Raw genomic sequence first — 57,671 nt, 5'->3', positions numbered from 1 at the left:
AAAATTCTTGGCAGAAGCAAGGACCAGGGTGAGCGGATTGCTGAAGTCAGTGAAAGTTACCGGGTAACGACCTTGAAGGTTCAGCGCTGGGCCTTTCTATCGTCCCTGGTTCTTGAACTGGCGGCTACCTTGTCCATTGCTATTGTTGCGGTGGGCCTGGGCCTACGCTTGGTGACCGGGGAGTTAAATTACCTGCCGGCCTTCTTCATCCTCTTACTGGCCCCGGAATACTACCAGCCCATGCGGGAACTGGGCGGGTTTTTCCACTCCGGTATGGATGCCGATGAAGCGGCTCAGGATATCTATGCCTTCTTACAGTTACCGGACCGGCAGGCCCAGGTCCAGGGACCGACCCCGGCCTTTGACCACTTGGAATTTAAAAAGGTGTCCTACCACTATCCGGGCAGTCCGGCCTTGGCGGTGGAGGATATCAGCTTTACCTGGCAGGCTGGCGAAAAAGTCGCCCTGGTGGGCATGAGCGGTAGTGGGAAGACCACCCTTTTATACCTGGCCCTGGGCTTTATTGAGCCAACAGCTGGTGAAATCCTCTTAAACGGCAAGCCCCTCAAGGACCAGGTTGCCGCCTGGCAGGCAAAAATTGGCCTGGTCCCCCAAGACCCCTATGTATTCCGGGACACCATCGCCCATAATATCGCCCTGGAAGACCAACCGGACCCCAAACGGGTGAGGCAGGCAGCTGAGGTATCAGGACTGACCGACCTACTGGCTGACCTGCCTACAGGTCTGAAGACCCCTGTCGGACAAGGGGTCCATACTCTTTCCGGCGGTCAAACGGCCCTACTGGCTATTTCCCGGGTCTTTTACCAGGCCTCGGAAGTCGTTTTTCTGGATGAACCGACAGACCACCTGGACCTGGCCAGTGAAGACCAGGTTCTCAGTGCCCTGAAAAATCTTTTGGCCGGCCGGTCAGCCCTTATGATCGCCCACCGGCTCCACACCATCCGGGATGCCGACCAGGTCCTGGTCATGGCTAAGGGCCGGCTGGTGGAGCGGGGGACTTATGACCAGTTGATGGCCCGGCAAGGGGCCTTTTATGCCCTGACAGGAGGTGGTAGCCATGCGTGAGGCCTGGCCATTTTTACTGCAGATGCTTAAGCCGATGCGGTATCGGATTATCCTAGGGGCCTTATTGGTGGCTCTCACGGTTTTTGGGAATGTAGGCCTCCTGGCCACATCAGGGGTCCTCTTGACCCGGGCGGCCCTAAAGCCTGAGCTCCTCTTGCTCATGCCCTTGATTACCGGGGTCCGCTTTTTTGGGACGGGGCGGGCAGCCGTCCGCTATGCGGAACGCCTCTATAACCACAGCCTGGCCTTTCGGATTTTAACAGGCCTGCGGGAGGCTCTTTATAACCGCCTAGAACCTCTGGTCCCAGATCTGATCCAGGGTTATTCGGAAGGGCAGCTCTATAACCGCCTCATCGGTGATGTGGAGGTGCTCAAGTACTTTTACCTCCGGGTGGTTTCCCTGCCGGTGGGGACGATTTTGGTCATCCTGGGGACCTCTATTTTTACCAGCCTCTATGTGCTGCCGGCCGGTATCCTCCTAGCCTGTGCCTTACTGGTTTCTTTCTGCCTGGTCCCGCTCCTCTCGGTGCGTAGTCAGATCAAGATTGACCATAGGAGACGCCAGGCCAGGGATGAATTATCCAATACCTTTACGGATATCTTTCACGGCCTCTTTGAATGGCAGACCAGTGATTTCGGCGATAATTTAGAAGACAAGGTCAACCAGTTATCCCATGCTGACTTACAAGCGCAAAGGCAGGGGGTCTGGGTTGAAAGACTGGCCATCCACGGCCTGGCCTTTTTAGCCCATGGCACAGCCCTGGGCGTTTTAGTGCTCACAGCACCGGCAGTCAGGGCCGGAAACTTATCAATTTGGGTCTTGCCCATGTTGACCCTCGTGGCCATGGCCAGTTTTGAAACCCTGAACCAGTTACCCCAGGCCCTGCGCGAGTGTTGGATGTCCTTAGAGGCCGCCAAAGAATTGGCAGATATCCGGCCCAGCAGGCCCCTTCCGCCGGTTGGCGGGCAGGTCCCGGCCAACCTGGATATCCAGGTCGAAGGGATGGGCTTTTCTTACCATCAAGCAGAGGGGGAGGTCCTCAAGGATATTAACCTTGATATTCCTCATGGCCGCCATGTGGCCTTTGTGGGGACCAGTGGCAGCGGTAAAACCAGCCTGGTCCGGCTCTTGCTCCGCCTGTGGCGGCCGGATAAGGGAGTGGTGCGCCTAGGTGGCCTGCCCCTGGACCAGGTAGACGATAACTTTTTGCGGGATAGCATTGGCTATTTGGAGCAAACGCCGGCCTTTTTCAACACCTCTATCCGGGACAACCTGCGCTTGGCCAAACCGGGAGCAGAGGACCCAGAGCTCATGGAAGTTCTCAAGGCTGTCCATCTGGACCAGTTACTTGCGGCTTGGCCGGAAGGATTAGATACCTCCATTTTAGAAAATGGGACACGTCTGTCCGGTGGGGAGCGCCAGCGCTTGGCCCTGGCCCGGGTGATCTTGCAAAATCCGGATATTGTGATTTTAGATGAGCCCCTGCATAACCTAGATGGCCTAACCTCCCAGATGCTGGATGCCTTTTTAGACCAGTGGGCAGCCGATAAGACGGTGATCTTAATCACCCATGAATTAAAGACGTTACCCTTTGTTGACTTTATTTACCTCTTCCAACATGGTAAAATATGCGCAAGTGGTCCTCATTCAATATTATTGGCAGCATCGGAAGATTACCAGAATTTGTGGCGGTTAGAACAAGAGCGAATATAGGAGGGCAAATGGTGGAATTAAGAACGGAGAGAATGTTGACTTGGCTGACGGCCTCAAGTCTTGACCGGCATGCCGGTCTTTGTCATGCCTTTTCAACCCGCTTGGGTGGCGTGAGTCGCTACCCCTATCGCGGGTTGAACCTAGGCTTAAAAACCCAAGACCAGCCGGCATGTGTCCAGGCCAATCGCATCCGCTTTTTAAGCCAGTTTGGCATTGACCCGGAAGAGGCTGTTAGCCTTTCCTTTGTGCACAGTAACCGGGTAGCCTATATCGGCCAAGAAGATAAGGGCAAGGGCTATTTAGACCTGGCCTCCGTGCCGGCAGAAGCAGACGGGATGGTTACCAATGCCAATCGCTGCGCCTTGTTTGTGACCTTTGCTGACTGCCCGCCGGTCCTCTTTTATGACCCCTACCACCAGGCGATTGGGGCCTGTCATGCCGGTTGGCGGGGGACCGTCAGTGGGATTGCCGGTGAAACAGTCCGGGCCATGGGCATGTATTTTGAGAGTGATCCTGCAGAGATTGAGGTGGTCATTGGTCCCTGTATTGGACCGGATGCCTTTGAGGTATCAACGGAAGTTATTGAAGGGGTGCAAAAGCATTGTGGCAGCTGGATGGATCTCTTGCGGGAAAGTCCCTATGACCATAAGGCCCTGTTCGATATTCGCCTGGCCTTAACCTGGCAACTGGAAGGGGCCGGTATCCGTCGGGAAAACATTGACCACATTGACCTGTGCACCTTTAGCCGGAATGACCTCTTCTTTTCCCACCGGCGGAGCTTTGCTGAAACCGGCCGGATGGGTGCCTTTATTATGCTCGATGGGGCGGTATGATGCTTTCTAACCGCCTGCAAACCATCGGTGGCTATGTGCCGAAAGGGAGCCGGCTGGCGGATATTGCCTGTGACCATGCCCAACTGGCCCGTGCCTTAGTGCTGGCGGACCAGGTGGACCTAGCCATCGCAGCAGACCTCCGGTCTGAGCCCTTGCGTCGTGCCCGCCGGGCGGCTGCAGAAGAAATGATTCAATCGGGGCGGTTGTTATTTCGCCAGGGCGATGGACTCACTGTCCTTGCGCCCGGTGAATGTGATGTGGTTGTCATTGCCGGCGTTGGCGGTAAGCTCATTGAACAGATGCTCAAGGCCAGGCCGGAAGTGGCCCAGGCCGCCGGCCGCCTTATCCTGTCCCCCCAACGGTCCCCTTGGCTGGTGCGCCAATGGGCTCAAGACCAAGGCTATGCCATCTATGATGAACAGGTTGTCATGGAAGATGGCTACTTTTATGAAATTATTGTTTTGGATAAGGTGTCAGAGCCTAAGGGGCTTAGCCCGCTGGACATCCGCCTAGGGCCCGTCATTGCTCAGGGAAGGGATAGTCTGTCCCGGACCTACTTGGCCTGGCGGAAGGCAGCAGACCAACGGGCCTTGGCTAAAATGGCCCTTGCCGCAGCAGGGCATCCGACAGTTGGGGAAAAAATGATCAGTCTAGAAGCGATTTGGAAGGAATGGGAGAAGCGATATGGCTATTCAGATGCATGATATCATCCAGGCAATGGAAGCACTGGCCCCAAGCCGGCTGGCAGAATCTTGGGATAACCCCGGTCTGGCCTGCGGCCGGCCAGGCCAGGCAGTGACCGCTGTTTTCCTAGCCCTCACGCCTACTATGGATGTGCTCCAACGGGCAAAAGAGGCCGGGTGTGAGGCGGTTATCACTCACCACCCCCTGATTTTTAAGCCGGTCAAGTCCCTGGCGGAAACGGCCTCTCCGGCCCGGGAACTGGCCTTCCTGGTGCGCCATGACATGGCCCTTTTTTCTGCCCATACCAACCTGGATATCTGTGAGGGCGGCGTCAATGATGTCCTGGCTGACCTATTCAATCTGGAGGATCGGGAACCCCTTTCCGTTACGGAAAGGCAAGCCTACTACAAGCTGCGTGTATTTGTACCTGAAAGCCATCTGGACTCGTTAAAAGAGGCCTTGCTCGCTGCTGGTGCCGGTAACCAGGGTGACTATGACCAGTGTGCCTGGCAAGTCACCGGCCAGGGACAATTTCGCCCCAAGGAAAGGGCCAACCCATACTTGGGAGAAGCCGGACAGGTGGAGACGGTGCCGGAAGTGGTTTTAGAACTTTTGCTTTCCAGCCCGGCCTTGCCGGCCGTCTTAGCCGCCATGCACCAGGCCCATCCCTATGAGGAAGTGGCCTATGACCTCTTCCGCCAGGAAGGCCGGTCAGAGGCCCGGGGCCTGGGCCGGATAGGACGCTTGCCCGAACCCCTTGCCCTTAAAGATTTTAAGGCAATCGTTAGCGACCGGCTCAAAACGCCCATCCAGTCCAGCACGGATGACGATCGGCTCATTACCACCCTTGCCCTCTGTGGCGGGTCGGCCTCCGGCTATATTGCAGAAGCCAAGTCCAAAGGGGCAGACTGTTATATTACCGGTGACCTAGGCTACCATGACTTTCAACAAGCCCGCGAAGCCGATATCGCCCTTATTGATGCGACCCACTTTGCCAGTGAACGGCCCGTCTTAGGGGCTGTTAAGGACCACTTAGACCATATTTTTGCCCATCGCTTGAATGTCGTTATTGATGCAGGAGAAAAAAATATGTTTATGTGAGGTGTTCTATGGTTCTTAAAAAAGTCATTTCTTCAGTAATTGTTTTAACCCTGCTGGCCGCCAGCCTTGCCGGCTGTGGTCAGGCAGATTCCGGGTCAGAAGCATCGGAGACCGGCTCAACAGCTGCCAGCCCAGAGGGGCAAGTCCTCCGGGTTGGCGTCCTCTCTATTGATGATGTCCTCCCCTTTATTGTGGCGGACCGGGATGGCCTTTTTAAAGAAAAAGGCGTTCAAGTTGAGCTCTATCCCTTTAAGAGCAGCATTGACCAATCCAAGGCCTTTGAAGCAGGCCAGCTGGATGTGGTCATGAATGATATGATTGTCCAGGGCTTGATGAAAAAAAGCGGAACGGATACCCGGATTATTTCCTATGCCTTTGGTGCAACCCCTCAAGAAGGCCGGTTTTTAATTTGTGCAGCTCCCAATAGCGGCATTGAAAAGCCGGAAGATTTGAAGGGGAAACGGGTGGCCATCTCCAATAACACCATGATGGATTTCTTATTAGACCAGTACCTGGACTATTACAAGATTAACCGGTCCAGTGTCGACCGGGTCAACATGCCGGACCTGATGTTGCGGATGGAAACCCTCCTCGCCGGGAAGGATATTGATGCCGCAATTCTGCCAGACCCGCTGGCCAGTGCAGCGGTCCAGCAAGGGGCCAAGGTTGTTATTGATGATACCACCTTAACGGAGAACTTTTCCCAGTCCGTCGTCCTAGCGTCTACAGAAGCCATTGAGACGCAAAAAGAGGCCCTGAAAAAATTTACAGCAGCCTACTTTGAGGCCATGCAGCGGATTAATGACAAGCCGGATCAATACCGGGCCCTAGCCTTGGAAAACGCCCATGTGCCGGATACCCTGAAAGACAGCTACCGGATGCCAACCTATACCCCGAAAGCTGTACCCAGTGAAGAAGAAGTTGGCCGGGTCAGTCGCTGGCTCTTAGACCGCCAGTTGATTGATAAGGCTTATAAGTATGAAGAGATGGTTGACCGGGCATTTATCAAATAAAGAAGGTAGAAGATGGTTTATGAAATATCCAAGCTGAATTTTTCCTATCCGGACGGTAAGCCTGTCCTGAAGGATATCCATTTGAGCATAGGGGCCGGTGAGCACTGGGCCATTATCGGCCGATCCGGGTCCGGTAAGACCACCCTGCTCCAAGTACTGGCTGGTTTATTATTGCCGGACCAGGGCCAGGTCAGCTATCAGGGCCGGCCCCTCTTGGGCCCCTGTGAAGGGATTCAGATGGTATTTCAAAGCTATGGCCTCTTTCCCTGGAAAACTGTCAGTGACAATTTGGGCCTGCCCCTCCGCCTCAAGGGTATCGATAAAAGAAGGCGGCAGCGGGCTGTTCAGGAGATGCTGGCCCAGCTCCAATTAGAAGAATATGCAGACCGCTACCCCCAGAGCTTATCCGGTGGGCAGCGGCAGCGAATTGCTTTAGGGCGTGCCATGATGACACGCCCTGAAGTCTTGTTATTAGATGAACCCTTTTCAGCCTTAGATGCCTTTACCAGAGAAAGATTACAGGGCTTTTTGCTGGCCTTGTTAGCTGAAAGTAATATGACCAGCATCTTAGTCACCCACCAGATTGAAGAAGCTGTACGGTTGGCAGACCACTTTTTTCTCCTACAACCGGATGGCAATAGCTTCATCTTACATAAAAAGCAGTACCCAAATGACTTGTCCAATTTAAAAGATCGGATTGCCCGGGCCCTGAGTGAGGATAACTATGAAATATAAGACCGCTCTACTTGCAACCCTTATTTTGCTCGCCGGCTGGCATGGCCTTAGCCTTTTGATTGACAAGCCCTTTTTGCCCACCCCCCTGGAATCCTTGCTGGCCTTTTTTGACCTGGCCAGGGAGGGGGCGATGGCCAAGGATTTCATAATTAGCCTGATGCGGGTCTTGGCCGGAACAGGCCTGGCTCTGATCTTTGCTCTGCCTCTGGGCCTGGCCATGGGGAGGAAGAAACAGCTGAACCGCTTGCTAGATCCCTTTATCTCAATCCTATACCCGGTGCCTAAAGTGGTCTTGTTGCCGATTTTTGTGGTCCTCTTAGGCCTGGGCAATGCCCCTAAAATTTTTCTGATTGCCTTAATAGTATTCTTTCAGCTATTAGTTGTCCTGCGGGATGCCGCTGCAGCTGTGCCGGCAGAGAGCCTTCTTGCAATGCGGATGCTTTCTGCTTCCCGGATTCAAGCCTTTAGGCACCTGCTCTTGCCTTGGTGTCTGCCGGACCTGCTTACCGCTTTAAGGGTGAGTATGGGGACAGCCGTTTCAGTCCTCTTTTTCGCCGAAACCTTTGCCTCCTTTGATGGCCTCGGGGCCCTTATTTTAGATGGTATGGAACGGCGGGACTATGCGGCCATGTATGGGGCTATCATCGCCCTCTCTTTGCTGGGCGTTTTTTTGTATGAAATGATTGGCTTGGCTGAGCGACGCCTATGCCGCTGGAAGCGGGCAGATGGACTGAAAACTTGTGGATAAGAAGATCTTTGAGTATAATAGCCTCAAAGAAGGAGAATGCCTATGAAAAAAATAATCCAGGTGCTCTGTCTAATGACTACCCTGGCTTTTTTGGCCGGCTGCTCCCTGGTTTTGGCTGAGCCCGAAAATCTGATTACGGCACCGGTGAATGATACCGCCCAGTTAAAAGAGCGTAAAATTATTATGTCTTTACTGGCTGATGATGAACACTTGGTCGTACCGGCTAAAATGGAGAATCCAGCACCTTATATTAACCTTGATTTAACTGGTGATGGTAAGGATGAAAAAGTTGTTTTCTGGGCCAAAAATAATGGCTATCAAACAGGAATGAATATCCTGCAAAAACAAAAAGATGGCCAGTGGATTGTTTGGGAGCAAAAGCGGCTTTCGGGTCGGGCGGTCTCCTATTTTAAAAGACTGGATTTTACTGGCGATGGTAAAGATGAGCTTTTTGTCGGCATCGACAGCGGGGCTTATAATACCCTCTATATTTTTGGTGCAGACCAGAAGAAGGGGCTTGTTCTCGTTGACCAAATCAACTATACCCACCTGGCCTTTGCATCGCTTCAAAATAATGCTCATATGACCCTAATCACGGCCCTGACAGATACCAGCTCAGAAACACCGACCACCGACTTAAATATGTATGGGTGGGCAGAGGGACAGTTAGGCCGGACCTTCCGCCGCCAGTATGACGGTTTCTGCCAAGGGATGCGGTATGGGGCCATATCGCTAGAGGAATCAGGCCTCTACCTGGCCCTGAGTACTGACTTTAACAGTTTAAATATGGTCCTCCTGCGTTACCAAGATGGGACCTTCCGTGAACAATTGCGGCGGGAAGTCCTCTATGTTAATGCCCTGGCCGAACAGCCGGAAGGGATGATTCGCGATATTAACGATGATGGCGTCCTGGACGTGCTCTCTGTCCGTCCGCCAACCGATGCATCTAAAATGGAACCGCGTGAATTTCTGCAGATTTGGAGCAGTTGGGATGGGGCAGCCGGGTTAAATCCCATCCAGGCCTATATCGATAATAAAGCCGATGGCTATCGCTTTATGGTTCCCACCAGCTGGCTGGGCAGTTTACAGTATCAATATGTTCCTCAGAGTGGTAACAACCAATTGAAGCTTTATGATAAAGACAATAATACTGGCGAACCCTCGGTGACCATCATCACCCGGGAAGTGGACAAGGATACCGATCTTAAAGCTTTGAAAGAGGCATTTACCTTCTTAGGCGCTTCGCCGTCTAACCAGCGGATTTACTTGGCCAAGCTGGGTAAGGATAGCTTTGGCTCCACCAAAATTACAACTGCCGATATTGCAGAAGCATTCCGTATTGAAGGAGGCCGGTAAAATGGCAACAAAAATACTGGTAGTAGAAGATGAAGAAGCCATTCGCGGCTTTATCAAAGTTAATCTTAAGAGAAATAATTTTGATGTGATTGAAGCCGGCAGTGGGGAAGAGGCCATTAATTTACTAGATGATAGCATTGATGTCATCCTGCTAGACGTCATGCTGCCGGGGGTAAATGGCTTTGAAGTTTGTCGGCAGGCTAGGGAAGCCTTCCCCCAACTGGGCATTATTATCCTGACCGCTAAAGGCCAGGAAGATAACAAAATAGAAGGGCTGGAAGCCGGGGCAGATGACTATATCGTCAAGCCCTTTAGCCCCAAAGAGCTCCTGGCTCGGATTAACTCTCTGCTGCGTCGCCTATCCATTCAAGTGGAAGATATCCAAGAGGATGAGAACGACCTTCAGTCGGGCATTTTCCGCCTGGTGGTAGATGAGCGCCGTTTTACCAAAAATGGCGAAGAAATTGAATTGACGCCCATAGAATTTTCCCTGGTGAAATACTTTATGGAAAATGCCAATAAAGCCATCCACCGGGATGAGATTCTAAATAATGTGTGGGGCTATAATTATGTAGGGGATTTTAAAATCGTGGATGTCAATATCCGCCGGATCCGCCAGAAAATAGAAGATGACCCATCAGACCCCAAATTTATTGAAAAAGTGTGGGGCTATGGGTATCGCTGGTGGGGCGGTGATTAATTGTGCCAAGCATTGGGCGCAAGCTGACCTACAGCTATGTTCTGATTAGCCTTATCACTGTCCTGATCATGGAAAGCCTCTTTGGCATGGCCATCTACCAGTATTATGTATCCGGGATGAGCCAAACCCTCATTAACCACGCCGAAGCCAGTGCAACCATGTATGACAAGTATGCCCCCTCAGGCACCATCGATGACAAAGCCGCCTTTATCTATGAGAATATGAAAGTCGACGAAAATGCCCTCGTTGAGGTATATGGTCAAGACCGCCAGTTTATCGTGGATAATACAGGTAACCGATCCAGCCATATCACCTTGGGCAAGGACTATGATGAAGCCTTAGCCGGGAACACTGCCATCTGGCGGGGAAAAACCACGACGGATGAGCCAATCATGTCTGTATCCGTTCCCTTGAAGGACCGGGACCAGGTCATCGGCGTCTTGCGTTATGTGAGCTCCATGTCACCGGCCCATGCCGTTATGCGGAGCAATGCCGTTATGGCCCTTATTATCGGCCTTATCATTCTTTTAGTGGCGGCCTTGCTGGGCTATATGATGAGCCATCGTATTCTAGTCCCCATCAAGGACTTGATTCGGGTCACCCGAGAGGTGGCCGCCGGCAACCTGACCGTTAAGGCCAGGCGCTATTACCACGATGAAATCGGCCAGTTGGCCAATGTATTCAATAAAATGACCGATGAAATTCGTCGGAGTAACCAGGCCAAAACAGACTTTATCTCTAGCATCTCTCACGAATTGCGGACGCCGCTCACGTCGATTAAGGGTTGGGCGGAAACCATCGATGACAATATTAAAGATGATGAAACCGTCCGGCTGGGCATAGGGATTATTGACCGGGAAACCAACCGCCTGATTCACTTGGTCAATGACCTCTTGGATTTTTCTAAATTACAATCCCACCGTATCGAGCTGAATATTGATACCCTCTGGTTAGATGACCTGCTCAAGGGGATCTATCACCAGTTTGCAGCCCGGGCCAGCCAAGAGGAAGTCGTCATTCGCCTTCACCTAGACAGCCAAGAACCTATGATTCTGGCTGATGAAGACCGGCTCCGCCAGGTCCTTATCAACATTATCGACAATAGCTTTAAATTTGTTAAAGGACGGGCCAATGCTGAAATCATCATCCAGTCCCATATGCTGGATGACCAGGTCGTTATTACCGTCGAAGACAACGGGCCCGGTATGGGGTCAGACGAACTGGTACGGGTCAAGGAAAAATTCTACAAGGGGTCTACCAAGCAGGCCGGTACAGGCCTGGGCTTATCCATTGCCAATGAAATCGTAGAATTGCATAAGGGGACCCTGTATATCGATAGCATCCGTGGCGTTGGCACCAAGGTATCTGTCGTCTTGCCTGTTGCTGATCGCCAATTGGAAGAGCAGATGCTCCACTTAACTGAAGATACCGAGTCGGCAGAATCCTAGGATCTGCCGGCTTTTTGTTTGGAAAGGCCGGGCTTGGGTATGTAGACAGTAGCAAACCTTAGCAACTGGTAGATTGTTAGAAGGAGATAATAGCATGTTAAGTGAAAAAATGGCAAAAGCGATTAATGAACAAATCAATAAAGAATTTTTCTCTGCCTACCTCTATCTTGAAATGGCTAACTACTATGCTGATGAATCCCTAGATGGCTTCAGAAACTGGTTTACCGTTCAAGCAAAAGAAGAAGTCGCCCATGGGATGATTTTCGTCAACTACCTGCTTGACCATAGCTGCAAGGTTGAATTGGAAGCCATTGACAAACCCGGTAAAGTCTATAACGACTACAAAGAACCCCTTGACGGTTCCCTGGCCCACGAAAAGGAAATCACCGCTTCCATCAATAAGCTCTACAAGCTGGCTGATGAAGAGAATGATTACCGGACCCGTCAAATTTTAGACTGGTTTGTTCGTGAACAATATGAAGAAGAAGTCAACGCCCAGGATTTAATTGACCGCTATGAAATCTTTGGTGAAGATAAACATGCCCTCTGGGAAATGAACCAAGACCTAGCTGGCAGAACCTATGTTGAGCCGACCATTAATGAATAATCTTGCCTTTAAGCCTGTGACCTTGGTCACTGGCTTTTTTTATTTTTAGATATAGGACTGGTATATAGTCGGATCTAGTAAAGATAATGAAAATAAAAAAACGGTTTCCGAGTTTTTCTCGGAAACCGTTTTTTAAAAGGCGACACCCAGATTCGAACTGGGGGTAAAGGATTTGCAGTCCTCTGCCTTACCACTTGGCCATGTCGCCAAATTTACTGTGACAACAAATTTATTATATCCATTGTTGACCTTAAAGTCAAGAGAAAAGATTATAGTTTGAGATTAAGGACAGATACTTTCTCTAAGCAATAAATAATAAAAAGATTAAATATCTCATACATTTGAGATATGACCGGCAGTTTGCCGCCAGCGGGAGTGGGGCAGGTGGCCAGCCCGCAGGTGAACGAAGGGGTAGTTAGCCAACCGATAGAAGCGATTACGAATACGCCTTTCACAGGTGCTCCGACTCACCCGGCTATGAATGCAGGACTACCGGCACCGGTAACGGAGAGGGCCTTCAACCTAAATGGTGGGGGGCCCGGTTTGCCGAGCCTAAATATAGCCCAGCCGAAGGTGGCGGGGGGGCAGGCGAGCTTGGCGGTGGATGACAGCCGGTTGCTTAACCCGCCGATTAGGCCTGATTTTGGGCAAGAAAAAGCCGCCCCGGAGGCGGTGACGGAGGATGTATCTTTTATGGGGCCCGGGATGCAACAGTTCTTGAATGATGTAAGCAAGCGGAGCGGGCTGGACATTCGGATTAGCAACGAGATGGGCCCGGCCAAGGGCTTGTTGCAGGGGAAGACGGTTTACTTAAACGAAGAACTGTTTGAGGGGAACCCGGAATACGCTGTGACCAGTATCCTAACCCACGAACTGACTCACGCCATGGAGGGGACTCCGGAATATAACCGGCTGGCGGACCTGGCGGTAGAGGCCATGAGTGCTGACTATGGCGGTATGGACTTTGCCGGCCTGGTGGACCGGAAGATGCAGGAGTATGCCGCCGGTGGGGTGAACCTGGATGCCGCCGGGGCCCAAAAGGAAATTGTAGCAGAGTTTATGGAACAGGCCATGAGTGACCCGGTCACCGCCCAGCGGCTACTGACCCAGGAGCCCGGTGTCTTTGAACGGATGCTCCAGTGGATTAAAGACGCCCTGGAAACGATTATCAACTCCGTATCCTTGCGAAAAGACAAGGTGGCCCAGGCCCAATACAAGTGCTACAGAAAGGCCCAGCAGGTCTTTGTAGAGGCCTTAAACAACAACCTGGCCGGCAGGGGGCAGGGGCAATTTGCCATTGATTATGTACCGGTTAAAACGGAAGATGGGCATAAGGTCGTACCGATGGTCTATTCTGAAGCAGACTTGTACGAGTTTGGGTTTGATGAAAACTTATCTCAGGAAGATAATTTTTACCAGATGCGAAAAGGAATCGAAAAGGCCGCAAGGAACCAATTGCAAGGGAAAACCTTAATTGGCGCAGACGACCGAGAAATGATTACAAAATACCCAACCGAGCGTTACGATTTAGCCGGGGAAATTGTCTATGGCAAGCAGTTAAGAGAGGATAAGACTGTTCGCAACAGGGGGTTGAGTTATCTTGATATGGCTCTCAATGTTGAAGAAATAGCCATGACGTTAAAAACGTTGCCAAAAGTGAATTCACCTCACAAACACCCAGATATGGCGGCCAAGGGGTTTGACGCACCAATGTTCTTGTTTATGGACGGCAATGGCGAAACTTTTATATGTAAAGCTAAGGTGGCAACCGATGAAAATGGCGTTAACACCCTATACGCAATCCCGAGCATGAAGCGATTTAATATCGAGAAGGACACACTTACAAAAGAGCGAGAGAGCGCCCTTAATGTTATTGGCGATTATGTGGAGGCAGAAAAAAAAGAGCCCTCACTTTCCGGAGAAGCGGGATTGAAAAATACTCTCAATCCCTTTGGTCCAGGTGCAAGCACCTCCCCAAACCCCCGGAAAGGGGACTCTTTCATTGACCCTACTATACCACCGGATAGTCCGGCTGTCAATGACGAAAATACAGAAAGTGGCCAACACGCTATTTCCCCGCACCTGGAAACGCCTATTGAGCGAGGAAACAGACTAGCTAGGGAAATGGGCTTAAAAGAAAGCGGGCTTAAGGCGCTGAAGCTGGACCCCCTGGGCCGGGAACGGGTCGGTTCGTACAGAAAGTATGGCCCTGAAATGAAGGGCTTTTCAGATGGGGACCATTTGCTGGGCCGGTTAGGCAATGCCCGGTCCAGTCTGTATGCCCGCCTGGTAGATGACGCCAGACCCCTGGTGCGGTTATCTAAGGCCTTGCCGGAGGAATACAAGAATGGGGAGGTAGACCGGGTTATGATTGAGGATCGGCTCCAGCAGGTCCGCCAGGCCGGGGGGACGGTGGACTATATTGCGGAGAAGGCTTTACTGGACGCTAATGGCCAGGTAATAGGGGATAGTTGGGCCGATATGGATGCCCTGGTGCCCAAGAAACTAAGGGGTGAATTTAACGCCTACAGGCAGGCCCTCCACCAACTGGACCGGCTCCAGGCAGGCAAGGATGTCACTTCAGATACCATGGAACGGGCCGCCTGGAAGGTGGCGAATATTGAAAAGGCCCACCCGGCATTTGTGGATATTGTGGATAAGCAGAACGCCTGGTGGCGGTCCTTCATGCAGGCCTGGGCGGTGGATACGGGCCTCATTAGCCAGGATACCTTTAACCAGTGGCAGGAGATGTACCCCAACTATTTCCCCACCTACCGGACCAATAAAAAGGGCGGTAGCAAAGGTATTCAGCTTATGGATTCAGGCGCTTTTAAGGAGGCCAAGGGGTCTCATGAAGAGGTAGCGGACTACAGCGACAACATGATGCGGAAGGTGGCAGAGATTGTCGTTGCTGAAAGAAAGAATGAACTCCATGGGGACCTGGTAAAGGCCCTGTCATTAGGTGACTATGACATGCGGGGCTGGGGCCGGGTGCTGGATAAGGAAAGCCTGGAAGAAGCCCGGGTGGAAGATGGCTTTGAGCTTTTTCCGGAGTCAACAGAGGCCGGGAAAGAACAGACGGAGAAGGGCAAGAATGAGTTCATCTACCGGGTAGGTGGGGAGGCCATCCCCTTTGTGGTCAATAACGAACTGGCCTATGGCCTAAACTCTCTCCGGGGAAAAGACTTTGGCCAACTGGCCTACCCCTTGAAGCTGATGAGGACGGCCGTAGGTGGGATGAAGATGGTCACCACCGGGGCCAACCCCTACTTTGCCATTAACAACGGGATTCGGGATATCCAGGCCGGCTTTGTCCACTCCAAGGCCAATGCCAAGTACCCGAAAGAATATGCCCAGGCCATGACGAGCATTATCTCCAATGGGGACATGTGGAACGAGTACCGGCAGATGGGTGGGTCCGCCTCCGGCTTTTACAGTGACACCCGGGATATGGTCCGGGCCTATTCCAAGCGGAAGGGCAAGGGGGCCAAGGTGCTGGATGCCCTGGGGGCCTTTAACGAGGTAATCGAGCAGACGCCCCGACTGCTGGAGTATACCCGGGTGCGGAATGAGGCACTGGAAGAGGGCGGGGGAGATGAAAAGGACTTTCTATAAGCGTTTGCCTTTCACAAGGGCGTAAATGATATAGGCAAATAGGGCAATCATGATTAGGTCATAGGCTATTTTTAAGGCGTTCATGGTCAATTCTCCTTGTCCTTGTAGGGTGTTCGGGATATAATAAAACCATAGGGGGCGGGTAACCCCCTAGGTTTTCTATGCTAGTCCATCAAGAGGTCTAGCAGGTGTTCTAATAAGCTAACTAGCTTTTCTAGCAAGCTTATTATTGCAGTGGCAAGGACCATGTATTCAAGTTTGCGGTCCTTGCCTTTTTTGTTGCTATGAAGAGGCAAAAAAGATGATGGGTATAAAAAAGGGCAAGGCCTAGTTGCCTTGCCTCTTTGGGCATAAAAAAATCCTTGCCCATGAGAGCAAGGATGCCGGAGACCGGGGTCGAACCGGTACGAAGTTTAACCTTCGCGGGATTTTAAGTCCCGTGCGTCTGCCTATTCCGCCACTCCGGCGAACAGCTTACTATGGAATTATAGGTGGTGGGGGATTTTTTGTCAAGGGCTTATATAAAAGTTATTGGTTTAATGATATAGCCACAGAAGGGATTTTACATTCCGGCTGGCTAGATGATGTCAGTGCTTTTGGGCTTTTTTTGAGCTAAAGCTACTGGGTTTCTCTGAGGGCGGGGCTGATTTTTAGAAAATCCTGCCTCTTCTAGGATGACCTGGCTGGCAATCACTGTTATAATGAGAGTAAGGAGGCGGTTGCATGCAGGTGCGGGTAGCGGCATTTAGTAAAATCAATTTACTGCTTGATGTCCTCGGCAAGCGGCCTGATGGATATCATGATGTCAATATGATTATGCAGGGCGTCCGGTTATCTGATCAGGTAATTGTTGCAGAAGCGGCCACAAATACCATCACGACAAATAGTCCCTATGTCCCGAATAATAAGTCTAACCTAGCCCTGAAGGCGGCCCTCTTGATGCAGGCCTCTCTTGATTTACCACCGGTGGCCATTAAGATTGACAAGCACATTCCGGTATCGGCAGGGATGGCCGGTGGGTCCAGCGATGCGGCGGCCGTTCTTTTGGCCATGGACCGGTTATTCGCTCTGGGACTTAGTCGCCAGCAGCTGGAAGCTTTTGCGGCAGAGATTGGGTCAGATGTGCCCTTTTGCCTGTCAGCCGGGACAGCTGTGGCTACGGAGCGCGGCGAGCTTATTGAAGACTTGTCTTTACTGTCACCCTTTCATCTGGTATTGGTTAAGGCTGACTTTGGTGTGCCTACGGCCAGGGTTTACAAGGCTTATCGTAAGAAGAAAAAGCCGGTAGCAGGTCAAGAACGATTAGACTATTTCTTAAAGTTGATACGAGAGGATGATACCCTCGGGATTTTAAATTCTTTATACAATGACCTTGAAGAAACGACTTTTTCAATGTATCCTAAGGTGCGAAGTATCAAAGAAAAACTTAAACATTTGGGGGCTCGCCATGTCCTAATGAGTGGGAGCGGGCCGACTGTTTTTGCAGCTTTTCATGCGGAGGCGGAGGCCTGGCGGTTTTACAAGAAGGCCAAGGCTGATTTTCCAATGGTTTATTTGACATCTACGGTTAGCCGGTGGGATTTGGACCGGCGTATTGGTGTGAGCTGAGGGAGGTAGACTATGCAGAAAGTGGCCATCGTATTAGCAGCCGGAAAGGGTACGCGGATGAAGTCTGTGCATGCCAAGGCTGCTCATACCTTGTGCGGCAAGCCGATGATTTCCTGGGTGTGTGATGCTGTTCGGGAAGCGGGCTATGATCAGATTTATGTTGTATGTGGTCATCGGGCAGATGAAATCCAGGAGATTCTCGGGGAATCAGTGACCTATGTTTTACAGGAAAAACAGCTGGGGACCGGCCATGCCGTTCAGGTTGCCTTAGAGGCCATACCGGATCTTGAGGAGGCCGAGGTTTTAGTGACCTGCGGGGATACCCCCTTACTCAGAGGGGAGACCCTAGCACACCTGTCTGAAGCCCATGGCGATTCTGCGGTGACTGTTCTTTCAACGGAGCTGGAGTCCCCCTTCGGCTATGGGCGGATCATTCGCAAAGATAGGGCTGTTGCCGCCATCGTTGAAGAAAAAGATGCGACAGAAGACCAGAAAAAGGTGCGGGAGATTAATGTCGGGACCTATGTCTTCCGGCTGGCCTTTCTTAAAAAGGCCATTTCTGCCCTGGACACGAATAACGCCCAAGGGGAATTTTATTTAACCGACTTAATCGCTGCGGCCCATGCAGAGGGGCTGGGCACAGCAGCCTATATGATGACCAATGCCAATGAATCCCTGGGGGTCAATAACCGGGCTCAACTGGCCAAGGCGACCCTGCTCATGCAGGAAAGAATTAACGATTACTGGATGGCCCAAGGGGTCGGGATGGTTAACCCGGCCATGACCTTTATCGATGCGCAAGTAGCGTTAAGTCCGGATGTTTTCTTAGAAGCGCCGGTGAAGCTTAAGGGGCACACTAAGGTTGGCGAAGGCACCAGGATTGGCATGAACTCAGAAATCCGAGATGCTGAGATTGGCCAAGATTGCCAGATTGACCAGGCGGTGATTTGTGAAGCTATTGTGGGCAATGAGGTCAAAATCGGTCCCTTTGCCTATTTGCGCCCCGGCACAGAGCTAGCGGACCAGGTTAAGGTTGGCCATTATGTTGAAATTAAAAACAGCCATGTGGGCCAGGGCAGCAAGATCCCGCATTTAAGCTATATGGGTGATGCGGATATCGGTGCAGGGGTCAATATTGGCTGTGGGAGCATTACCTGCAATTACGATGGGCAGAAAAAATACCGGACCACCATTGAAGACCGGGCCTTTATCGGTAGCAATACCAACCTGATTGCCCCGGTGACCATTGGAGAGCACGCTTATATTGCAGCAGGATCCACCATTCGCAAAGATGTGGCTGGGGACTCCTTGACCTTTATGGATACGAAGGTAAAGAGTCGAGACAACTGGAACAAGGACAAATAATGGAGGCTAAAATCATGTATGAATTCCCCTTGGAAAAAGATTTGCGACATTTAAAAGTATTTAGTGGCAGTTCCTCTCATGACCTTGCACAAGAAGTAGCAGATTGCTTAAAAATTCCATTGGGTAAAAGCAGCAATACACAGTTCAGTGATGGCGAATTGAATGTCAATATTGATGAAAGCGTCCGCGGCTGTGATGTTTTCTTAATCCAGTCCACCTGCTCACCGGTTAATGACAGCATTATGGAATTATTAATTATGATTGATGCCCTGAAACGGGCCTCTGCCCGCCGGATTACGGCTGTCATTCCTTACTTCGGTTATGCCCGTCAAGACCGGAAGAGCCGAGGGAGAGAGCCTATTACCGCTAAGTTGATGGCCGACCTCCTTACAGTAGCCGGCGTCGATCGGGTCTTAACCATGGACTTACATGCCCAACAAATCCAGGGCTTCTTTAATGTCCCGGTGGATCATTTAGTGGCCTCCCCTCTGATTGCTGAATACTACCAGGATCTGGGGCTGAGTGATATTTGCGTGGTATCCCCGGATATGGGGGGCGTCCGCCGGGCCCGGGCCCTGGCTGAGCTTTTAGAGGCCCCGCTGGCGATTATTGATAAAAGACGGCCCATGCCGAACGTGTCGGAAGTCATGAATATCATTGGGGATATTAACGGTAAGAATGTCATTATGATTGATGATATGATCGACACCGCCGGAACGATAACCAATGCAGTGGCTGCCATGAAAGAACGCGGGGCTAAGGACATCTACGCCTCCTGTACCCATGCAGTGCTTTCCGGTCCGGCCATTGACCGGATTAACCAGTCCGGCTTAAAAGAAGTTGTTACCACCAATACCATTCCGACCGCCCACTTGGATTGCAAAAAACTCAAGACCCTATCTGTAGCCCCCATCTTCGCGGAAGCCATCATGCGGATTTTCCAAGACGCCTCCGTCAGCCGGATGTTTCGCTAAATGAAAATGATTGTAGGGCTGGGTAATCCCGGTAAAAAATATGAGGGGACCCGGCATAATGTAGGCTTTATGGCCATAGACGCCTTGAGTCAGGCCTGGGGGATAGATGTCAGTAAAAAGGAAAAGAACGCCTTAACCGGTAGCGGGATTGTCAATGGAGAGAAAATTCTCCTGGTGAAACCCTTGACCTTTATGAATTTGAGTGGCGATGCGGTTTGGCAGCTGATTGATTATTACGCTGACCAGCTGGATGACTTCCTGGTGATTTATGATGATATGGACATGCCAGTGGCCCAGGTCCGCTTTAAAAGGCAGGGGTCATCCGGCGGCCACAATGGGATCAAGTCCATTATCAGGCGGATCAATTCCAAGGAATTTGACCGGCTAAAGATTGGGATTGGTAAAAAGGAAAATGTTATCAGCCATGTCCTGTCGCCCTTTTCTAAACAAGACCGGGCTGCCATTGATGAAGCCTTAGAGACGGCAGTTGAGGCTTGCACCAGGTGGTTGGAAGCCGGCATTGATCGGGCGATGAATGAATTTAATTAATCCATATGGGTGGGGGTCCTCGGACACCCACCTATTTCATGTTGGGAGGATACAATGAGTGTCGTTACAAGCACTATAATGGATCAGATTCGCTTGCCCCGGCTCCTCCAGGCCAGCGAGCAAGTCGTATATACCGGTTTGGAAGATGATATCCGGACACTCCTGATGGCCTCCGCTATAGACGATAAAAGGACCCAACCCGCTTTGATTGTCTGTGCGTCGGAGAAGCGGGCTAAAGAGGTCAGCAATCAGATTTCCCATTTGATAGAGGGTCCGGTCGACCTCTTCCTGCCCATGGAGGCCATAGCCTTTGAAGTCCTGGCCCAGAGCCGGGAGGTGGCAAATGAACGGGTCCGGATTTTGGCGTGTTTGTTAGATGCAGACTATACAGGGGTTATCGTCACGACTGCTCAAGCCTTAGAGGCCAGGCTTATGCCCCCGGCCTTGTGGCGGTCACATATCTACACCCTATCTATAGGAGAGGATATTGACCCGGACGACCTGGTTAGCCGGCTGGTCAGTGAGGGCTATAGCCATCAACCGGTCGTTGAACAGCTAGGGGACCTCTCTGTCCGCGGGGGGATTATCGATATTTTTTCGCCGGCCTATGCTAACCCCATCCGGATTGAACTGTTTGATACGGAAATAGACTCCATGCGCTTCTTTGATCCGGCCGACCAGCGGTCGATAGAGGCAGCAGACCAGGTCCTGATAACCCCGGCCAAGGAAGTTTTTGTAGATGACCAGCTGGCGTCAGACTGGCTGGGAAATATTAAGACAGCTGAAAAAGAGGTCCTAAGCCGGCTGACCGATAAAAAACATCAAGAGGCTGCGCAAAATCTCCGGGCCCGGCTGGCCCCGGTCTATACGGCCTTAAAAGAAGGCGTCCCCGGCGATGAATTAGACCTCTACCGGGGCTACTTCTTCGAAGAAAGAATCAGCCTCCTGGATTATTTTTACCAGCGGCCCCTGGTTTTTTTAGATGAGCTCAACCGGGTTGAAGACTATATCCTGGCAGCCGAAGAGGAAAAGAAGGACCAGTTTACAGACTTGCTCCACCAGGGGATTGTCCTCCCCGGTCAGTGGGAGAGTTACCTGTCTGCCGATGATTTTTCCCGCCTTTTTAAGGGGATGCCCCTTCTGGCCTTTCAAGTGCTTAACCGGTCAGCCAAGCTTTGGCCGGCTCTCGCCCATGTGGACTACCGGGCTGAACGGCTCCCGACCTACTTCAACCAGCTCCAAGTGTTGGAAGAGGAGCTGGAACGCTGGAAAAACCTGGGCATGCGGATCTTGGCCCTTTACGACAGTGACGGAATCCGGGATAAATTTACCGCTTTTTTAGAGACTAGAAACCTGCCCTATGCTACAGCGACGGCTGATATGGAAGGGGCGGGCCTTTACCTGGCTAGAGATGACCTGACCATCGGCGGGATCTTTTGGGACAACAAGCTGGTCGTCTTACCCCTGCGACAAACCCTGGGTGGGACCAAGAAGACAAGACGTCGGCGCCGGTCCGATGAGGATGCCGAGCGGTACGCCAGCGCCGATGATCTGGAAGTGGGGGACTATGTTGTCCACGACCAGCACGGGATTGGCCAATTTTTAGGGATGAAGCACCAAAAAATTGGTGACCTGGAAAAGGACTACCTCATCGTCAAATATGCCGGTACAGATAAGCTCTACATCCCGGTGGCCCAGTTTGACCTCCTGCAGCGGTATATCGGCCATGAAGGGCACAAGCCCAAGTTGAACCGATTAAGCTCCGGCGATTGGCAGAGGACGAAAAAACGGGTGGCCCAATCCGTTCAGGATATGGCTGACCAGTTGATTCGCCTCTATGCCAAAAGAGAGCAGGAACCGGGGCATGCCTTTCCGCCGGATAGTGATATGCAGAAGGCCTTTGAAGAAGACTTCCCTTACGTTGAAACCGAAGACCAGCTCCGGGCCATTAACGATGTAAAAAGGGACATGATGAAGTCTCGGCCTATGGATCGGTTGGTTTGCGGTGATGTCGGCTACGGAAAAACAGAAGTGGCCGTCCGGGCCGCCTTTAAGGCCTATTGTGATGCCAAGCAGGTCGCCGTCCTGGTACCGACAACCGTCCTGGCCCAGCAACACTATAAGACCTTCTCGGACCGGTTCACCCCCTACGGGGCCAAGGTTGCTGTCCTTAGCCGGTTTAATTCCGCTAAGGAAACGGCCCAGATTTTGCAGGATATCAAGGACCATAAGATTGACCTGGTCATCGGGACCCACAAGCTCCTGGGTAAGTCTGTTCAGTTTAATGACCTGGGCCTATTGGTTGTTGACGAAGAGCAGCGCTTTGGGGTGACCCATAAGGAAAAAATCAAGGCCTTAAAGACTGATGTGGATGTCCTGACCCTGTCCGCCACCCCGATTCCCCGGACCCTCCAGCTGTCCCTGGTCGGCCTCAGGGATATGAGTGTCATCGAAACGCCACCGGCAGACCGCTACCCCATCCAGACCTATATCGTTGAATTCAATGATGCGGTCCTGGTCCAGGCCATTCGGCGGGAGCTGGACCGGGGTGGGCAAATCTATGTTATCCATAACCGGGTCCAGGAATTGGACCAACTGGCTGCCCATATTAACGACCTGGTCCCGGAAGCCCGGACGGCTGTGGCCCATGGCCGGTCAACGGACCGCCACCTAGAAACCATCATGATGGACTTTGTTGACCACAAGTACGATATCCTCGTTTGTACCACCATTGTTGAAACTGGCCTGGATATCCCCAATGTCAACACCCTGATTGTCCACCATGCCGACCGGTTCGGCCTCAGCCAGCTCTACCAATTGCGGGGCCGGGTGGGCCGGTCCAAACGGATTGCCTATGCCTACCTGACCTATGAACGCAATAAAATGCTGACAGATGTGGCCGAAAAAAGACTAAATACCTTGAAGGAATACACCGCCCTGGGCTCCGGCTACCGCATTGCCATGCGCGACCTGGAATTACGGGGTGCTGGGAATATTTTAGGGGCTGAGCAACATGGCCACGTGGCCGATGTGGGCTATGCCTTGTATTTACAAATGCTGGAAGAGGCCATTCGCCGGCAAAGTGGCCAGGAGGTCAAGGAAAAACGCAGCGTTGAAGTTGAGTTGACCATCAATGCCTTCCTGTCCAAGGCCTATATCCCGGACAGCAGCGTCCGCCTGGGTATGTACAAGCGACTGGAACAAACAGAAAGGGAGGAGGACCTCCTAGTCCTTGCAGAAGAGTTAGAAGACCGGTTCGGCCTTTTTGACGAGCCCCTGGTTAATCTCCTGGCTGTCATTTCCCTGAAGCTTGTTGCCGGTCAGTTGGGGATCCGGTCCTTGAAACAAAGGCGGAATGAGCTCGACATTTACTTCTATCCGGACACCCCCCTATCCATCCAGGCCCTTTTTACTTATGTGCAGTCCCAGCAGAACCTATCGATTAGTAATCAAAGCGGTGAACTGGTTTTGACAATGACACTTTTAAAAGATTATTTGAATGCGACTTATGTAGATTCAATTAAAGAGCGGCTAAAAGCGATTCAAAATATTGCCAGCGAAAGCTAAAGCCCCTATAATAGGGGCAGACAACGATAAAGGAAAAAGGAGCGAATCAATTTGAAATTAAAGAAACCCTTAGCGCTACTCATGGCTACAGTCATGGCTGTAGGTGTGTTGACCGGTTGCGGTTCAGAGGCCAACTCCGGCAAAGAGGCCATTAAAGTGAACGATACAGCCTTAAAAACCGGTTACCTTGATGGGCGTATCGACCAAATGCTTACGATTAACCAGATAAAAGATGATGATGCTATGGCTGACTACTATAAGGCACAAATCATTGAAGGTTTAGTCAGCACCGAATTGATTCGCCAGGAAGCAGACCGTCGCGGTATTGAAATCACCGATAAAGACATCGAAAATTTACGAAAAAAATCCATTAAATCCTATGGCTCTGAAGATAACTTTAAGGCCGCCATGGAAAAATATAATATTAACGATGAGCAGTTTGATGATATGCTGCGTGAGCAACTCCGGTATGAAAAATTAACCGACCAACTCAAAAAAGATGTCAAAGTAGATGCCCAAGCCTATTACAATGAAAATCAAGACCAATTCAATGTTGATGAACAGGTCAAGGCTTCCCATATTTTGGTCAAGGATGAAAATAAGGCCAAAGACCTGATCAAACAACTCAATGAAGGCGGCGACTTCGCCAAATTGGCCAAGGAAAACAGCGAGGACAAGGGTAATGCCGAAAAAGGCGGCGAACTGGGCTACTTCACCAAGGATAAGATGGTAGCTGAGTTTGCAGAAGCCGCTTTTGCCATGAATCCTGGGGATGTCAGTGCTGAACCGGTAAAAACCCAGTATGGCTACCACATCATCAAGGTAGAGGATAAAAAAGCCCCTCATTTACAAAGCTTTGATGAAGTGAAGGAAGAACTAACCAAACAATTAGAGGAAAGTGAAGTCAAGACCAAGCTTCAGGACCTCATTACCAAGTTAAAAGCAGATGCCAAGATTGACTACCTGGATGATAATTACAATCCGGAAAAACTTATGAAAAAGGCTCAAGAGCAGATGCAAAAGCAACAGGCAGCCGCCGCTTCCCAGCAAAATGCAGAGGGGTCTGCTACAGCCGGTAAAGACCAGGCTACTGACACCAGCAAAGATAAGTAATCCATAAAAAAATAACCGTGAGTATTGAACTGACCCCAAAACGTTGGACCAAGAAGTCTAACTTTTTGGGGTCACTCTATCCCTCATGGTTATTTTTATGGTGAATTTTAGGCCTTTTCCTTCAAATACTTAAAAAGATGGAATAAGGCGGCCCGGCCCACAGCATCCCGGACAGCTGACCGGGATTTGGTCTGGAGGGCATTGGCTTGAAACTGCCAGGTAAAGGTTCCGGTTGGTGTAGCTAAGCCGATATAGGCCAAGCCGACCGGCTTTTCAGGGCTGCCACCGCCTGGACCGGCAATACCGGTTGTGGAGATGGCCAGGTCTGTTTGAAAAGCTGCTCTGGCGCCGTCGGCCATTTCTGTTGCTGTCTGTGCGCTGACAGCACCGTGCTTGGCCAGCGTTGCTGCCTGCACTTGCAGAAAATCCTGTTTGGCTTTTTCTGTATAGGTGCAGATACCACCGGCAAAATAAGCAGAACTACCGGGAACATCTGTAAACCACTTAGAAAGAAGCCCTCCGGTGCAGCTTTCAGCTGAGGCAATGGACCAGTTCCCTTGAGCCAATAAGTTGCTAACAGGGTATTTTAAATGGCCAGTATCTATACCATAGAAGTAGTCCTTGAATTTTTCTGTTAAGGCGCTGATTACCGGCTGAAGTAAGTCTTCAGCTGCTTGGACACTAGGACCATAGGCCGTCACTTGAAGCTCTACTTCACCGCTTTTGGCGTAGGGGGCTACAAGGGGGTTGCTGTTATCTGGAAAAATTTCGCTGATCTGGCTATCTATTTCCGCCTCACCGATGCCATAAAAATGCAAGGCGTGCCTGCGGATGGCAGACTGGGCGATATGGGCTAGGCGGGGCGTCAGAGAGGCTTTGAAAGTCGCTTCCATTTCGTGAGGTGGACCTGGGAGGAGGATAAGGGTTGTTTCTTGATTTTTGAGCCAGATCCCAGGTGCCAATCCACTGGGATTGGCTAGGATGTCAGCCCCTTTAGGTACGGTGGCTTGTTTTTTATTGTTGCTTGTTGCCTTCTGGGACCGGTCTTTAAAAAAGTCATTAATGTGGGCCATGGCTTCTTCAGAAAGAAGGAGGGGGCGATCACATACCTTGGCGACTACTTCCTTGGTAATATCGTCATAAGTGGGCCCCAAGCCTCCAGTAACGAAGACCCAGTCTGCCCGATCCAAAGCCAGGCGCAGGCTTCTTTCCAACTGGTCGGTAGAGTCGCCGACCGTCACATGACTGATGACTTCAAGGCCATAGGCCTCAACTTCCCTGGCCAGCCAGGCAGAGTTCGTATTTAAGACATGACCGCTGGTGAGCTCGCTGCCAACGGCTATTATTTCTGCTAACATTTAATCACCTCTCACATATCATACGCGGTTCATAAAATAATAACAAGGCATTGCATAAAGTTTCAGGTTGGTGTATACTTATTCAAAACCTGTAGCCGGTAGTGGAGACTTATTCCTCCGCTATTCGTCTGGATAGCTGGTATAATGAGTAGACTTGAAGACGTAGCTGAAGTTGCTAGCTCGCCATTTATGAGGAGGCAGTCTATGGCTGATCGTATTGAAAGGTATAGGTCATCGCAAGCACTGCTGGAAGGCCTCCAGGCCTTCCTGACCGAGGAAGGGGAGGGGCTGACCCATGTCAACTACCGCGTCCTACTCAAAGACGGTAGTGAGACCCCTTGGTTCTTTAACGCCAGGCTCCAATATGGTATGGAAGGCTGGCAGGTGCTGAGCCTGGAATCCGGCCAGGTCTTCTGGGCCGGGCCATTGGCGGATATTGCCGCCTTTAAAATCCGTCCCTACTATCGGGCCCGGTGTATTGGTTTCAAAAACATCTTATTTTCTTTATTACCCCCAGAGGAGGCGGAATAATGTCAACCCTTAAAGGGCGAGATTTCCTGGCATTGGCTGACTTTACCGGTGCAGAAATAGACCTTTTAGTCGATACAGGTCTTTTATTGAAAAAACAGTTAAAAGAAGGCAGTCCCCATGACCACTTAAGGGGTAAGAGCCTGGCCATGATTTTTGAAAAGTCATCTACCCGGACCCGGATGGCCTTTGAGGTAGGCATGTACCAATTAGGTGGCCAGGCCTTATTTTTGAGTAGCCGCGACCTGCAAATAGGCCGGGGGGAGAGCATTGCAGATACAGCTCGAGTGATGAGCCGGTATGTGGATGGGATCTTAATCCGGACCTATAAGCAAAGTGATGTGGTCGACCTGGCCAAGCATGCAGAGGTGCCGGTCATCAATGGCTTAACCGACTGGTGCCACCCCACCCAGGTGATTGCCGACTTCATGACCATTAAAGAGCATAAGGGCCGATTAGAAGGATTGAAAATAGCCTATGTCGGTGATGGCAATAATATGTTACACTCTTTATACATCGGTGGGGCTAAGGTGGGTATGTCGGTAGCCGCTGCCTGTCCGGTAGGCTATGAGCCGGATGCTTCTGTTGTAAAAGCAGCTCAGACCGCCGGGCAAGGGGCCATCAGCTTAACGACCAATCCCTATGAAGCGGTCCAGGATGCTGATATTATTTATACGGACACCTGGGCCAGCATGGGCCAGGAGGGTGAAAAGGCTGAACGGCAGAAGGCCTTTAAAGACTATCAGGTCAATGCAGCCCTCATGGTCAAGGCCCGGCCGGATGCTATCTTTATGCACTGTCTGCCAGCCTACAGGGGCCTGGAAGTCACAGAAGAGGTCCTGGAAGGGCCCTCATCTGTGGTGTTCGATGAAGCAGAAAACCGTTTACATGCTCACAAAGCCATTATGGCATCAATTATAAACTAGGAGGATTCAGATGGAAAATAAAGTAAAAGTCGTTATGGCCTACTCTGGGGGATTGGATACATCAATTATCATCCCTTGGTTAAAGGAAAACTACAACTGTGAAGTCATTGCCTGCTGTGCTGACGTCGGTCAAGGGGCAGAAGTGGACCTGGTCCACGACAAGGCCCTGGCCAGCGGTGCCTCTAAAGTTTATATCATGGACTTAAAAGATGAGTTCGTGGCTGATTATGTATTCCCGGTTATTCGGGCTGGCGCTATTTATGAAAATAAATACCTGCTAGGGACCTCCTGTGCCCGTCCCCTTATTGGGAAGGCTCTGGTTGAAGTGGCCAAAAAAGAAGGGGCCGACTACATTTGCCATGGCTGCACCGGCAAAGGGAATGACCAGGTGCGGTTTGAACTAGCCATCAAAGCCCTGTCTCCCAGCACAAAGATCATCGCCCCTTGGCGGATTTGGGACATTAAGAGTAGAGAAGATGCCATTGACTATGCAGAAGCCCATCGCATTGAAGTCCCTGTTACCAAGAAACGCCCCTACAGCATGGACAGAAACGTCCTCCACCTATCCCATGAAGGGGCTGACTTGGAAGATCCGGCCAATGAACCGATGGCCGACCTTTGCCTGATTTGCACCCGGCCGGAAGATGCGCCAGATGAAGCGGAATATGTGACCATTGATTTTGAACACGGGACCCCGGTCGCCCTGAATGGGGAAAAATTAGCCCCCCTTCAATTATTGGAAAAGGCTAATGAACTGGCTGCTAAACACGGGGTTGGCATTGAAGATATCGTTGAAAACCGCTTGGTAGGGATGAAATCCCGCGGGGTATATGAAACCCCCGGCGGTACCCTCTTACATGAAGCCCACCTGGCCTTAGAATCCTTAACTCTGGATAGACAGACCATGTACTTTAAAAATACTGTTTCCAACCAATACGCCCAATTGGTCTATGATGGCTTATGGTTCACGCCTTTGAGAGAAGCCCTGGATGCCTTTGTTGCTTCGACCCAGAGAACCGTCAGCGGTCAAGTGCGGATGAAGCTTTACAAGGGCAACTGCCACTCTGCCGGGATGACCTCTCCCTATTCCCTCTACAATGAAGACTTTGCCACCTTCGGTGAAGATGAAGTTTACAACCAGGCCGATGCAGAAGGCTTCATTAATTTATTCGGTCTGCCGGTTAAGGTAAATGCCTTGATGAAGGAAAAAGCAGGTCTCAATACGGAGGAAAAATGAGCAAATTATGGGGCGGTCGCTTTTCTAAAGACAGCGACCACTTAATGGAAGACTTCCATTCTTCCATTAAATTTGACCAGAAACTCTACCGGGAAGATATTCGCGGTAGCATTGCCCATGCAGATATGCTGGGGACCGTCGGCGTCCTGTCCAGAGCGGAAGCAGATACCCTTATTGAAGGGTTAGAGGCTGTTCAGGCAGATATTGAAGCTGGAAAAGTGGCCTTTACCACCGAAGATGAAGACATTCATATGAACATTGAGCGTCTTCTCACCGCCAAGGTAGGGGACGTTGGCAAGAAACTCCACACCGGCCGGAGCCGGAATGACCAGGTGGCCGTTGACCTGCGGATGTATGTCCGGTCAGCTGTCGCTGAAACCCGTCAGCTCCTGGTTGACTTGGTGGAAGTCCTCCATGACTTAGCTGTGGCCCATGTGGAAACCATCATGCCCGGCTATACCCACCTGCAAAGGGCCCAGCCCGTTACCTTTGCCCACCATTTATTGGCCTATATCCAGATGTTCCGTCGGGATGTTGTTCGCTTGGATGACTGGCAGAAGAACAACAACATCATGCCCCTGGGGAGCGGGGCCCTAGCCGGGACCACCTATCCCCTAGACCGGAACCAAACCGCCCAGGCCCTGGACTTTGATGCCCCCTGTGCCAACTCCATGGACGGGGTCAGTGACCGGGACTTTGTCTTAGACTACCTCTATGCGGCCTCTGTCAGCATGATGCACCTATCCCGCTTGAGCGAGGAAGTGATCTTATGGGCCAGCCAGGAATTTGCCTTTATCGACCTGGATGATGCCTACAGTACCGGCTCATCTATTATGCCGCAAAAGAAAAATCCCGATGTGGCTGAACTCATCCGCGGGAAGGCCGGCCGGGTATCCGGCCACCTCATGGCCCTGCTGATGACCATGAAGGGGCTGCCCCTGGCCTACAATAAAGATATGCAAGAGGATAAGGAAGGGCTCTTTGATGCTATCGACACCTGGCAAAAATGCCTGATGATGGCGGCGCCCATGCTTAAAACCCTGAAAGTCAAAAAAAAGAATATGCGGGCTGCCAGCGAAGGTGGCTTTACCAATGCCACCGACCTGGCGGACTACCTCGTTGGCAAGGGCGTGGCTTTTAGAGATGCCCACCGGATTGTCGGTGAACTCGTGGCCTATGCCTTGGACCAAGGGCAGGCCCTCGGTGACCTCTCCTTAGCAGACCTGCAAAAGGCTTCCCCTCAAATTGAAGAGGATATTTACGAGGCCATCTCTGTCGATACCTGTGTGAAAAGACGCCACACCCAAGGGGCGCCCGGTTTCCCACAAGTGGAAGAGGCCCTGAACGAATGTAAAAGCTGGCTTAGTCAGCAGAAGTAGACATAGCAGCAAACCCATCAAGTAAAACCCCTAAAAGTTGGACCAACCGGCCTGACTATTAGGGGTTATTTTATATCACGGCCAGGTATGTAGTCAGTAGTGGCTCATAAAAGAGCAGCTTCACTGTAAAAAATGTTGTAAAAATGACCGGTCCGCAGTGCTGGACCTATCTTTTTTAGAAAGAATCATTTATCATAGAAAAGAGGTGTGAGCATGAATAAAGAATTCGTTTTAAAGGTTTTTCAGGACAATGCCACCAAGCCCTTGCCCTTTGAGAGCATTGCCAAGCTTTTTCCCCAATTAAGTAAAAGTGATCGGAAAAACCTCCAGAAAAGTATTGACGAGCTAACAGCAGAAGGGGCCCTGGTCAAAACCAGAACAGACCGGTACGGCCTCCCTGAGCAATTGAACTTGGCCGTCGGTAAAGTAAAAAAGAATAAAAAAGGCTTCGGCTTCCTTATCTTAGATAACCCGGATAAAGATGACCTCTTCATCCCGGCCCAGGCCTTGAATGGGGCCCTCGACCAGGACAAGGTTATTGTCCGCCTGGGAGCGCCGGCGAAAAAAGACCCTAAGACCGGTGACCAGTTGCGGGCGACCGGCGAGGTCATCCGCATCTTAGAGCGGGCCAGAAGCTCCTTTGTGGGAAAACTGGATGCCCACAAGCACTTTGGCTTTGTCATCACTGACGAGGCCGGAGATATTTTTGTGCCTAAGTCCGGTTTTTCCGGCGCAAAAAAGAATGAAATCGTTTTAGTTGAAATCAAAAAATGGTCAGATGGATCCAGAAACCATGAAGGGGTTATCAAGCGGGTCTTAGGCAAAGAATCTGACCCGGGGATTGATATCCTCTCGATTATCTATGAACATCATTTACGGGCTGAATTCCCTAATAAGGTACTTAAGGCCGCTAAAGACGTGCCCCAAAAAATCAGTTCAGCGGATTTTGATAACCGTCATGACTTGCGCCATATCCCATTTATTACCATTGATGGGGCAGACTCCAAAGACTTGGATGATGCCGTTCAATTAGAGGTCCTGGATAACAACCATTATTTTTTACGGGTGGCCATTGCCGATGTCGGCTATTATGTGCCGGAAGACTCCGTCTTTGATAAAGAGGCCTATAAAAGAGGGACCAGTGTTTACCTCCTGGACCGGGTTCTGCCAATGCTGCCCCAGGAACTCTCCAACGGCATCTGTAGCCTGAACCCCGGGGAAGACCGGTTGGCTATGGTTTGCGCCATGGAAATTGATGAGAAGGGGCGGGTTCTTGCCAGCGAAATCATGGAGGGGGTCATCCATACCAAGGCCCGGATGACCTACGATGGGGTCAATGCCATCCTGGCTGGCGATAAGCACCTGTCTAAGGAATACCAAGAAATTGTCCCTATGCTGAAGGACCTGGAAAGCCTCCAGGGCATCCTCATGCAGAAACGGATGGACCGGGGGGCCATCCAGTTTGACCTACCGGAAAGTGCCATCCGGTTAGATGCAGAGGGCCGGCCGGTAGAGATTTACTGGAAAAGCCGGGGCTTGGCTGAGCGGATCATTGAAGAGTGTATGATTATCACCAATGAAACAGTGGCCGAACGCTTTTTCCGCCTGCGGACCCCCTTTATTTACCGGGTTCATGAAATGCCGGAAAAGGAAAGGCTGGAGGATGTCAGCCGCTTCCTTCAAACCTATGGCTACACCCTGCACATTCAGGAAGATAAAATCCAGCCGCGGGACTACCAGGCCGTTCTGGACCAGGTGGCTGCAGAGGAAGCCTATCCCATTAATATGGTCATGCTTCGGTCCATGACCCACGCCTACTATTCACCTAATCCCCAGGGCCACTTTGGCCTGGCTTCTAAGTACTATACCCACTTTACCTCCCCAATCCGCCGGTATAGTGACCTGGCCATCCACCGGGTGATTAAGGAACACATCCACCATAACTATAAATTGTCTAAAAAAAGATTGGTCACCCAAGAAGCCTCCCTGGCCCGCTATGCCGAGCAGGCCAGCCTGATGGAAAGAGTCGCTGAAGAGGCCGAACGGGATGTCCTGGCCCTTAAAAAGGTTGAATATATGGTTGATTATGTGGGCGAGGAATTTGCTGCCCGGGTAGTCAGCGTTACCGGCTTTGGGCTCTTTGTCCAGCTGGAAAACTCCGTAGAAGGCCTGGTGCATATTTCAACCCTGGTTGACGACTTCTACCGCTTTAATCCGGACCAACTCCTCTTAGTTGGGGAGCACACCGGGAAGACCTACCGCTTAGGTCAATCGGTCAAGGTCCGCTTACTAAAAGCGAACGTGGACTTAGCCCAGTTGGACTTTGAATTAATCAGTGAGGAGGATGCCCGTGAAAGTCATCGCTGATAACAGAAAGGCCCGTCATGACTACTACATTGAAGAGAGCATCGAGGCCGGAATTGTCCTTAAAGGGACAGAAGTGAAGTCTATCCGAGCCGGGCGGGTGAACCTAAAAGATGCCTATGCCTCTATCAGTCAAGGCGAAATATTCATCGAAGGCATGCACATCAGCCCTTATGAACATGGGAACATCAATAACGTCGACCCCTTAAGAAAAAGAAAATTACTCTTGCATAAGCGGCAAATTCTCAAGCTTGAGCAAAAGATAAAAGAAAAGGGCCTCACCCTGGTGCCCTTGAAAATTTATTTTAACAATGCGAATGTGAAGGTAGACCTGGCCGTCGCCCGCGGGAAAAAACTATATGACAAGCGGGCTGTGGCTGCTGAAAAATCTGCCCGCCGAGATATTGACCGTGCACTGAAATCGCGTCAGAGATAAGAGGAGGCATTTGAATGGGACAGAAACTAACAACCAAAGATATTCGACAAGTTTATTTTTCAGAAGTGAAAAAAAGCATGATCCGTCGCCTTGCACGCACCGTCTTCATCACTCTTATCGGGGTGATTTCCATATTTTTAGCAGATGCAGCGACTAATTCTGACTTAGATCATACCAATCCAAACTTCAGACATTAGAGAAGATAGGCTTAGTAAACAACTAGCCCCCCAAATTTGGATTTTTAAATCCAAGTTTGGGGGGCCAGTTGTTTAAAGTACTAAGGGTGTTTTTATTTAGTTAGAGACCTTGGGTTCTTTCACTTCATAGTCGCCGGCATCCAGGGTCATTTGCTTGATGACAGCCGGGCGGCTGGGGGTTTCAGCGATATGGTCAACGCCTTCAATGCCTTCAATGACCTTACCAAAGGCGGCGTAGTCGCCGTCTAAGTGGGGGGCCTTGGCGTGCATGATAAAGAATTGGGAACCGGCACTATTTGGGGCCATGGTTCTGGCCATAGAAATAACGCCCCGCTCGTGTTTTAGGTCATTCTTAAAGCCATTGCTGGTGAATTCACCGGCGATGGTGTAGCCGGGGCCACCGGTCCCGGTACCGTTGGGGCAGCCGCCCTGGACCATAAAACCGGGGATAATCCTATGAAAGGTGAGACCGTTGTAGTAGCCCTTTTGGACGAGGTGGGTGAAGTTGGCAACGGTATTAGGGGCAATCTCCGGGTAGAGTTCAAGCTTAATCAGATCACCGTTATCCATTTCAATGGTAACAATAGGATTTGTCATTAAATTGTCTCCTTTAACATGTCTATTTGCGTTAAAATGAATAAAGTCAATATAAACTAGTTACCTAGATATGCCTTTTTCTAAACGCATCTGAGGAGGATTAGCCTTTAATGATAAAGAAAATCATAATGCCCTTTTTTCTGGGCCTTCTTTTTTGTGCAGCCTTTAACCAGCCCCCGGCCCAGGCGGCCATTACCCTATTGATTAACAACGATGCCTATTTCTCTGAGCCGCGGCCGGAATTGATCAATTCAAGGGTTTACGTACCCTTGCGGACCATTTCTGAAGGCCTGGGCTACGATGTAAGCTGGGACCAGAAGGAGCAGCTTGTTTCCATCAGCAGGACGACAGGGAACCACGCCGTCAGCTATAACCCTAGCCGACCGGCCATTGGCATCTATATTGATGGAGAAAAGCTGGCCCTGACCCCTTCCCTAGGCCAGGCCTATATTAAGGCGCCGGGCTATACCATGGTGCCTTTGCGGGCCATTTCGGAAGGGCTGGGTGCCCAAGTTGAATGGCACGATGGCCTGGTAACAGTCCAACAAGATAGACAGCGGGAACTGGTGGGCGAAGAAAGTCAGCCGGAGGCCACCTGGGCCCCGCCGACCATAGCCGCCGAGGGAAGGACGGCTGATCCGCCACCGGCCTATGAGCCTATCCCCAGTCCGGCATCTCAAGCCGTCCAGAGTGGACAAACAGCTACAAGTATGACCATCTTAGGCGAGGCCGGCTTGAGCCTGGACCAGGTCAACCGCTACCTGGCTGGTAAAGAAAGACAAATGCAAGCCCAAGCCCAGAGAACCGGTAAGCGGTTTACCCCTTTCCCGAAAAATATCGGTGCCCTGTACCTATCTATCGCACCGAAATACGGGATCCGAGGGGATGTCGCTCTGGCGCAGGCCATTCAAGAAACCGGTTACTTCCAATATGGCAATGAAGTCCTGCCTAAGCAGAATAACTACTGTGGTCTGGGGGCGATTGGCCGCCGGACCACCCAGGAAGACTTAGATAAGCAGGTCTTTTCGACGATTGATCCTTCAGCCGCTTGGTTGACCCTGGGTGTCCATGGCTGGTCCTATAAGACCCCGGCAGTCGGGGTGGAAGCCCACCTCCAGCACCTGTATTCTTATGCAAGCGCCAATCCCCTACCGGGTGGTTGCCAACTATATGATGGCCGCTTTAACCATGGGAACCGGGGCAAAGCCCGGGTTTGGGCAGACCTGAATGGCCGCTGGGCAGTGCCGGGCGACCGCTATGGTCAAATTATTGTCGAGCAAATTTGGCGGGAAATGGCCAGCTATTAAAGTTTAGCACTGGTTTTCTTGGGGAAACCAGTGCTTTTTATATGGCCGTGGACTGGGTATGTGCTAGGTAAGACCCTTATCGAGGAGGATGACAGGTGAATATTAGACGGACTGTAACGAAAGCATTAAAGGGCCAAGCCGACCAGCGCTTCGATATCATCGCATCTGCCTTTGAAGAAGACGCACCGGCAACGATGCGGGTATTACAAATGCATGTGTATGCCCCCATTACCCAAATAGACCGCTGGCAGGCGATTGAAACCATTGGCCAATTGACTGAAAAATACGCTCCTGAAAATGATGAGCTTTTCCGCAATATTATCCGGCGTTTTATCTTACAGATGTGTGAAGAAAGTGCCAATGTTCCCTGGGCCTCAGCAGAGGTCATCGGAACCATGCTGGCCCATGACAGTAAGCGGCAGTTTGTTGAATTTATAGGGCCCTTATTTTACCATGCCGGCTTAAATGAAATCTGCTACCCGGGCCTATTTTGGTCCTATGTGCAGATGGCACCCCGCTATGGCGATGAAATGCAGGAATTTTTGGCCAAAGCCCTCCCCTTTATCAACTATCATGAAGCGGAAGCACGGGCTTATGCCGCCTGGGCCTTTAGAGAAGTGCCCTATGCGCCGGCAGCTGAAGCCCTGGAGGCCCTCTTAGGTGACGATAGAAGTTTCCCGATTTATGAAAATGGCGCCCTGCAGGAATATGTCATTTCCGACCTAGCAGCTGAAGCCCTGGAAAAGTGCAGGGCTGCTGCTAAGTAAAACTTTACAAAAAAAAAGAGAAAGGGTAGAATAGGGTTTACCCAGCAGAAAGTGATCGCGGCTTCGGCTGAGGAAAGTCCGGGCACCATCGGGCAGGATGCTGGCTAACGGCCAGTGAGGGTAACCTTAAGGAATAGTGCCACAGAAAGCAAACCGCCTTCGGGTAAGGGTGAAAGGGTGCGGTAAGAGCGCACCGGCAATTGGGTGACCAATTGGCCAGGTAAACCCCATCCGGTGCAAGACCTAGTAGAAAACAAGAGAGTGGCCCATTCTGTTTTCGGGTAGGTCGCTTAAGGCAAGAGGTAACTTTTGTCTCAGACAGATGATCACTGATACAGAACCCGGCTTATTATCTGCTGAAAAAAATCCCCCCTGTACATTTGTACAGGGGGGATTTTTGTATATCATTAAGCAGCGGTGCCGGTTTGTTGGCCGTAATACTGTTGACTTTCTTGGTATTGACCTTGTTGGCCTGCTTGCTGCTGGGTATTCTGTTGGCCTTGCTGTTGCTGATTTTGCTGTTGACCTTGCTGGTCAGTGCTTTGCGTATTTTGTTGCTGCTGGGCTGCATTTTGCTGTTGCTGCTGCCGGTAGTAATTGGCGTAATTGGCAGAGGAATAGGTGGTGGGTTCGGTCCCACTGGCATAGAGTTCCATATGTCTGAAGGCATATGGCGTAGACCGGGTGGCCAACTTCCCTGTTTTTGTGTCAATGAGCACATCTACCAGGCCCTCAGGGCGCTCAAAATTTTCTGCTGGTAAGTCGCGGTGGGCATAGGTCATGATATTGCTAAAGACCACCGCAGCATTTGTTGATGTCCCGTAAATCGGTGCCGGCGTATCAAAACCCATCCAGACGACGCCAACCAGTTGGGGGGTATAGCCGGCAAACCAAAAGTCCTTGCTGTTATCTGTGGTCCCGGTTTTACCAACAACCGTTCGCCCATCACCTAGAGCAGCTGCCCCGCCAATCCCTTCATAAACCACACTCTGCAAGCAGGAGGTGACCATGTAGGCGGTTTGTGGACTCATGCCCTTATGGCGTTCGGCCTTTTCTTCCCAGATGACCCGGCCTTTTTCATCGGTAATCTTGGAAATAAGGTTCGGCTCAGTATAGACCCCACCATCAGCAAAGGCCCCATAGGCACCGGCCATATCCATCACAGAGACCCCCTTGGTGAGGCCCCCTAAGCCTGCAGATAGGGTTTCGTCATTGACGTTGCCTTTTTCTACTAGGGTAGATATACCAATGTTCTTAGCAAACTTCAAGCTATCCTTGATGCCAATTTCCTGTAGGACACGTACAGCTACCGTGTTATAGGAGTCAGCGATGGCCTTGCGGATGGTGACATCCCCATGGTATTGCAAGTCGGCATTTTTGATTTCATGGCCGGAATCGCTCCGGAAGGGAGCATCCTTAAAGACGGACCCGGTGCCATAGCCCTTTTCAAAGGCCGGCGCATATACAAAGACGGGCTTAAAGGCCGAACCAGGCTGGCGGGTACTTTGGGTGGCATAGTTCCAACCCCGGCTGCGGTTTTCATCCAGGTGGCGGCCGCCGACCATGGCCCGAACACCACCAGAAGAGGCATCCATAATGACCATGGCGGCCTGCAGGGTTTCGTTTGAGGCACCACCGGGAAAATTATAATCAGAATTAAAATAATCAAACATATATTTCTGTAAGGCCTGGTCTAACCGGGTATGAATAATATAGCCGCCGGTATAGAGTTGGTTGATATTTTTTTCTAGGCCTAATTTTTCAGCTGCAGAAGTGATAACCGCATCAATATAGCTTTGGTTATAGGTTTGCGTTTCCGTTTCCGGGCTGACAGATATAGTGGCTAAGTTTAGGGGGGCATTAGTAGCCTTCTGATAATCCTCCTCAGTGATATATTTATTGGCTAATAAGGCCTGGAGGACTTGGCCCCGCCGTGCCAGTGCATTGTCTGGATTGTTGATGGGGGAATGGCCGGCAGGGTTTTGGATAATACCGGCAATCATGGCCCCTTCTGCAATGGAGAGTTCGGAGGCATGCTTACCAAATAAATCATTGGCTGCAGCTTCTACCCCATAGCAATTCATGCCGCTATTGCCGACGCCTAGATAAACTCGATTTAAGTAAGCCGTAATAATATCTTCTTTACTGTATTGTTTTTCTATGCGGAGGGCTAAGACGGCTTCCTGAATTTTTCTGGAATAACTTTTTTCATCCCGTTTATTCAGGGCCATCCCGGCTAATTGCTGGGTGATGGTAGACCCCCCTTGGACAATGTGCCCGGCCCGTAAGTTGGCAATAAAAGCCCCGCCAATCCGAATAGGGTCAATTCCATGATGCTTGTAAAAGCGTTTGTCTTCGATGGCTACTACAGATTTAATCATATTCGGGGAAATTTCATTGTACTTAATCTGAATGTGATTATTGTTGGCTGAAAGTTTATCGACGAAATCGCCGTCTTTATCGACAATGTAGCTGGTAACGTTGTAACTTGTTATGTCTAGGTCTTCAATATTAGGCATGGAGCCCATGGCCGCCATAATCACCGTGGTCACCGTTGTTACCCCGACGACACAGAGCAATAGAAAGGCCAATATGAGTAAATGTGACCATTTAAACCTTTTAGGGGGATTTTGGTCAGGTGAGTTTTTTTCATTATCCATTGAGAAACCTCCTTATAGGCCATATTATAGCATAGATTGACCTGCCCCCATAGTTAAATTCATAGATAAAAAAGAAAGGCGCCCCGGAGGACGCCGAAACAATATACCTTATTCCTTAACGATTTCATTCAGAGCGTTAATTAAAGCATCAACATCGATACCATGGACTACGGCACCCTGCTCAATATTTTCAAAGCGTGCAGCAGCACAACCCAGACAACCCATGCCATAGGCCATAAAGACCTGGGCTGTTTGCGGGTATTCCCGAACAATATCAGAAATAGCCATATCTTTAGTGATTGCCATGATGATACTCCTTTCTATTAGACGGGTCTCCGTCACTCGTCATTTTAGCAAAAAGATGTCGCTTGTCAAGCCGTCTAAAAGTTATAGGACTAGAAAAGTTAGCCCCATTACTTGAGAAAGGGACTGTAAAAGGCTATACTAAGTAGGTTATTTAGGGAGGCGGTATTGAATGGCAACCTTTCTCAGCCGTACAGAAAAGCTTGTCGGAGAAGAGGCCGTCCGGCGATTAAGCAAGGCCCAGGTACTTGTTGCCGGGGTAGGCGGGGTTGGCTCCTTTGTTGCTGAAGCCCTTGCCCGTGGGGGCATCGGCGAGCTGACCCTTATAGATGATGATATTGTCGATGTTACGAATATCAACCGCCAGCTACAGGCCTTTCCTGATACAGTGGGCCGGCCTAAGGTAGAGGTCATGCAGGAGCGGTTGTTGAGGATCAACCCTGCCCTCAAGTGTCATGCCGAAAGGGTTCATATTACTGAAGACTGGACCCTGGCAAGAGGGGTGACCTATATAGCCGATTGTGTAGATGATGTTCAAGCTAAAAAGCAGCTTATCATCACGGCCCAAAAGGCCCATATTCCGGTTATTTCCAGCATGGGGTCAGGTAACCAGGTCGATAATAGGCATTTTACCATTACCGACCTATCAAAAACCCATACCTGTCCCTTGGCTAGAGCCCTTAGGAAGGCCTTGCGGCAAGAATCCATTTGCAAAGGGGTTAAAGTCTGCTATAATCCAATTAGCCCCTATGTAAAAGCGACGGGTTCACCAGGAACCATGTCTTATGTACCGGGCACAGCAGGATTACTAATTGCAGGAGAGATTATCCGGGAAATAATTGGTATTTCTGTGTAATTTGTTTAAAAGTTGGGTATAAGGTGGGTAGATCAAAAACTAAAGCAAGGCGTTTAAGGAGGATTTTCATGGCCAATGATAATGTCATTATTGTCAATGACAATAACTTTGATGAAATTGTTCTAAAAAGTGACCAGCCGGTACTGGTTGACTTTTGGGCAGCTTGGTGTGGCCCCTGTAAAATGGTTGGGCCCATTGTAGAAGAATTAGCAAATGACTTTGTCGGCAAGGCAAAGATTTGTAAGTTAAATGTGGATGAAGCCGGTCGTACAGCTCAAGCCTATGGCGTTATGTCTATTCCGACCCTTATTCTGTTTAAGAATGGCGAAGAAAAAGACCGGGTTGTCGGTTTCAGACCTAAGTCTGACCTGGCCCGTCTGCTCGAATCCTAAAAAAAAGCTGCCCAGAGTGATTGGGCAGCTTTATTCTTTTTTATAGATACTGGTCAGCTAGGGAGTGGTGGAGACGGTGGGTCTGATTTTTATAAAAACGTTTGTCCAAGCCTTTAATCAAGACTCCTAGCAGGGCAAAGAGTAGACTAAGGGAGAGGCGGACACCAGTGCGAAGCAATTTCTTTCGGAGTGCCGGGTCTAGCTGGTAAGTGGAAGGGCTTGCGCCGGTGCCTGTTTTTTCAATAAGTCCCTCATCAGCGAGTTCCTGGAGGGCTAAAGCCGCTTGGGTCAGGGGTATCCCGCTTTTTTGTGCCAACTTTTCTATTGAACAGGGGCCTAGCGTTAAGGCCAGTAATAATGACCGGTATTTACCATTGAGTAGATGCGTAAAGTAATCTTTCATAGCATGACCTCCTAGTGCAAACATAGCATGATGAGGGGGGGTCTGTCAATGACCTTCAAATGAAATTTAGACCGCCTTTTAGAGAGGAGGAAGCAGGTTGAAATGCCCAAAATGTGGTCAGAATAGCCGCGTTCTGGATACGCGTACAGCAGAAAGCGGTGATGTCATCCGTAGACGGCGGGAGTGTACCGCTTGTAATAACCGCTTTACGACCTTTGAAAAAATCGAGGACATGCCCTTACTCGTGGTTAAAAAAAGTGGTCGGAAAGAGTTATTTGACCCCAGCAAGGTCATGAAGGGTTTGGTCAAGGCTTGTGAAAAGCGGCCGATATCCGTAGATAAACTCGAAAAACTATCTTTAGAAATTGAAAAGGACCTAAAGGCCGAGGGCCGGGAGGTAGACTCTGCCCGGATTGGCCAGGCCATTATGAACCGCCTGATTGACCTGGACCAGGTTGCCTATGTCCGCTTTGCCTCGGTGTATAAGGACTTTTCGGATGTGGAGACCTTTATTAAAGAAATAGAAAACCTGCCGCACCGCCATGACTGAGCGCATAGAGGGGAAATATGATGCCATTATCCTGCAGGAGCGGACTTTTAATGAAGCCGATGTGATGGTGACGGCCCTGACCGCTGATATAGGCCACCAGACCTTTATCGCCCGGGGCTTAAAAAAAGAAAAGAGTCGCCTTCGCGGGCTTATTTCCCCATTTTCAGAATGTCGCCTTCAGTTGGTGGCCGGCAAGGGCCTGCCTGTTTTAACCGGTGCTGATTTAATCAATGCCCATGACGCCATTCGGACCAACTATCGCTACTCGAGTGCAGCCCTCTATATTTGTGACTTAGTCCATCAGATGACAGCGGAAAATGAAGTAAGCCCCGGGCGCTACCAGCTTTTAAAAGAGGGCTTGGCCCTCCTGCCGACGGTTCGGTCTTGGCAGTGGATCCTATATATGGAATGGGCCCTCTTAAAGGATGCCGGCTTCGCAGCAGACCTGGATCGATGTAGCGTCTGCGGGGAAAGGCTCCCGGGTTATAGAGAGGCCCCTGTCGCCGGAGCTGACGGCGAATTTATTCATAAGGACTGCCAGGAAGATGGTGCTGGGGCTAGCCTGTCGGTAGCGGCTTTTGCCTACCTGCAGTACCTGGACCGGGCAGACCTTGGTCATTTAGGCCATATATTTTTAACGGAACCGGCCCGGCAGCAGGTATATGATTACCTCGGCCACCGCTATCAATATATTTTAGACTTTCCCCTGGCATCGCGCCAAAGTGTTCGCCACCTGTTCGCCAGTCCATCTCTTGACAAGTAGGCCGTTCAACGCTATATTTAATGCATAAATTCATATGAAACGATGACCGGGAAGAGTAAAAAATAACTGTTTTTCAGCGAGCTATCGATGGTGGGAGGATAGTAAATGGTGTTTTTGAAGGGCGCCCGTGAGTTTCTTTTTTTGAGAGAGCGTAAGCTAATCAGGGTGGAACCGCGGGAAACGTCTCGTCCCTGTCTTTGACAGGAACGGGGCGTTTTTTTTGACGAAAGGAGATAATATGGACTTTCAGAGTATGATCTTATCCCTCAATCAATTTTGGGGTGATGAGGGCTGCATTATTTTACAGCCCTATGATATAGAAAAAGGGGCGGGGACCATGAACCCGTCCACCTTCTTGCGGGCCTTAGGGCCAGAACCTTGGCATGTGGCCTATGTGGAGCCCTGCCGGCGCCCGACTGATGGACGGTATGGGGATAACCCTAACCGCCTGCAACACTATTACCAATACCAGGTCATCCTCAAGCCTTCACCGGAAAATATCCAGGAACTTTACCTGAAAAGTTTAGAGGTTCTGGGCATTGATATGAGCCGGCATGACGTGCGCTTTGTCGAAGATAACTGGGAATCGCCTACCCTAGGGGCCTGGGGCCTTGGCTGGGAAGTATGGTTGGACGGGATGGAAGTGACCCAGTTTACCTACTTCCAGCAATGCGGGGGCATTGACTGCTCACCTGTTAGCGGGGAGATTACCTATGGCCTTGAGCGGTTGGCCATGTTCATCGACAATAAGGATAATGTCTATGACCTGCCTTGGGTCGGCGATTTAACCTATGGGGATGTATTCCACCATAATGAAGTGGAGTACTCTAAGTACAACTTTGAACTGGCTGACGTGCAGATGCTTTTACAACTATTTGATATGTACGAAAAAGAGGCCCTCCGCACCCTGGAAGCAGGCCTGGTCATGCCTGCCTATGATTATGTCTTAAAATGTTCCCATACCTTTAACCTCTTAGACGCTCGCGGGGCCATCAGTGTGACCGAGCGGACCCACTATATCTCCCGGGTCCGGAATATGTCTAGAGCCTGTGCAGAGGCCTATGTGGCTGTACGGGAAGAATTGGGCTACCCCTTATTAAAAGAGAAAAAGGAGGCAGAACATGAGTGATGTTATTTTAGAAATCGGCATGGAAGAGGTCCCGGCACGATTTTTGCCGGCTGCGTTAAAAGAGCTGAAAGCTTCTGCTGAAACAGCCCTTGAAGAAGCCAGACTCCCTTTTTCTGAAGTGAAAACCTTTGCGACCCCCAGACGCCTGGTCCTCTATATGCGGGGTGTAGCTGACCGCCAAGAGGACTTGCATGAAGAAGTCCGAGGACCTTCGGAAAAGGTGGCCTATGATAGCGAGGGCAACCCCAACAAGGCCCTCAAGGGCTTTATGGCCTCTCAAGGGGTTGTGCCCGGGGATATCACCATCCGTGATGGCTATGTTTTTGCCACTAAAACAGCCACCGGCGAATCCCGGATGACCGTTTTAAAAGAAATGCTGCCCAAGCTTATTTTAAGCTTACATTTCCCTAAAACCATGCGGTGGGGGAGCCACCAGCTCCGGTATGTCCGGCCTATTCATTGGATTTTGGCCCTCTGTGATGACCAGGTCATTCCCTTCTCTATTGAAGTGGCAGAATCAGACCGGTTAAGCCGGGGCCATCGCCACCTGGGTGAAAGTGAATTCGCTGTGGCATCTGTGGATACCTACTTCACCCAGCTGGCAGAAAACTATGTTATTGTGGACCAGGACAAACGGCGGGCCATGATCCAGGATCAGCTGCACCAACTCGTTGATGAGGCCGGTGGCCAACTGGAAGAAGACCCTGCCCTTTTAGAAGAAATTGTTTACCTGGTTGAATATCCGACCGCCCTCTTAGGCCGCTTTGATGACGCCTTCCTGGAGATTCCGCCGGAATTGGTCATTACTCCGATGAAAGAGCACCAGCGCTATTTCCCGGTCCGGGATGCTGCCGGTAAGGGCCTCTTGAATGCCTTTTTAACTGTTCGTAACGGGACAGATGACTACCTGGATGTCGTCAGAGCCGGGAACGAAAGGGTCCTGCTTGCCCGCCTATCTGATGCCCGTTTCTTCTTTGAAGAGGACTTAAAGGTTCTCCCGGAGAGCCGGTTGGAAAAACTGAAAAGCGTTGTCTTCCAAGAAAAACTGGGAACCGTTTACGAAAAGGTCGACCGGCTGCAAGGCCTGGCAGGCCAGATTGGTCAAGGCTTAGGCTATGCTGAAAAAACCGTTGCGGATGCTGTTCGGGCAGCCCGTCTAGCTAAAACAGACCTGGTGAGTAATGTTGTTGGCGAATTCCCGGAACTTCAGGGCATTATTGGTGAGGTCTATGTAGAGCGGAGCGGTCAAGATAACCAGGCCGTGGCCCAGGCGGTACGGGAACACTATATGCCCCGCTTTTATGGCGATGACCTCCCGGCGACAGAGGCGGGGACTATTTTGGCCCTAGCTGATAAGTTCGACACCATTGTTGGGTGTTTCGCTGCCGGCATTGAGCCGACCGGGTCCCAGGACCCTTACGGCCTGCGTCGACAAGCCAGCGGGATTGTAGCCATCCTGATTTCCAATCAGATTTCGGCCTCTCTAGCGGCCCTGATTGACCTGGCCATTCAAGCCCTGCCAGCAGACTTAGTCAAGAACCCGGCAGCCCTTGGGGACCAGGTGCTCCGCTTCTTTGACCAGCGGATGCGGACCGTCCTCAAGGAAAAGGGCTATGACACCATCTTTGTTGACGCCCTCTTGGCTGCGGGCTACGATAACCCCTTGGCAACCATGCAGAGGGCAGCAATCACGGATCAGTTCCGGCAGGATGAAAAAGAAGCCTTTGAGGGCATCCTGCAAACATATAAGCGAGCCAATAACTTAGCCCGTAAGAGTGATGACCGGGCTATTAATCCGGACTTATTTGACGATCCAACAGAAAGCCAGCTGCACACGGCGATTAAAGCGTATCAGGACAAGCATAAAGAAGCGCCGGTCCAAGATCAATTACTGGCCTTAACTGCCCTGAGCCAACCCCTGGACGCCTTTTTTGACGCTGTTATGGTGATGGACGAAAGAGAGGATGTGCGGATGAACCGCCTAGCCCTCTTGCGAGACTACACTGAACTAGGTAAGGCTTTAGCTGACTTTGACCGGTTAAATTAAAAGGTAGGGATTATCTATGAAAACCGATATTGAGATTGCCAACAGCATTACACCCCAGCCGATAGAAACCATTGCAGACCAGATTAATATTCCCAAAGAAGACCTTTATCTGTACGGTCCCCACAAGGCTAAATTGAATCTCTCTCTCTTAAAAGATCAGGCGATCAAGGGAAAATTGGTCCTGGTTACAGCGATTAACCCTACGCCGGCCGGTGAAGGCAAGACAACGACCACTGTTGGCCTTGGCGATGCCCTCAATAAGGCCGGTCGCCGGACGGTGATTGCCTTACGGGAACCCTCTCTTGGACCGGTTTTTGGGATTAAAGGCGGTGCAACCGGCGGTGGCTATGCCCAAGTCATCCCCATGGAAGACATCAACCTCCATTTTACCGGGGACATGCATGCCATCACCTCAGCGAATAATCTTTTATCTGCAGCCATAGATAACCATATCCACCAGGGAAATGCCCTGGGCATTGATCCTCGGCGGATTACTTGGAAGCGATGCCTGGATATGAACGACCGGGCTTTACGCCGGATTGTTTGCGGTCTCGGTGGCCCGGCCAACGGCATGCCACGGGAAGAGGGATTCGATATTACGGTGGCCTCGGAAGTGATGGCCATTCTCTGCCTTGCCAATAACCTGACCGACTTAAAAGACCGCCTGGGACGGATTATCATCGGCGAGAATTTCGCCGGCGACTATGTATGTGCCAAGGACCTCCAGGTCCATGGGGCCATGGCCATGCTCTTAAAAGACGCCTTAAAACCGAACTTGGTCCAAACCCTTGAAGGGACACCGGCCATTATCCATGGCGGCCCTTTCGCCAATATTGCCCATGGTTGCAACAGCATTATTGCGACTAAAATGGCCCTATCCTTTGGGGATATTGCCGTCACAGAGGCCGGCTTTGGGGCTGACCTGGGTGCCGAAAAATTTTTTGATATCAAGTGCCGCTATGCCGGCTTAGAGCCTTCGGCTGTTGTCATCGTCGCCACGGTCCGAGCCCTAAAGTACAATGGTGGGGTGGCTAAAGATGACCTAGAGTTCGAAAACCTGGAAGCCCTTGAAGATGGTTTGCCCAACCTGCTCCGTCATCTGGATAATATCCAGAAAGTTTACGGGCTACCTGCTGTTGTGGCCATCAACCGCTTCCCGACAGATACAGAAGCCGAGCTGGACCTGATCCGCAAGGCCTGCCAGGATAGGGGGGTCCAGGTGGCCCTTTCTGAAGTCTGGGCTAAGGGGAGTGCCGGCGGTGTTGAGCTGGCTGAAGCCGTTTTGGCCCTCTTAGATAAGCCGCAGCAATTTACCTTTGCCTATCCTTCTGAGGCGCCGATTAAGGAAAAAATCCAGGATATCGTCACCCGGATCTATCATGGGAAATCGGTCGTCTACAGCAGCCAGGCGGAGAAAGTCATCCGCCAGCTGACTGCAGCTGGCTATGGAGACTTACCCATTTGCATGGCAAAGACCCAGTACTCCTTTTCTGATGACGCGAGCCGGCTAGGGGCGCCGGAAGACTTTACAGTGACCATCCAGGACTTGCATGTTTCTGCCGGGGCGGGCTTTATTGTCGCCCTCTGTGGCAGTATATTAACCATGCCCGGCTTGCCGAAAGAACCGGCAGCCTTAGGCATGGATGTCAACGCCGAAGGGGAAGTAACAGGCCTATTTTAGAGATACAAAAAGCCACCTGCACACAGCGCGTAGGTGGCTCTTTTTTTATTAAGGGAGAAAGGATTCTACAATCAAGGCCAGGGCCAAATAACTCCCGTAGTCCCGGTTTAATTTCGACATTTGTGCCATAGCCGGCATCATTTCTGCAGGGGACTGATTTTCTCGGAAAAAGCCGCCAATGACCTTCCGGACCCGCCAAGCAGATAGCCAGGGCAAGAGGATGACCCACTTGTGCCCTGCTCCCAGGAGGACGAAAGTCCAGAGGTAGGCTAGGGCCAGGCCACAGGCAATGAAGATAACACTCTTTCGATGGCCCAGCAAAATGACCAGTGTCCGGCGGCCGCCCTTTTGATCGCCGACCCGGTCCCGTAAATTATTAGCCGTTAAAATAAGTCCGATTAAAATAAAAATAGGGAAGGCCACCCATAAGACGTGGGTGGTGAGCTTGCCCAGCTGGACATAGTAAGCAATACAGGTGATGCCGGCCCCCATGGTCCCACCGGCAAAAATTTCACCAAAGGGTGTCCGGGAGAGGGGCAGGGGGCCACCGGCATATAAAAAGGCAATAAGGACACAGAGGGCCCCCACAAGGAGGAGCCACCAGCTGGTGCTCCAGGCCAGGTAGAGCCCTAAAAGAACCGCTAGTCCCAGGCAGACAAAGGCCGTCCGCAAGACGAAGGAGGGGCTGAGCCCATCGTGGACAATGGTCCCTCCAATCCCGATGGAGGCTTGGGTATCCAAGCCGCTATGGAAGTCAAAGTACTCATTCAGTAAATTCGCTGCAATTTGGATAAGCACTGAGGCCGCCAGCATAGCCAGGAGGATAAAGTCCCTTAACCGCCCACTTTCCTGCATGGCCAGGGCCGTTCCCACAAAAACCGGGATAAAACTTGCGGATAGGGTATGGGGCCTGATCATCCGCCACCAAAAATCAATAGAACGCACAAGAACACCTCTTTTCTATAAAGAAAGTGTACCATAGACGGTCCCAATGTCAATTTGAATCAGGCGGCTGCAAAGGGGCAATGTAACCACATTGTCATTAATCCTTATGGATAAAAGGAAAATCGCCTTGTTGAGCGATTTCTAAAAAGTATTTATTGGAAGGTTACTTAGGGGCAACTCGAACCTAGAAGTTTTATTGTTGAGCGGTGCCCTTCCTTTTGCTATAATGATAGGTGTTGGAGGTTAACGATAAGAGGAAAAGAGGTGTTCTTGAATGGCTCACGTGATTAATGGAGATTGCTGCATTTCTTGCGGCGCATGTGAAGGCGAATGCCCGGTTAGCGCAATTAGCGCTAATGATGATGGGATCCGTGTCGTTGACGCTGATGCTTGCATCGACTGCGGTAGCTGTGCAGCAGCCTGCCCGTCTGATTGTATTGCTGCTGAATAATTTTAGCTGGGCTTCACAAGGTGCCGCTTAGCGGCACACTACATAGACAGGAGGATACCTTAATTAAGTATTATGCTGTCAAAACAGGACGTGCGCCTGGCGTATACACTGACTGGGAAAGCTGTAAAAAGCAAGTCCATGGCTACCCCGGTGCGGTATATAAAAGTTTTAAAAATAAAGAGGCCGCCGAACACTACATGCAGGGTGTCCCCTCAGCCCCATCTCCAAAAGAGCCCGCCGCTGCTGCCCCTCAACCGACAGAGGACCGGCTCGTTGCCTATGTGGACGGGAGCTATGACGCCCGTACCGGCAGGTATGCCTGCGGTGTGGTGATGCTAACGGTAGCTGGCCGGAAGACTTTCTCTGAAGCCTATACCGATCCTGATAATGCCAAGCTCCATAATGTGGCGGGCGAATTGGCCGGTGCCTACCGGGCCATGGCCTACGCCCTGGACCAGGGGGTTTCGGAGCTGGTGATTGTCCATGATTACACCGGCATTGCAGAGTGGGCTAGGGGGAGTTGGAAAGCCAACCTGCCCTTGACCCAGGACTATCAGCAATATGCCCAGCACGTTCAAGGAAAACTTAAACTCCGCTTTATAAAAGTCAAGGGACATAGCGGAGACACATATAATGACTATGCAGATCGACTGGCTAAAGAAGCCTTAGCTATAAAGGGGTAAGAACGCCACAAATAAATATAAATAAGGATGGATGGTATGCACGCAGCTAAGAAATGGATTGCCTCCTGCCTCATGTTGACCGTGGCGGGAGGGTTTTTGACGCCACAGGCAGCCCAGGCAAGTTCCGTTCAGGATTTGCAAAATAAAAAGGGACACTTGGAGGCGGATATAAAGGCCGCAAAAGCCGATAGAGACAAAACCGCTGGTAACAAACGGAGTAATGCCCAAGCCTTAGAGGCCATTCAAACAGGCATTTCAACGACCAAACAGCGCATTGGTATTTTATCCGATCAATTGGTCGTCTCTGAAGGCCGGATCTCAGCTAAAGAAGTTGAAATTGCCGAAAAGCAAAAAGAATTCGACGCCCGTAAAGCGACGCTGAATAGTCGTCTGGTTGAAATCTACAAAAAAGGCGACCATAATTTTATGGAAGTCCTCTTCCAGTCAGAAGACTTTTCGGACTTTCTGACCCGGTTTGAGTATATGTCCTTAATCGCTAAAAAGGACCAGGACTTATTACGTGAAATCGCCGAAATGCAGAAGAGCTTACAGGCTGAACGCTCTGCCTTGCAAGAGGAAAAGTCTCACTACACGGCCTTAAAAGCTGAACAGGAATCCCACCAGGCCGGCCTGCAACGGCAAGAAGCTGAAAAACAGGAATTGGCGAAAAACCTGGATGCGGAAGAAGCCTCTTTGAATGAGCGGATTGCTGCTATGAATGCAGCCAGCATTGACATCGGTAATCAAATCGTTGCCATTCAGCAAAGGGAAGCAGAAGCTGCTCGTGCCCGGGCTGCTCAAATTCAAGCCCAACAGGCTGCCTCTGCCCAAGGCACCCCTGTGCCGGGTAATATTCCGGATGCACCTATTACTGTTTCCGCCGGGGGCTATGTCTGGCCTGTGCCGTCTTCCCATTACGTCAGCAGCCGGTATGGTCCGAGGATTTATCCTTTCGGGGGGACAGACTTCCATATGGGTCAGGACATTGCAGCACCTACCGGGGCACCTATTGTGGCTAGCCGGAGCGGCAAAATCATTCTTCAGGTGTACCATCCGAGTTATGGTAATTATGTTGTAGTTGATCATGGTGATGGAGTTAGTACGGTTTATGCCCACATGTCTGGCTTTGCCAGCAGCCTAGGGGCAAGTGTCAATGCAGGGGATATTATTGGTTTTATCGGCTCTACAGGAGACAGTACCGGTCCCCACCTGCATTTTGAAGTCCGTATTAATGGTCAGCATACAGACCCTGCAGCTTATATTGGTTGTTAAGTCATCTCCTCGGTTTGTCGCCGGGGAGTTATTTTATTCCAGGCAAATACAGGAGGATATTCTGTGGCATTAACAAAAAGTCAAATCCGCGACCTACGCAAGATGGCGCAAGCCCTTAAGGGCCAGGTTCAAGTCGGTAAAAGCGGCGTTACAGAGGGGACCCTGGTGAACTTAAACGAGTCCCTAAAGGCCCATGAACTCGTCAAAATAACTGTCTTAAAGAACGCTACAGATAATACGAAAGAGGTGGCCCAGGCGCTCGCCCAGGCAACTGGGGCTGACATTGTCCAGGTCATTGGGCGACAGATTGTCTTATTCAAGCGGAACCCGGACAAACCGGTCATTCAATTGGCGGCGATATAAGATGGAGGCTGCAAATCATATTCGTCGGCTTGTCGTCAAGGTCGGAACCAGCACCCTCATCCATGCCAGCGGGAAGCCCAACTTGCGCCGGATTAATGAGCTGGTAGAAATTTTAGTGGATTTAAGTCATAATGGGCTTGAGTGTATCCTCGTTTCATCAGGGGCGATTGGCATTGGCATGAGTCACTTGCGCCTAGGCCACCGGGGCAAGACCCTATCTGAAAAGCAAGCCTTGGCCGCCGTTGGTCAGGGCCTCCTCATGCACCTGTATGAACGTAAATTTAGCGAGTTTGGGGCGACTGCGGCCCAGCTCTTGCTCACCCGGGATGACCTGGCTGATAGACAGCGCTTTCTCAATGCCCGCAACACCATCCAGGAGCTTTTGAAGCTGGATGTGGTCCCGGTCATCAACGAAAACGACACCGTTTCTGTAGATGAAATCCGCTTTGGGGATAATGATTCCCTGGCCGCCCTGGTTTCTATCTTGATCGATGCGGACCTGGTCATCCTTTTAACGGATGTCGACGGCCTTTACACCGATAACCCGGCGACTAACCCGCTGGCGGAAAAGATCCGCCGGGTGTCTGCGATTACCGAGGCATTAGAAGAGATGGCCGGCTCGGCAGGGTCCTATGTGGGCACCGGCGGGATGAAGACAAAGATAGAAGCCGCTAAGATTGCCACCTCGGCAGGTATTCCCCTCGTTATTGCTTCAGGGGAAAAGCCCCATTCAATTTATGATATTGTCGAAGGTAAGGACGTTGGGACCTATTTTGACGCCCAGGCCGTTACGGCCCATAGTCGGAAAAGCTGGATCATTTATGGCGCCCGTCCCCTGGGGACCATTACCATTGATGATGGTGCTGTAGAGGCCATCACCCGGAAGGGGAAAAGTTTGTTACCGGCAGGTGTCGTCGAGGTAAAAGGTGATTTTCAACAAGGGGATATGGTGGACATTGCTTCCACGCATGGTAAAATAATAGCCAAAGGGATTTCTAACTATGCTGCGTTAGATCTTGAAAAGATAAAAGGCCTACACACAACTGAGATTGACCAAGTTCTGGAAGGACGCAGCTATGATGTCGTCATTCACCGGGATAATATGGGCCTTACCCATTAAGGAGGAGCCAATCATGTCATTGGAACAAATGGCGCGCAATGCTAAGGCAGCGTCAAAGGTACTGGCCTTGAGTGATCAGGTCATGAAAAACAATGCCCTTAGCGCAATGGCAGAGGCCTTGCTATTAGAAAAAGCCTACTTGCAAAATGAAAATAATAAAGATATGCAGGCCGGGCGTGAGGCGAATATGTCTGAAGCCTTACTAGACCGCCTGCTCCTGACTGATGCCCGCATTGAGGATATGGCCAAGGGCCTCAAGGACCTCTGCGATATGCCAGACCCCATTGGCCAGGTGACAGAATCCTGGCGGACAGAAAATGGTCTGCAAATTTCCCGGCAATCCGTCCCGCTGGGGGTTATCCTGATGATTTATGAGGCCAGGCCCAATGTCACCGCAGATGCAGCAGGCCTATGTCTGAAAAGTGGCAATGCTGTTATTTTACGGGGCAGTCGGTCGGCCATCCATTCGAATGTCGCCATTGCCTCTGTTTTAAAGCGGGCCCTGGCTGATACAGGTATCCCTACAGAGGCCATCCAGCTGGTGGAGGATGTTTCCCACGAAGCTGTTGGCGAACTTTTGCGGATGAATGACTGGATTGACCTGGCGATTCCCCGAGGTGGGGCAGGCCTCATTAAAAGTGTCGTTAGTCAGGCCAGCATTCCCGTCATTGAAACCGGGACCGGGAACTGTCACCTATATGTTGATGCCCCGGCTGACTTGAACAAGGCCTTGGCCATCACCATGAATGGTAAGGTCCAACGGCCGGGCGTTTGCAATGCCCTTGAAACCCTCCTGGTCCATAAGGATGTCGCCGATGCCTTTTTGCCGATGGCCTTAGAGGCTCTGAAAACCGCCGGTGTCAACCTTCGCGGTTGTGATCAAACCATGACTTACGGCAAGGAGATTGCTGCAGCGACAGAAGAGGACTATGCGACCGAGTTCCACGACCTTATTTTAGCGGTTCGGGTGGTCGATAGCTTCGCTGATGCGGTTAGCCATATTAACCGGTATAGTAGCGGCCACTCTGATGTTATCGTGACCGATAGCTATAGCCATGCCCAGGCCTTCTTAAATGAAATCGACTCAGCCTGTGTCTATGTCAATGCCTCCAGCCGCTTTAGCGATGGGAGCCAGTTTGGCTTTGGGGCAGAAATCGGCATCAGCACTCAGAAAATGCACGCCCGGGGTCCGATGGGGATTCAGGCCCTGACCAGTTACAAATATACTATCTGTGGTAAGGGACAAATTCGCGAGTGATGCGGATCGCTTTTTTTGGTGGGAGTTTTAACCCACCCCACCTGGCCCATAGGGCTATTTTGGCGCATTTGATGGCACGCTTTCAGTTTGACCTGACCCTTGTGGCACCGGCCTACAGCCCGCCTCATAAAAGAAACCTCAACCAGGCCTCCTTTGAAGACCGGTTGGCCATGACCCGGCTGGCCTTCGCTGATATGGAGGGGGTAGAGGTTTCAGATTTGGAAAGCCGGCGGCAAGGGCCCTCTTATACGGTTGATACCCTGGCAAAAATTGGCCAACGCTACCCGGATAGCCAGCTCTACCTGGTCACCGGCGGCGATGCCTACCATCAATTCTGCACCTGGCACCGCTGGGAGGATATCCTGGGCCAGGCCTGCCTGATCATTGCCAGACGGCCTGGCTATCCCTTGACCGGCAACCTGGTCTTAGAAGAAGCAGCTGCTAAAAGTGGCCAGGGTATGATCCTGACAAGTGCCCCGCAACTAGCCATTTCTTCAACGGCTATTCGGACTCGACTTGCCCAAGGGGATAGCTTGGAGGGTTGGCTGGCGGACGCTGTGGCCGGGTATATCCAGGCCAAGCACTTGTATCAAATGGAGGATGACCATCTTGAAGTATGAGCAATTCCGGACCCTACTCAGCCAGGAGCTGGGCCCCAAGCGCCTGGCCCATTGCCAACGGGTGGCTGATACAGCTGCCCAACTGGCTGAAAAATATGGGGCAGATGTAGATGACGCCTATCTGGCAGGGCTCATGCATGACTATGCCAAGAAATTTGACCAAAGCCGGCTCTATGAGCTTGCTAAAGAGGGGCAGCTCATCACCGACCCCTGTGAAGAAAAGGTACCGGACTTGCTACATGGGGTCGTCGGCGCATATCTTCTGGAAGAATCGGGTAGGATTACTAATAAGGCTGTCTTACAAGCCATGGCCAGTCATACAGTCGGGCGGGCCAATATGTCCCTACTGGACAAGATCGTTTATCTGGCCGATTATATCGAACCAGGCCGGACAACACCCGGGCTAGAGGCAGTACGCCAGGCTACAGAAAAAAATCTGGACGAAGGGCTCTTTCTAGCCTTGTCTAATACGCTCAGCTGGCTTTTAAGCGAAAAAAAAGTCATCCATCCCAACTCAATTCTCATGTATAACTGGCTGATTACTGAGGTCTTAAATTGAAATAGGCTAAGATAAAGGAGTTTTAATTTGGAACTTGAACTGAAAAGCATTGTTCAAACATTAGACCAACATAAGGGAGAAGATATCAAGGTCCTGGAAATCGGCGCCTTATCCAGCATCGGGGACTACTTTGTCCTGGTGACCGCGCTAAACAATACCCATGCCCAAGCCCTGGCCCATTACGTTGAAGAAGTCTTCAAGGCCGATGGGCAAAAGCCCCTGCGGATTGAAGGCTTACGCGAAGGCACCTGGATTTTAATGGACTATGGCGATATCATCGTACATATATTTACCCCTGAAGAGCGCAGTTATTATGGCCTGGAAAAATTATGGGGCGATGCTGAAGAATTGGCTACCGGCGCCTTAACGGATGGCCCTTCTGAAGAACAATCATGAGGCCTGTTGCCATCTTTGACTCGGGCATTGGCGGTCTAACCGTCATGGCAGAGGTCCAGCGCCGGATGCCGCATCTGCCGCTTATCTTTTATGCGGACCAGGCCCATGTCCCCTACGGGAATAAGGCGCCGGAAAATATCCGGGCCTATATGATGGAGGTCTTGGAAGACCTTCGACCCTATCATATCCAGGCCTTGCTTTTGGCCTGTAACACGGCCACCAGCGCTGCGGCCGATTTTTTGCGTGCCCAGACAGACTTTCCCATTGTTGGTATGGAACCGGCTGTCAAGCCGGCGGTGCTTAAAGAGGCTGTGGATAAAAAAATATTGGTCAGTGCGACGGACTTGACCCTCCGGCTGGATAAACTCAGCCGGCTGATCAAAAATCTGGCAGCAGAGGACCGGGTCCAACGTTTATCCCTGCAAGAGCTGGTTACCTTTGCAGAAAAAGGAGACTTTGATGGCCCTGCTGTTGAGCAATACCTTGGGGACCAGTTGGCACCCTATGACTTGTCCACTGTTGGGGCCCTGGTTTTAGGCTGTACCCACTTCCTTTACTTTAAGCCCCTATTAGAGGCCATCCTTCCGCCGACTATTGACATGATTGATGGCAATGTCGGCACCGTCAAGCAATTACAAAAGTTGATTGCCTATCATGAAGATGGCCAGGGACCAGGTCCCCAGCCCCAATTTATTGTTTCGGGAAGACCGGCCAGTAAGGAAGAAGCAGACTTTTTCCAAGCCTGCTTGTGCCGTAGCTAGATGTCCAGGAGGTGGTGACGTATGAAAAAGCTGCTTTTTGTGATCAACCCTGCCGCCGGCAGAAGCAGCTTACGGGATAACTTGTTGAGCGTCGTGAAAATTTTCTCGGATGCCGATTATCTCGTAACCCTTTATATCACCAAGTGTGCCGGTGATGGGCAAGAACATGTGGCTAGGTCAGCAAAAGAATACGATATCATCGTTTGTGCCGGTGGTGACGGGACCCTCAATGAAGTGGTTAATGGGATTCTCTTAAGTGGCTGGGATGTGCCCCTAGGTTATATTCCGGCCGGCACGACCAATGACTTTGCCACCAGCCACCAGCTCAGCCGGATCCCCCGTCAAGCTGCCCGTAATATCGTAGAGGGGAAACCCTTTCCCCATGACGTTGGTGAATTTAATGGTGAATACTTCACCTATGTAGCGGCCTGTGGCCTCTTCTCCGATGTTTCCTTTTCAACGCCCCAGGCGCTGAAAAACGCCTTTGGCCGTTTTGCCTACTATTTTGAAGGGGCTCGCAAAATCCAGGAAATCACGCAAGAGTTCCCCCTGGAACTGACCGTTGATGGCAAGGTTATGACGAGCAAGTATTGTTTTTTGGCTGTGGCCAACTCCCTGTCCTTAGGCGGGGTTCTGCAATTTCCTGAAGATATGGTTTCCCTATCGGACGGGGTTTTAGAAGTCTTGGCGGTCAAGGCCCCTCAAAATCCCATTGAATTTCATAATTTAATGCGCGCTATGGTTGAAAAGGATTATAATAATGACATGGTCCGCTGCATTCACGGTAAGGAAATTCGCGTCCAGACGGATGTGCCCCTGGTCTGGACCCTAGACGGTGAATCCGGCGGCAAACATACAGATGTCACCATTCGGGTTTGTGAGAGACAAATCCGTTTGATTTATTAGATAGACTTAACAAGGATGGTAGCTTGCTCATGATTCGATTCGAAAAGGTAAAAAAGCAATTTAAAAATGGAACAGTTGCGCTCGAAGATATCAACTTAACAATCCATGATGGTGAATTTGTCTATATTGTCGGCATGAGTGGGGCCGGCAAATCAACCCTCATCAAATTGCTTTTAAAAGAATATGATGTAACCGAAGGGGCTATCACGGTAGATGGCTTGCGGCTCAACCGGATACCAGCTGGTAAAATCCCGGCCTACCGCCGGAATATCGGCTTTGTCTTTCAGAACTTCCGCCTGCTTTCAGACCGGACAGCCTTTGAAAATGTCGCCTTTGCCTGTGAGTGCATGGGCTTGAATAGCCGGGAGGTCCGTCGCAAAAGCCGAGACGCCCTGCAATTTGTCGGTTTACGGGACCGGATGAACCATCGGCCGGATGAATTGTCTGCCGGTGAGCAGCAACGGGTATCTATTGCAAGAGCCGTCATCAACGACCCCCGCCTGGTCATCTGTGATGAGCCTACCGGGAACTTGGACCAACAAACGGCGAGCGGCATCATGCAGCTCATGGAAAATATCCACCAAAGCGGGGCGACAGTGATTATGGCCACCCATGACCATCGCCTACTGGATAACCACAAACACCGGGTCATCAATTTATCTGAGGGCCGGATTGTTGGTGATAGCAAGGTGCAGGCAGGAGGAGTCAACCGTGAAGTGGATTAATCATATGCTTTATGGCCTGCGGGATACCTTCCGTGCCCTGTTTAGACACAAGGCCATGGCCGGCTTAACGGTCCTTACCATTGCCATTACCCTATTTATTCTGGGGGCGGTTATCCTCTTTGCCTTGAATAGCCAGGCCGCTTCTCAAAAAGTAGAGTCTGAACTGGAAATGGTGGCCTATTTAAATGCCGGTCTATCCAATGATAAAATTGCCCAGTTAGGTGATAGCATCGGCAAGCTACCGGATGTGGCTGAAGTCAAGTTTGTGAGCAAAGAGGATGCAATCAATGAACTGAATGCCCGTTTTCAAGAAAATGACGACTTGAAAATATCGCTGGACGGGGATAACCCCCTGCCGGATGCCTACCGGATCCGCTTAGAAAACGCCGATGCCAGCGACCAGGTCGCTGAAACAATAAAGGGCATGGAAGGGGTCGAGGACTTGCGCTATGGCCAGGACCTGGTCCAAAACGTGGTCAAGCTCAATCACTCGGTCAAGGTTTTTGTCTTTATTGCTGTCGCCCTCATGCTCTTTGCCACCCTCTTTTTAATTAGCAGCACCATTAGCCTAACCGTTTCCGGACGGCGGGAGGAAATCAATATTATGTCCCTCATCGGGGCATCCAGCAGCACCATCCGGATGCCCTTCTTCCTGGAAGGGATTATCATTGGGGCCGTCGGGTCAATCATCTCCATCATTGGCTTGACTTTTGGCTATGGGAAAATGGAGGACTATATTTCGCACTTACTGCCCTTTTTACCCATCTATTTAAATATGACGGTAATCTATGCATTGATGGGCCTTTTACTGGCCATAGGGGTTATTCTCGGTGCTATAGGTAGTGCTTTCGCCGTCCGCAGGCATTTGAATGTTTAATTTGATCGGCACACATTGATATAGTGTGCCGGTTTTTCA

54 protein-coding genes, 2 tRNA genes, 1 other RNA gene, 1 pseudogene and 1 other annotated feature (1 of these 59 running past the window's edge) are annotated in these 57,671 nt (G+C 50.8%); of the genes and pseudogenes, 50 read left to right on the top strand and 8 right to left on the bottom strand.

The features are described from left to right. From cydD to ACLGL1_RS00235, 12 genes are all read left to right on the top strand, one after another. Positions 1 to 1,086: the 3' portion of a thiol reductant ABC exporter subunit CydD gene (gene cydD / locus ACLGL1_RS00290; RefSeq protein ID WP_411006802.1), read on the top strand. 624 nt of this gene lie to the left of the window's left edge; 1,086 of the gene's 1,710 nt are visible here — the last part of the coding sequence; the start codon falls outside the window, past its left edge; its stop codon occupies positions 1,084 to 1,086. Next, positions 1,079 to 2,800, top strand: a complete 1,722-nt coding sequence (gene cydC / locus ACLGL1_RS00285; RefSeq protein WP_411006801.1) for a thiol reductant ABC exporter subunit CydC — start codon at positions 1,079 to 1,081, stop codon at positions 2,798 to 2,800. Before cydD ends, cydC begins: the two co-directional genes overlap by 8 nt. A gap of 11 nt (positions 2,801 to 2,811) precedes the next feature. Then, positions 2,812 to 3,633, top strand: a complete 822-nt coding sequence (gene pgeF / locus ACLGL1_RS00280) for a peptidoglycan editing factor PgeF (RefSeq protein WP_411006800.1) — start codon at positions 2,812 to 2,814, stop codon at positions 3,631 to 3,633. After that, positions 3,630 to 4,337, top strand: coding sequence for a tRNA (adenine(22)-N(1))-methyltransferase (locus ACLGL1_RS00275; protein WP_411006799.1), 708 nt, complete (start codon positions 3,630 to 3,632; stop codon positions 4,335 to 4,337). Before pgeF ends, ACLGL1_RS00275 begins: the two co-directional genes overlap by 4 nt. Continuing rightward, positions 4,318 to 5,418 (top strand): Nif3-like dinuclear metal center hexameric protein, encoded by a 1,101-nt coding sequence (locus ACLGL1_RS00270; protein WP_411006798.1) that lies wholly within the window; start codon positions 4,318 to 4,320, stop codon positions 5,416 to 5,418. The genes ACLGL1_RS00275 and ACLGL1_RS00270 overlap by 20 nt, the downstream gene beginning before the upstream one ends. Before the next feature lie 8 nt (positions 5,419 to 5,426). Further along, a complete protein-coding gene (locus ACLGL1_RS00265; protein ID WP_411006797.1) occupies positions 5,427 to 6,431 on the top strand; it encodes an ABC transporter substrate-binding protein in 1,005 nt (334 codons plus the stop codon). A 12-nt stretch (positions 6,432 to 6,443) separates the two neighbouring features. Then, positions 6,444 to 7,166 carry an ABC transporter ATP-binding protein gene (locus ACLGL1_RS00260; protein ID WP_411006796.1) on the top strand — a complete coding sequence of 241 codons (723 nt, stop codon included), beginning with the start codon at positions 6,444 to 6,446 and terminating at the stop codon, positions 7,164 to 7,166. Continuing rightward, complete coding sequence (locus ACLGL1_RS00255) at positions 7,156 to 7,914, top strand: ABC transporter permease (protein ID WP_411006795.1); 759 nt, start codon at positions 7,156 to 7,158, stop codon at positions 7,912 to 7,914. Before ACLGL1_RS00260 ends, ACLGL1_RS00255 begins: the two co-directional genes overlap by 11 nt. Positions 7,915 to 7,956: 42 nt before the next feature. After that, on the top strand, positions 7,957 to 9,270 hold the full coding sequence (locus ACLGL1_RS00250) for a hypothetical protein (RefSeq protein WP_411006794.1): 1,314 nt from the start codon (positions 7,957 to 7,959) through the stop codon (positions 9,268 to 9,270). Position 9,271: 1 nt separating this feature from the next. Continuing rightward, positions 9,272 to 9,970 carry a response regulator transcription factor gene (locus tag ACLGL1_RS00245; RefSeq protein ID WP_411006793.1) on the top strand — a complete coding sequence of 233 codons (699 nt, stop codon included), beginning with the start codon at positions 9,272 to 9,274 and terminating at the stop codon, positions 9,968 to 9,970. 2 nt (positions 9,971 to 9,972) lie between these two features. Beyond that, a complete protein-coding gene (locus tag ACLGL1_RS00240) occupies positions 9,973 to 11,418 on the top strand; it encodes a sensor histidine kinase (protein ID WP_411006792.1) in 1,446 nt (481 codons plus the stop codon). Between the two features lie 94 nt (positions 11,419 to 11,512). Next, positions 11,513 to 12,025 carry a ferritin gene (locus tag ACLGL1_RS00235; protein WP_411006791.1) on the top strand — a complete coding sequence of 171 codons (513 nt, stop codon included), beginning with the start codon at positions 11,513 to 11,515 and terminating at the stop codon, positions 12,023 to 12,025. A gap of 137 nt (positions 12,026 to 12,162) precedes the next feature. Here ACLGL1_RS00235 and ACLGL1_RS00230 read toward each other — a convergent pair. Then, positions 12,163 to 12,233, bottom strand: a tRNA-Cys gene (locus ACLGL1_RS00230). 176 nt (positions 12,234 to 12,409) lie between these two features. On the opposite strand from ACLGL1_RS00230, the gene ACLGL1_RS00225 reads away from it, so the two are divergent. After that, positions 12,410 to 15,640, top strand: coding sequence for a hypothetical protein (locus ACLGL1_RS00225; protein WP_411006790.1), 3,231 nt, complete (start codon positions 12,410 to 12,412; stop codon positions 15,638 to 15,640). Between the two features lie 381 nt (positions 15,641 to 16,021). Here the strand turns inward: ACLGL1_RS00225 and ACLGL1_RS00220 are convergent. Next, positions 16,022 to 16,107: transfer RNA gene (locus ACLGL1_RS00220), tRNA-Leu, on the bottom strand. Between the two features lie 256 nt (positions 16,108 to 16,363). Here ACLGL1_RS00220 and ispE point away from each other — a divergent pair. From ispE to ACLGL1_RS00190, 6 genes are read left to right on the top strand one after another with little or no spacing between them, the layout of a single operon-like run. Continuing rightward, positions 16,364 to 17,248, top strand: coding sequence for a 4-(cytidine 5'-diphospho)-2-C-methyl-D-erythritol kinase (gene ispE / locus ACLGL1_RS00215; protein WP_411006789.1), 885 nt, complete (start codon positions 16,364 to 16,366; stop codon positions 17,246 to 17,248). A 12-nt stretch (positions 17,249 to 17,260) separates the two neighbouring features. Beyond that, a complete protein-coding gene (glmU, locus tag ACLGL1_RS00210; RefSeq protein ID WP_411006788.1) occupies positions 17,261 to 18,613 on the top strand; it encodes a bifunctional UDP-N-acetylglucosamine diphosphorylase/glucosamine-1-phosphate N-acetyltransferase GlmU in 1,353 nt (450 codons plus the stop codon). Between the two features lie 29 nt (positions 18,614 to 18,642). After that, complete coding sequence (locus ACLGL1_RS00205) at positions 18,643 to 19,587, top strand: ribose-phosphate diphosphokinase (RefSeq protein ID WP_411006941.1); 945 nt, start codon at positions 18,643 to 18,645, stop codon at positions 19,585 to 19,587. Continuing rightward, positions 19,588 to 20,136 carry an aminoacyl-tRNA hydrolase gene (pth, locus tag ACLGL1_RS00200; protein WP_411006787.1) on the top strand — a complete coding sequence of 183 codons (549 nt, stop codon included), beginning with the start codon at positions 19,588 to 19,590 and terminating at the stop codon, positions 20,134 to 20,136. Positions 20,137 to 20,190: 54 nt separating this feature from the next. Next, positions 20,191 to 23,703: a transcription-repair coupling factor gene (gene mfd / locus ACLGL1_RS00195; RefSeq protein ID WP_411006786.1), complete on the top strand. Its 3,513-nt coding sequence runs from the start codon at positions 20,191 to 20,193 to the stop codon at positions 23,701 to 23,703. A 51-nt stretch (positions 23,704 to 23,754) separates the two neighbouring features. Further along, on the top strand, positions 23,755 to 24,816 hold the full coding sequence (locus tag ACLGL1_RS00190) for a peptidylprolyl isomerase (protein WP_411006785.1): 1,062 nt from the start codon (positions 23,755 to 23,757) through the stop codon (positions 24,814 to 24,816). Positions 24,817 to 24,923: 107 nt separating this feature from the next. Here ACLGL1_RS00190 and ACLGL1_RS00185 read toward each other — a convergent pair whose 3' ends face one another. After that, complete coding sequence (locus tag ACLGL1_RS00185) at positions 24,924 to 26,174, bottom strand: competence/damage-inducible protein A (RefSeq protein WP_411006784.1); 1,251 nt, start codon at positions 26,172 to 26,174, stop codon at positions 24,924 to 24,926. A gap of 204 nt (positions 26,175 to 26,378) precedes the next feature. Between ACLGL1_RS00185 and ACLGL1_RS00180 the strand changes: the two genes are divergently transcribed. The 7 genes from ACLGL1_RS00180 to ACLGL1_RS00150 all read left to right on the top strand — a co-directional run bounded on the left by ACLGL1_RS00180 (position 26,379) and on the right by ACLGL1_RS00150 (position 33,241). Further along, positions 26,379 to 26,705, top strand: a complete 327-nt coding sequence (locus tag ACLGL1_RS00180; protein WP_411006783.1) for a hypothetical protein — start codon at positions 26,379 to 26,381, stop codon at positions 26,703 to 26,705. Continuing rightward, a complete protein-coding gene (argF, locus tag ACLGL1_RS00175; protein WP_411006782.1) occupies positions 26,705 to 27,628 on the top strand; it encodes an ornithine carbamoyltransferase in 924 nt (307 codons plus the stop codon). The genes ACLGL1_RS00180 and argF overlap by 1 nt, the downstream gene beginning before the upstream one ends. A 10-nt stretch (positions 27,629 to 27,638) precedes the next feature. Further along, positions 27,639 to 28,865: an argininosuccinate synthase gene (locus ACLGL1_RS00170; RefSeq protein ID WP_411006781.1), complete on the top strand. Its 1,227-nt coding sequence runs from the start codon at positions 27,639 to 27,641 to the stop codon at positions 28,863 to 28,865. After that, complete coding sequence (gene argH, locus ACLGL1_RS00165) at positions 28,862 to 30,244, top strand: argininosuccinate lyase (protein ID WP_411006780.1); 1,383 nt, start codon at positions 28,862 to 28,864, stop codon at positions 30,242 to 30,244. Before ACLGL1_RS00170 ends, argH begins: the two co-directional genes overlap by 4 nt. A 213-nt stretch (positions 30,245 to 30,457) precedes the next feature. Beyond that, entirely contained in the window at positions 30,458 to 32,611 is a 2,154-nt protein-coding gene (gene rnr / locus ACLGL1_RS00160) for a ribonuclease R (RefSeq protein ID WP_411006779.1), read from the top strand. Continuing rightward, complete coding sequence (gene smpB, locus ACLGL1_RS00155; protein ID WP_411006778.1) at positions 32,589 to 33,044, top strand: SsrA-binding protein SmpB; 456 nt, start codon at positions 32,589 to 32,591, stop codon at positions 33,042 to 33,044. Before rnr ends, smpB begins: the two co-directional genes overlap by 23 nt. A gap of 14 nt (positions 33,045 to 33,058) precedes the next feature. Next, positions 33,059 to 33,241, top strand: a complete 183-nt coding sequence (locus ACLGL1_RS00150; protein WP_411006777.1) for a hypothetical protein — start codon at positions 33,059 to 33,061, stop codon at positions 33,239 to 33,241. A 96-nt stretch (positions 33,242 to 33,337) separates the two neighbouring features. Here the strand turns inward: ACLGL1_RS00150 and ACLGL1_RS00145 are convergent, their stop codons facing one another. After that, on the bottom strand, positions 33,338 to 33,838 hold the full coding sequence (locus ACLGL1_RS00145) for a peptidylprolyl isomerase (RefSeq protein WP_411006776.1): 501 nt from the start codon (positions 33,836 to 33,838) through the stop codon (positions 33,338 to 33,340). 110 nt (positions 33,839 to 33,948) lie between these two features. Between ACLGL1_RS00145 and ACLGL1_RS00140 the strand changes: the two genes are divergently transcribed. The 3 genes from ACLGL1_RS00140 (at position 33,949) to rnpB (ending at position 36,276) form a co-directional block, all read left to right on the top strand. Then, a complete protein-coding gene (locus ACLGL1_RS00140; RefSeq protein WP_411006775.1) occupies positions 33,949 to 35,145 on the top strand; it encodes a stalk domain-containing protein in 1,197 nt (398 codons plus the stop codon). A 95-nt stretch (positions 35,146 to 35,240) separates the two neighbouring features. Then, positions 35,241 to 35,912, top strand: coding sequence for a DVU0298 family protein (locus tag ACLGL1_RS00135; RefSeq protein WP_411006774.1), 672 nt, complete (start codon positions 35,241 to 35,243; stop codon positions 35,910 to 35,912). 41 nt (positions 35,913 to 35,953) lie between these two features. Next, positions 35,954 to 36,276, top strand: an RNA gene (gene rnpB / locus ACLGL1_RS00130) — RNase P RNA component class A. Between the two features lie 43 nt (positions 36,277 to 36,319). Here rnpB and ACLGL1_RS00125 read toward each other — a convergent pair. Then, entirely contained in the window at positions 36,320 to 38,572 is a 2,253-nt protein-coding gene (locus tag ACLGL1_RS00125) for a transglycosylase domain-containing protein (protein ID WP_411006773.1), read from the bottom strand. A gap of 108 nt (positions 38,573 to 38,680) precedes the next feature. Next, a complete protein-coding gene (locus tag ACLGL1_RS00120; protein ID WP_408976851.1) occupies positions 38,681 to 38,878 on the bottom strand; it encodes a DUF1858 domain-containing protein in 198 nt (65 codons plus the stop codon). Positions 38,879 to 39,047: 169 nt separating this feature from the next. Between ACLGL1_RS00120 and ACLGL1_RS00115 the strand changes: the two genes are divergently transcribed. Both ACLGL1_RS00115 and trxA read left to right on the top strand, forming a co-directional pair. Then, positions 39,048 to 39,731, top strand: a complete 684-nt coding sequence (locus ACLGL1_RS00115) for a ThiF family adenylyltransferase (protein WP_411006772.1) — start codon at positions 39,048 to 39,050, stop codon at positions 39,729 to 39,731. 68 nt (positions 39,732 to 39,799) lie between these two features. Further along, complete coding sequence (gene trxA, locus ACLGL1_RS00110; RefSeq protein WP_411006771.1) at positions 39,800 to 40,123, top strand: thioredoxin; 324 nt, start codon at positions 39,800 to 39,802, stop codon at positions 40,121 to 40,123. Between the two features lie 40 nt (positions 40,124 to 40,163). Here the strand turns inward: trxA and ACLGL1_RS00105 are convergent, their stop codons facing one another. Next, entirely contained in the window at positions 40,164 to 40,526 is a 363-nt protein-coding gene (locus ACLGL1_RS00105; RefSeq protein ID WP_411006770.1) for a hypothetical protein, read from the bottom strand. 97 nt (positions 40,527 to 40,623) lie between these two features. On the opposite strand from ACLGL1_RS00105, the gene nrdR reads away from it, so the two are divergent. The 5 genes from nrdR (at position 40,624) to ACLGL1_RS00080 (ending at position 46,696) form a co-directional block, all read left to right on the top strand. Continuing rightward, positions 40,624 to 41,076, top strand: coding sequence for a transcriptional regulator NrdR (nrdR, locus tag ACLGL1_RS00100; protein WP_411006769.1), 453 nt, complete (start codon positions 40,624 to 40,626; stop codon positions 41,074 to 41,076). Next, positions 41,069 to 41,839 (top strand): DNA repair protein RecO, encoded by a 771-nt coding sequence (gene recO / locus ACLGL1_RS00095; RefSeq protein WP_411006768.1) that lies wholly within the window; start codon positions 41,069 to 41,071, stop codon positions 41,837 to 41,839. The genes nrdR and recO overlap by 8 nt, the downstream gene beginning before the upstream one ends. A gap of 33 nt (positions 41,840 to 41,872) precedes the next feature. Continuing rightward, positions 41,873 to 42,035 (top strand) — a binding site (T-box leader). A 42-nt stretch (positions 42,036 to 42,077) separates the two neighbouring features. Further along, positions 42,078 to 42,968 (top strand): glycine--tRNA ligase subunit alpha, encoded by an 891-nt coding sequence (glyQ, locus tag ACLGL1_RS00090; RefSeq protein WP_411006767.1) that lies wholly within the window; start codon positions 42,078 to 42,080, stop codon positions 42,966 to 42,968. Continuing rightward, positions 42,961 to 45,015 (top strand): glycine--tRNA ligase subunit beta, encoded by a 2,055-nt coding sequence (glyS, locus tag ACLGL1_RS00085; RefSeq protein WP_411006766.1) that lies wholly within the window; start codon positions 42,961 to 42,963, stop codon positions 45,013 to 45,015. The genes glyQ and glyS overlap by 8 nt, the downstream gene beginning before the upstream one ends. A 16-nt stretch (positions 45,016 to 45,031) precedes the next feature. Next, positions 45,032 to 46,696, top strand: a complete 1,665-nt coding sequence (locus ACLGL1_RS00080) for a formate--tetrahydrofolate ligase (protein WP_411006765.1) — start codon at positions 45,032 to 45,034, stop codon at positions 46,694 to 46,696. 48 nt (positions 46,697 to 46,744) lie between these two features. Here ACLGL1_RS00080 and ACLGL1_RS00075 read toward each other — a convergent pair whose 3' ends face one another. Continuing rightward, positions 46,745 to 47,641, bottom strand: a complete 897-nt coding sequence (locus tag ACLGL1_RS00075; protein ID WP_411006764.1) for a 1,4-dihydroxy-2-naphthoate polyprenyltransferase — start codon at positions 47,639 to 47,641, stop codon at positions 46,745 to 46,747. A 274-nt stretch (positions 47,642 to 47,915) separates the two neighbouring features. Between ACLGL1_RS00075 and ACLGL1_RS00070 the strand changes: the two genes are divergently transcribed. The 14 genes and pseudogenes from ACLGL1_RS00070 (at position 47,916) to ftsX (ending at position 57,632) form a co-directional block, all read left to right on the top strand. Further along, positions 47,916 to 48,092 carry a 4Fe-4S binding protein gene (locus ACLGL1_RS00070; RefSeq protein ID WP_411006763.1) on the top strand — a complete coding sequence of 59 codons (177 nt, stop codon included), beginning with the start codon at positions 47,916 to 47,918 and terminating at the stop codon, positions 48,090 to 48,092. 20 nt (positions 48,093 to 48,112) lie between these two features. Beyond that, positions 48,113 to 48,277 (top strand): annotated as a pseudogene (locus tag ACLGL1_RS00065) (viroplasmin family protein); the annotation flags it as partial. Positions 48,278 to 48,289: 12 nt separating this feature from the next. Further along, positions 48,290 to 48,775, top strand: coding sequence for an RNase H family protein (locus tag ACLGL1_RS00060; protein ID WP_411006940.1), 486 nt, complete (start codon positions 48,290 to 48,292; stop codon positions 48,773 to 48,775). 36 nt (positions 48,776 to 48,811) lie between these two features. Then, complete coding sequence (locus ACLGL1_RS00055) at positions 48,812 to 50,047, top strand: murein hydrolase activator EnvC family protein (RefSeq protein ID WP_411006762.1); 1,236 nt, start codon at positions 48,812 to 48,814, stop codon at positions 50,045 to 50,047. 63 nt (positions 50,048 to 50,110) lie between these two features. After that, positions 50,111 to 50,410: a ribosome assembly RNA-binding protein YhbY gene (yhbY, locus tag ACLGL1_RS00050; RefSeq protein ID WP_411006761.1), complete on the top strand. Its 300-nt coding sequence runs from the start codon at positions 50,111 to 50,113 to the stop codon at positions 50,408 to 50,410. 1 nt (position 50,411) lies between these two features. Then, on the top strand, positions 50,412 to 51,530 hold the full coding sequence (gene proB / locus ACLGL1_RS00045) for a glutamate 5-kinase (RefSeq protein ID WP_411006760.1): 1,119 nt from the start codon (positions 50,412 to 50,414) through the stop codon (positions 51,528 to 51,530). A 13-nt stretch (positions 51,531 to 51,543) separates the two neighbouring features. Continuing rightward, positions 51,544 to 52,788 carry a glutamate-5-semialdehyde dehydrogenase gene (locus ACLGL1_RS00040; RefSeq protein WP_411006759.1) on the top strand — a complete coding sequence of 415 codons (1,245 nt, stop codon included), beginning with the start codon at positions 51,544 to 51,546 and terminating at the stop codon, positions 52,786 to 52,788. Then, on the top strand, positions 52,788 to 53,408 hold the full coding sequence (gene nadD, locus ACLGL1_RS00035; protein ID WP_411006758.1) for a nicotinate (nicotinamide) nucleotide adenylyltransferase: 621 nt from the start codon (positions 52,788 to 52,790) through the stop codon (positions 53,406 to 53,408). Before ACLGL1_RS00040 ends, nadD begins: the two co-directional genes overlap by 1 nt. Beyond that, a complete protein-coding gene (yqeK, locus tag ACLGL1_RS00030) occupies positions 53,398 to 53,967 on the top strand; it encodes a bis(5'-nucleosyl)-tetraphosphatase (symmetrical) YqeK (RefSeq protein WP_411006757.1) in 570 nt (189 codons plus the stop codon). The genes nadD and yqeK overlap by 11 nt, the downstream gene beginning before the upstream one ends. Positions 53,968 to 53,994: 27 nt before the next feature. Beyond that, on the top strand, positions 53,995 to 54,363 hold the full coding sequence (gene rsfS / locus ACLGL1_RS00025; RefSeq protein ID WP_411006756.1) for a ribosome silencing factor: 369 nt from the start codon (positions 53,995 to 53,997) through the stop codon (positions 54,361 to 54,363). Next, positions 54,360 to 55,124 (top strand): glutamate racemase, encoded by a 765-nt coding sequence (murI, locus tag ACLGL1_RS00020; protein WP_411006755.1) that lies wholly within the window; start codon positions 54,360 to 54,362, stop codon positions 55,122 to 55,124. Before rsfS ends, murI begins: the two co-directional genes overlap by 4 nt. A gap of 21 nt (positions 55,125 to 55,145) precedes the next feature. After that, complete coding sequence (locus tag ACLGL1_RS00015) at positions 55,146 to 56,030, top strand: diacylglycerol/lipid kinase family protein (RefSeq protein WP_411006754.1); 885 nt, start codon at positions 55,146 to 55,148, stop codon at positions 56,028 to 56,030. 29 nt (positions 56,031 to 56,059) lie between these two features. Then, on the top strand, positions 56,060 to 56,755 hold the full coding sequence (ftsE, locus tag ACLGL1_RS00010) for a cell division ATP-binding protein FtsE (protein WP_411006753.1): 696 nt from the start codon (positions 56,060 to 56,062) through the stop codon (positions 56,753 to 56,755). Next, positions 56,742 to 57,632, top strand: coding sequence for a permease-like cell division protein FtsX (gene ftsX, locus ACLGL1_RS00005; RefSeq protein WP_411006752.1), 891 nt, complete (start codon positions 56,742 to 56,744; stop codon positions 57,630 to 57,632). The genes ftsE and ftsX overlap by 14 nt, the downstream gene beginning before the upstream one ends. The last annotated feature ends 39 nt before the right edge of the window (positions 57,633 to 57,671 follow it).

Origin of the sequence: Peptococcus simiae, from assembly GCF_046569735.1 — a bacterium.
Lineage (GTDB): Bacteria > Bacillota > Peptococcia > Peptococcales > Peptococcaceae > Peptococcus > Peptococcus simiae_A.
Note: the sequence above shows the minus strand (reverse complement) of the source record. Positions and strands in the feature narration are given on the sequence as shown.

Coding starts and splice junctions, on each gene's coding strand:
- ACLGL1_RS00180 (WP_411006783.1), top strand. CDS start 26,379: ATGGCTGATCGTATTGAAAGGTATAGGTCATCGCAAGCACTGCTGGAA.
- ACLGL1_RS00055 (WP_411006762.1), top strand. CDS start 48,812: ATGCACGCAGCTAAGAAATGGATTGCCTCCTGCCTCATGTTGACCGTG.
- ACLGL1_RS00260 (WP_411006796.1), top strand. CDS start 6,444: ATGGTTTATGAAATATCCAAGCTGAATTTTTCCTATCCGGACGGTAAG.
- ACLGL1_RS00040 (WP_411006759.1), top strand. CDS start 51,544: ATGTCATTGGAACAAATGGCGCGCAATGCTAAGGCAGCGTCAAAGGTA.
- glyQ (WP_411006767.1), top strand. CDS start 42,078: ATGGACTTTCAGAGTATGATCTTATCCCTCAATCAATTTTGGGGTGAT.
- argH (WP_411006780.1), top strand. CDS start 28,862: ATGAGCAAATTATGGGGCGGTCGCTTTTCTAAAGACAGCGACCACTTA.
- rnr (WP_411006779.1), top strand. CDS start 30,458: ATGAATAAAGAATTCGTTTTAAAGGTTTTTCAGGACAATGCCACCAAG.
- pth (WP_411006787.1), top strand. CDS start 19,588: ATGAAAATGATTGTAGGGCTGGGTAATCCCGGTAAAAAATATGAGGGG.
- ACLGL1_RS00120 (WP_408976851.1), bottom strand. CDS start 38,878: ATGGCAATCACTAAAGATATGGCTATTTCTGATATTGTTCGGGAATAC.
- ACLGL1_RS00275 (WP_411006799.1), top strand. CDS start 3,630: ATGATGCTTTCTAACCGCCTGCAAACCATCGGTGGCTATGTGCCGAAA.
- ACLGL1_RS00145 (WP_411006776.1), bottom strand. CDS start 33,838: ATGACAAATCCTATTGTTACCATTGAAATGGATAACGGTGATCTGATT.
- ACLGL1_RS00070 (WP_411006763.1), top strand. CDS start 47,916: ATGGCTCACGTGATTAATGGAGATTGCTGCATTTCTTGCGGCGCATGT.
- nadD (WP_411006758.1), top strand. CDS start 52,788: ATGCGGATCGCTTTTTTTGGTGGGAGTTTTAACCCACCCCACCTGGCC.
- glmU (WP_411006788.1), top strand. CDS start 17,261: ATGCAGAAAGTGGCCATCGTATTAGCAGCCGGAAAGGGTACGCGGATG.
- ACLGL1_RS00270 (WP_411006798.1), top strand. CDS start 4,318: ATGGCTATTCAGATGCATGATATCATCCAGGCAATGGAAGCACTGGCC.
- ACLGL1_RS00105 (WP_411006770.1), bottom strand. CDS start 40,526: ATGAAAGATTACTTTACGCATCTACTCAATGGTAAATACCGGTCATTA.
- ACLGL1_RS00015 (WP_411006754.1), top strand. CDS start 55,146: ATGAAAAAGCTGCTTTTTGTGATCAACCCTGCCGCCGGCAGAAGCAGC.
- glyS (WP_411006766.1), top strand. CDS start 42,961: ATGAGTGATGTTATTTTAGAAATCGGCATGGAAGAGGTCCCGGCACGA.
- ACLGL1_RS00060 (WP_411006940.1), top strand. CDS start 48,290: ATGCAGGGTGTCCCCTCAGCCCCATCTCCAAAAGAGCCCGCCGCTGCT.
- ACLGL1_RS00250 (WP_411006794.1), top strand. CDS start 7,957: ATGAAAAAAATAATCCAGGTGCTCTGTCTAATGACTACCCTGGCTTTT.
- ACLGL1_RS00265 (WP_411006797.1), top strand. CDS start 5,427: ATGGTTCTTAAAAAAGTCATTTCTTCAGTAATTGTTTTAACCCTGCTG.
- ACLGL1_RS00080 (WP_411006765.1), top strand. CDS start 45,032: ATGAAAACCGATATTGAGATTGCCAACAGCATTACACCCCAGCCGATA.
- ACLGL1_RS00235 (WP_411006791.1), top strand. CDS start 11,513: ATGTTAAGTGAAAAAATGGCAAAAGCGATTAATGAACAAATCAATAAA.
- ACLGL1_RS00185 (WP_411006784.1), bottom strand. CDS start 26,174: ATGTTAGCAGAAATAATAGCCGTTGGCAGCGAGCTCACCAGCGGTCAT.
- ACLGL1_RS00115 (WP_411006772.1), top strand. CDS start 39,048: ATGGCAACCTTTCTCAGCCGTACAGAAAAGCTTGTCGGAGAAGAGGCC.
- ACLGL1_RS00170 (WP_411006781.1), top strand. CDS start 27,639: ATGGAAAATAAAGTAAAAGTCGTTATGGCCTACTCTGGGGGATTGGAT.
- cydC (WP_411006801.1), top strand. CDS start 1,079: ATGCGTGAGGCCTGGCCATTTTTACTGCAGATGCTTAAGCCGATGCGG.
- smpB (WP_411006778.1), top strand. CDS start 32,589: ATGCCCGTGAAAGTCATCGCTGATAACAGAAAGGCCCGTCATGACTAC.
- proB (WP_411006760.1), top strand. CDS start 50,412: ATGGAGGCTGCAAATCATATTCGTCGGCTTGTCGTCAAGGTCGGAACC.
- trxA (WP_411006771.1), top strand. CDS start 39,800: ATGGCCAATGATAATGTCATTATTGTCAATGACAATAACTTTGATGAA.
- argF (WP_411006782.1), top strand. CDS start 26,705: ATGTCAACCCTTAAAGGGCGAGATTTCCTGGCATTGGCTGACTTTACC.
- ACLGL1_RS00125 (WP_411006773.1), bottom strand. CDS start 38,572: ATGGATAATGAAAAAAACTCACCTGACCAAAATCCCCCTAAAAGGTTT.
- ACLGL1_RS00255 (WP_411006795.1), top strand. CDS start 7,156: ATGAAATATAAGACCGCTCTACTTGCAACCCTTATTTTGCTCGCCGGC.
- recO (WP_411006768.1), top strand. CDS start 41,069: ATGACTGAGCGCATAGAGGGGAAATATGATGCCATTATCCTGCAGGAG.
- ACLGL1_RS00245 (WP_411006793.1), top strand. CDS start 9,272: ATGGCAACAAAAATACTGGTAGTAGAAGATGAAGAAGCCATTCGCGGC.
- ispE (WP_411006789.1), top strand. CDS start 16,364: ATGCAGGTGCGGGTAGCGGCATTTAGTAAAATCAATTTACTGCTTGAT.
- ftsE (WP_411006753.1), top strand. CDS start 56,060: ATGATTCGATTCGAAAAGGTAAAAAAGCAATTTAAAAATGGAACAGTT.
- murI (WP_411006755.1), top strand. CDS start 54,360: ATGAGGCCTGTTGCCATCTTTGACTCGGGCATTGGCGGTCTAACCGTC.
- ACLGL1_RS00150 (WP_411006777.1), top strand. CDS start 33,059: ATGGGACAGAAACTAACAACCAAAGATATTCGACAAGTTTATTTTTCA.
- ACLGL1_RS00140 (WP_411006775.1), top strand. CDS start 33,949: ATGATAAAGAAAATCATAATGCCCTTTTTTCTGGGCCTTCTTTTTTGT.
- mfd (WP_411006786.1), top strand. CDS start 20,191: ATGAGTGTCGTTACAAGCACTATAATGGATCAGATTCGCTTGCCCCGG.